The following is a 57,671-nucleotide window of genomic DNA, read 5'->3' as shown; positions in this document are numbered from 1 at the left end:
GAAAACTCTCAACCCGGATCCCATCCGTCATTCCGAGTTCCCGCAGGGACCGCCGTCGGAGCGGCTATGCGCGAACTGGAACTCCCGAACAAGGGCGAGGACGCCATCGTCTGCGTCGCTGACGCGGACGGGACCCTGTTCGATCTCTCCCACGTTCCGGACGCGGACTCCGCGTTCTTCCCTGTCCCCGCCAACACCGAGGCCGGTCGATCGGTCATCCGGCACTCGTGCGCGCATGTTCTCGCACAGGCCGTCCAGGCGGAGTTCCCCGGCACGAAACTCGGGATCGGTCCCGCCATCGCCGGTGGGTTCTACTACGACTTCGACGCTGCGGAACCGTTCACCCCGGAAGATCTCCGCACGTTGGAGAAGCGGATGAAGAAGATCATCAAGTCGGGGCAGAAGTTCGAGCGTCGTGTCTACCCGACCCTCGACGCCGCCCGTGAGGAGCTCGCCGATGAGCCCTACAAACTCGAACTGATCCAGGACAAGGGGTCGGTTGACCCCGATTCGGATGAGGCCACCGAGGTCGGTGCGGGTGAGCTGACCGGTTACTACAACGTTAACCCGCGCACCGGGGAACCCGAGTGGTACGACCTCTGTCGTGGGCCCCACGTCCCGACGACGCGGTACATCCCGGCGTTCGCCCTGACCCGCAGCTCCGCGGCCTACTGGCGCGGCGACCAGCGCAACGCCGGGCTCCAGCGGATCTACGGTACGGCCTGGGAGACGAAGGAGGCCCTCGAGGAGTATCAGACGATGCTCGCGGAGGCGGAGAAGCGCGACCACCGACGTCTGGGTACCGAGCTCGACCTGTTCAGTTTCCCCGAAGAGATCGGATCCGGGTTCCCGGTGTTCCACCCGAACGGCGGCATCGTCCGCCTGGAGATGGAGGAGCACTCCCGCAGGCGGCACATCAACGCCGGCTACAGCTTCGTCAACACGCCGCACCTGACCAAGGGCGAACTGTTCGAGAAATCCGGTCACCTGGACTTCTACGCGGACGGTATGTTCCCGCCCATGCAGCTGGACGGCGAGACGGACGCCGACGGCAACGTGACCAAGCAGGCGCAGGACTACTACGCCAAGCCCATGAACTGCCCGATGCACAACCTGATCTTCGCGTCCCGCGGGCGCAGCTACCGGGAGCTGCCGCTGCGGCTGTTCGAGTTCGGTACCGTCTACCGCTACGAGAAGTCCGGCGTGATCCACGGTCTCACCCGCGCCCGGGGATTCACCCAGGACGACGCCCACATCTACTGCACCGAGGAACAGCTCGAAGCTGAGCTGACGACGGTCCTCGAATTCGTCATCTCCCTCCTCCGGGACTACGGTCTGGATGACTTCTACCTGGAACTGTCCACCCGTGACGACGAGAAGAGCGTCGGATCCGACGAGATCTGGGAGCGGTCCACCGCGATCCTGGAGCGGGTCGCGCACAACTCCGGACTGGAGCTCGTCCCGGATCCGGGTGGGGCCGCCTTCTACGGGCCCAAGATCTCCGTCCAGGCGAAGGACGCGATCGGGCGGACCTGGCAGATGTCGACCGTGCAGCTCGACTTCAACCTGCCCGAACGATTCAACCTCGAGTACACGGCCTCCGACGGAACCAAGAAGCGCCCGATCATGATCCACCGGGCCCTGTTCGGCTCCATCGAGCGGTTCTTCGGCGTCCTCCTGGAGCACTACGCCGGCGCGTTCCCAGCGTGGCTCGCTCCGCACCAGGTGGTCGGGATCCCCGTCGCCGATGACTTCGCACCCCACCTCGAGTCGGTCTGTTCACGGCTCCGTCTGGCCGGGGTCCGCGCCGAGGTGGACACCTCCGACGACCGCATGCAGAAGAAGATCCGCAACCACACCACCGGCAAGGTCCCCTTCATGCTTCTCGCCGGGGCCCGTGACGTTGAAGCCGGGGCGGTGAGCTTCCGCTTCCTGGACGGCAGCCAGGTCAACGGTGTCCCGGTCGACGAGGCGGTGAGCCTGATCACCTCCTGGGTGCGGGACCGGATCAACGATCAGCCGAATGAGGACCGCCTTGCGGAACGCCGCTGACGACGACCCGGTGTCCGATGGAACCATGATCGACCGCGGCGTGGGGGTCCCCGATCGCCTCGTTCGTCTCTGGGCGCCGTACCGGATGAGCTATATCGCCGATTCGGGTCCCGGGCGTCGTTCGGACACGGACCCCGGCCCGGACCGGAGGGACCCGTTCCTGAGGATCCCCGAGCTCGACGATGACGAGGGACTCATCGTCGCACGGGGGGAATCGGTCTACTGTCTACTCAACCTGTACCCATACAACTCCGGACACATGATGGTCGTTCCCTACCGGAAGGTGGCGAACCTCGAGGACCTCACCACGGAGGAATCAGGAGAGCTGATGATGTTCGCACAGACGGCCGTGAGAGCGGTGAAGTCGGTTTCGCATCCGGACGCCATCAACGTCGGGCTGAATCTCGGTAAGGCCTCCGGTGGCTCTGTCGGTGACCATCTCCACCTGCACATCGTCCCGAGGTGGGCCGGAGACGCCAGCTTCATGACCGTCATCAGCGGCACCAAGGTCCTGCCGCAGCTGCTGCGCGACACGAGGAGGCTCCTGGCGCAGGCGTGGGCGGAACTGGACGACGCACCGGGAGAAACCAATGCTTAGCGCGCGGGGTCGCCGTCCGGCGGCGGTCGTGGTGGAACCCGTGGCACGGGTGATGCTCCGGTTGGGGCTGTCCCCGAACACCATCACGGTGGCTTCGGCCTCGTTGACGATCGTCCTTGCCGTCGTCCTCATCCCCACCGGGCATCTTTTCGCCGCAGCCGTACTGACCGGCTTGTTCTCCGCGTTCGACATGATCGACGGAACAATGGCGCGGATGCGCGGGGGTGGCACGAAATACGGGGCGACGTTGGACGCCACCTGTGACCGGATAACCGACGGCGCGTTCTTCGGTGCGATCACCTGGTGGCTGATCTACACGCACCAGGCCGCGGCTCCGGTGGTCGTCGCAGCCCTCGTGGTGCTGGTGGGATCCCAGGTCATCTCCTACGTCAAGGCCCGCGGTGAAGCATCCGGGCTCAAGATCGTAGGGGGGCTCATCGAACGCCCGGAACGGCTTATACTCGGTCTCCTCGGTATCGGGCTGACCGGCCTCGGGGTTCCGTGGGCAATCGAAATCGCCCTGTCCGTCCTCGCGGTCGGCACGGTTCTCACCGTCATCCAACGACTCAGGTTCGCGGCACGGTCCACAGGTGCCACGGAGAAAACCGCACCACCGGCCGGAGCCCGCAGCTACAAGACCTAGGAGAGACCAGTTCATGGACTGCAACCACACCGATCCGGCCTCCCGCGGGTGGTTCACCGAGCTTGCGGGGGCGGTACGCTCCGGGGACCCGGCCGCCGTCGGTTACCTGCTCGGTTGGCGCGTGGTCCGGTGGTTGCCGGCTCCGGTCGCACGACTGTTGTTCAACATCGGCGCGGACATCGCCTCGGATCGGGGCCGGGGTATGGAGCAGCTCCGGGCGAACCTCAGCAGGGTCGTCGGGCCCGAGAACGTCACCCGGGACCTGGTCCGGGCCTCGGTCCGCTCCTACGCGCGCTACTGGTTGGAGGCCTTCCGGTTACCCGTCCTGGCGGAGAACGGTGAGCTGCTCGACAGGCTTGCGCCGAACGTCGTCGGGTTGACCACACTCGATGCCGCGGTGGCTTCGGACCGGGGGCTGGTGCTAGTCCTCCCGCACACCGGGAACTGGGACATGGCGGGGGTTCTGATGGCCCAACGGTACGGGAGCTTCACGACGGTGGCGGAGCGCCTGCGACCCGACGTCCTCTACGATGCGTTCGTCCGCTTCCGGACCGGACTCGGATTCGAGGTGCTCCCGCTGACCGGGGGCCCGGCACCTTTCCCGATACTCCGTGAGCGCCTGGAATCAGGAGGCGTCGTGTGCCTGATGGGGGAGCGCGACCTCAAGCGCACCGGTGTGCCGGTCAACTTCTTCGGCGAGACCGCGCGGATGCCCGGTGGTGCTGTCCGTCTCGCCCGGGAGACCGGTGCCGCGCTGCACGTCGCCCACAGCTACTTCACCCCGGACGGCTGGGGTTTCAGCGTCTCGGATGAGATCAGTGTGGACGGGGACCTCGATGCCGCCGTCCAGCGGATGGCGGACATCTTCGCCGCGAACATCGCGACCTACCCCGTCGATTGGCACATGCTTCAACCGCTGTGGCTGGCGGATCTCGATCCGGACCGCCTAGAGCGGGGTCTGGACCGGCGGGAAGGGCGCGGCGAATGAGAATCGGAGTGGTCTGCCCGTACTCCTTCGACGAGCCCGGTGGTGTCCAGGCCCACATCATCGATGTGGCGCGCAGGTTCATCGAGTCCGGCCACCACGTCGAGGTCATCGGTCCCTGTTCCCCGGACACCGAGGTCCCGGAGTTCGTGGTCCGGGGTGGTCGCAGTATTCCGTTCCGGTACAACGGGTCCGTCGCCCGCCTGTCCTTCGGTCCCCGGGTCGACCGACGACTCCGGCGTTTCATCCGGGAGGGGCACTTCGACGTTCTGCACATCCACGAACCGAACTCGCCGAGTTTCTCGATGGCCGCGTTACGGCTCGCGGAAGGCCCCATCGTCGCGACCTACCACGCCTCCTCGAGTGGGTCCCGACTGCTCCGTCTGGCGCTTCCGGTACTGCGCCCCATGCTGGAGAAGATCCGGGGTGGTATCGCCGTCTCGGAGATGGCGAGGAGATGGCAGGTCGAACAACTCGGCGGCGACCCGATCCTCATCCCGAACGGCGTCGACACGGCGTTCTTCGGGGCTGCGCGCGCCGACCACGAGCGGGCCGTGGCGGCCGGCCAGACGCCCGGACCCGCCGACCGCAGGCCCGAGATCGTGTTCCTGGGACGCATCGACGAGCCCCGGAAGGGCCTCGACATCCTGCTCCGGGCTCTCGCGAAGCTGGACCGGGACGTCCATTGCACCGTGATCGGCGGAGGGGCGCCGCGCTCCATGGATTCCGTCAGTTTCGTGGGCCGGGTCAGTGACGGGAAGAAGGCGGCGATCCTCGGCGCGGCGGACATCTACGTCGCCCCCAACACCGGGGGAGAGTCCTTCGGAATCGTTCTCGTGGAGGCGATGGCCGCGGGCGCCGCCGTCATCGCCAGTGATCTCGAGGCATTCGCCGCGGTCTGCGACGTGGAATCCGAGCATCCGGCCGGGCTGTTGTTCGCCGTCGGGTCCGACGGAGACCTCGCGGAGAAGCTCGGCACGCTCCTGGACGATGAGGAGCGCAGAAAGGCTCTGATCGAGGCGGGACACCGGAGAGCCGCGAAGTACGACTGTCGGGCGGTCGCCGACAAGGTGCTCGAGGTCTACCGGACCGTCGACGACGGCTCGGGGGTGCGACTGTGCTGATCGCCTGGATCGCCCTCGCGGTGCTGGCCACCGTATTCGTGTGCTGGTGCTACTTCACCGCGCAACGACTCAACCGACTGCACATCGGGACAGACGCCGCTCTGTCGAGCCTCCAGGCGGCCCTCGACCGGCGTGCCGATCTCGTCGGGGTCCTGGCCCCGGGCGCCGTCGATGACGCCCGCCGCGCAATCGATGTCCCCCTGGCCCCCGGACGATTCACCGAGCGTGCCCAACTGGAACACCGCATCAGCGACCATCTCCGGGACTTCGAGGGAGATCCCCCGGAACTCCTGGAGCGTGCCGTGTTCCGTGTGGACACCTCCTACCGTTTCTACAACGACTACGTCACCAGGACCCGGGCACTGCGCACCCGTCCACTCGTCCGCGTTCTCCGGCTCGGTGGAACCGCCCAGCTCCCGGAGTATTTCGCGTTGTCGCTCAACGACGGGGAGAACTGAATACCGCCCGATGAGGGCGTGGACGTGAAACTAAGTCCACCTCCTGTGTGCCTTCGGGGGCGACCCGTTCTACTATGAGCGGGTACTTTCCAGGACCCACCGACGCACACAGGAGACGGAAAACGCAGTGAGCAACAACGAACCCACCCGAGGCACCGCCAGAGTCAAACGCGGACTCGCAGAAATGCTCAAGGGCGGCGTAATCATGGACGTCGTCACGCCGGAGCAGGCAAAGATCGCCGAGGACGCCGGAGCCACCGCAGTGATGGCCCTCGAGCGGGTGCCCGCGGACATCCGTGCACAGGGCGGCGTCTCGCGCATGTCGGACCCGGACATGATCGAGGGAATCATCGAGGCGGTGTCCATCCCGGTCATGGCCAAGGCGCGCATCGGCCACTTCGTCGAGGCACAGGTCCTGCAGTCCCTCGGTGTGGACTTCATCGACGAATCCGAGGTCCTCACTCCCGCGGACTACGCCAATCACATCGACAAGTTCGGCTTCACCGTCCCGTTCGTCTGCGGCGCGACCAACCTCGGTGAGGCACTTCGCCGAATCAACGAAGGGGCCGCGATGATCCGCTCCAAGGGGGAGGCCGGAACCGGAGACGTCTCCAACGCCGTCACCCACATGCGCACCATCCGCGCCGAGATCAAGCGCCTGTCCTCCATGGCCGAGGACGAGCTGTACGTCGCAGCCAAGGAGCTCCAGGCACCGTACGAACTCGTACGCGAGGTCGCGGAAACCGGAACCCTTCCCGTGGTGCTGTTCACCGCCGGTGGTATCGCGACTCCCGCTGACGCGGCGATGATGATGCAGCTCGGTGCGGACGGGGTATTCGTCGGCTCCGGGATCTTCAAGTCGGGCAACCCGGCCGAGCGCGCCCGCGCGATCGTCCAGGCCACCCAGAACTACGAGGACCCCGCCACCATCGCGAAGGTCTCGCGTGGACTCGGCGAAGCCATGGTCGGCATCAACGTCGATGACATTCCCCAGCCCCACCGTCTCGCCGAACGCGGCTGGTGATCCGGCCGGGGGCGGGTGTGACCACCTGCCCCCGGCTGAAGCGGGTAGGACTACACTGGCACCAACGCATGTTCATCTTCAGCAGGAGGTTTCATCCATGGCCAACCGCAGCTACATCTACGCCGCGACAGAAGCTGAGGGCGGTGACCGTATTCTGCTGGGTCAGCACGAGGACAGTGTTCCGCTCATCTTCAAGATTCTGTTGAGCGCCCACGCCGAGAAGCACACCGAGGCTGGCTCGGACACAACGTTCATCTCCGGAGACTTCGACGGGGGAGTGCAGCGCCTGGAACTGTTCTTCGAGGATCTGGGCCCGGGATCCGGGGCCGGTCTCAACCGGAAGGAATTCCGACGCAGCGCCGAGAACGCCCTGATGGTGCTGAAGAGCAAGCGCCTCCGGAACTGCCGCTACATCGTCCTCGATTCGACCGAGGTGGTTGACGGAGCCGACACGGACACCCTGCTGTCCGAGGTCCGGAACATCAACGACACGATCGACTCGGATCCGATTCTCGTCGGGGACAAGGCCTCCAGTCTTTCCGAGCTCCTCCACAACCAGTCTCTCGTAGCACCGGACGACGAGGCCGGCGTCCGGAGGATCTCCGAGATCGGACTGACGAGCATCGGAGCCGGAAGGTAGATTTTTCCGCACCCGGACCCACTGGAACAGACAGCCCGTTCCGGTGGGTCCGATCTGTATCCACCCGCGGTCGGGATCGACTCCCGCAGACCGGACACCACAAGAGAGTAAGGAGTGGGAGTATTCCCGTGGCCAGAATCAACAGGGTACTGGACCTGGAGCAGGTCGACCGGGACATCTTCCGGGGAACCGTCATCGAATCCGCGCTTCTCCGCACATTCGGCGGGCAGGTCGCCGCCCAGGCGCTCGTCGCGGCGACGCGGACCGTCGAACCCGGGTTCTCCGTGCATTCCCTCCACGGCTACTTCATCGCCGCCGGGAGATCGGACCGGCCCACCGTATTCCTAGTCGACCGGATCCGGGACGGCAGGAGTTTCTGTTCCCGTCAGGTCAAGGCGATCCAGGACGGCAATAACCTCTTCACGATGTCCGCGTCGTTCCACCGGTCCGGGGACCACGGGATCGAGCACTCCGATCAGATGCGGGAGGTCCCCGATCCCGAGGACATCGTGATGGACACCTCCGGGATGCGCGAGTCCTTCCGGGCACTGCTCGAGGAGTGGAGTGATTTCGACATCAGGGTCGTGGATCCCTCGCAGTACCGGCAGAATCCCTACACCGCCAGCCAGCAGGTCGTCTGGCTCAGATCGCGCACGCCCCTCCCGGACGACGAGACCGCACACGTGTGCACCCTGGCGTACATGTCGGACATGACTCTGCTCCAGTCGGCTCTCGTTCCCCATGCCGGCGTGGAGGTCCAGGAGGCGTCCCTCGACCACGCGATGTGGTTCCTCCGTCCGTTCCGCGCCGACGACTGGCTGCTCTACGACCAGGTTTCCCCCTCCGCGTCCGCCGGGCGGGCACTGACCCACGGGCGGATATTCGACAGGTCCGGGAACCTCGTCGCGGTTGTCACCCAGGAGGGCCTGGCGCGTACGTTGAGACCGGGAACCCAGTCGATTCCCATGTCCACACTGGCCCCCAAGGAAAGGACACAACAGCGTTGATGATCGGGATTCTGGCACTGCAGGGCGGTGTCAGGGAACATGAACAGACCCTCGACCGGATCGGCGTCGCACACCGTCAGGTGCGCAGGATCGAGCATCTCGAGGGAATCGACGGCCTGATCCTGCCCGGCGGTGAGTCCACCACGATGTCCAAGCTGCTGGGACTCGGGGGGCTTCTCGAACCGCTGCGGGAACTGCTCTCCGGGGGGCTTCCGGTGTACGGCACGTGTGCCGGAATGATCCTGCTCGCGCGGCAGGTGCTGGACACCCGTGCCGACGCCCACAGCTTCGGCGTCCTCGACGTGACGGTGCGCCGCAACGCCTTCGGGCGGCAGGTCGATTCCTTCGAGACGGACCTCGACTTCTCGGGGATCACTGACCCGGTCCACGCGGTGTTCATCCGGGCACCTTGGGTGGAGCGGGTCGGGCCGGACGTCGAGGTTCTGGCGGTGGTGCCCGACGGTCCCGCGGAGGGTGCGGTCGTCGCGGTCCGTTCGGGCAACGCACTCGCGACGTCCTTCCATCCGGAATGCACCGGAGACACGAGGGTGCACGAGTTGTTCCGGGACATGGTCGCGGCGACCGTCTGATCAGCCGACGACCCGGGGGCGCGGTGAGTCCCGCCGGTGCCCCGCGTATAATCGGGACACAATCCAACGACGTACTTCAGTGGTGCCGCCGTGTCATGAGAGACATCGGGGGGCGCGGAGGAGAACTCCGCCTCGTCGTCCGTGGTCCGAGGTACCGGGCACCGGGCGGGTGGTACCGCACAGAGGAAAGGGTAGACGATGTCCGGCCACTCCAAATGGGCGACCACCAAGCACAAGAAGGCCGCCAACGACGCGAAGCGCGGCAAGGAATTCGCCAAACTCATCAAGAACATCGAGGTGGCGGCGCGGACCGGTGGAGGCGATCCGGCAGCGAATCCGACCCTCGACGACATGATCAAGAAGGCCAAGAAGGCCTCCGTGCCGAACGACAACATCGAACGTGCCCGGAAGCGTGGCTCCGGCGAAGAAGCCGGAGGTGCGGACTGGCAGACGAACATGTACGAGGGCTACGGACCGAACGGGGTGGCGGTGCTCATCGAGTGCCTCACCGACAACCGGAACCGCGCCGCCACCGAGGTCCGGACCCGCATGACCAAGAACGGCGGCTCCATGGCCGACTCAGGGGCCGTGAGCTACCTGTTCAGCCGCAAGGGCATCGTCACCGTGAGTGCGGAAGGCCGTACCGAGGATGACGTGCTCATGGCCGTCCTGGAGGCCGGGGTGGACGCCGAGGAGGTCAACAAGGTCGGCGACCTCTTCGAGGTCGTGTCCGCCCCGGGTGACATTCCGGCCGTGAAGGAGGCACTCGCCGCCGCCGACATTCCCGTGGATGACTCGGACAGTGATTTCCGCGCCTCCGTCGAGGTTCCGCTGGAGGCTGCCGACGCGCGCCGCATCTTCAAGCTGATCGACGCCCTCGAGGATTCGGATGACGTGCAGAACGTCTACACCAACATGGATCTGTCGGATGAGGTCCTCGCGGAGCTCGAAGAGGACTGAGACGATCGCCACCGGTCGAGCCCGGCCGCCGGACACCGACCCGGATTAGAATATCTGTGCTAATCTGGGTCGGTGTCCGGCGGTTTTCCGGTGTGGAATCCCGTTCCGTGACCGCCAGCCGGTCCCAGCTGGCGGTACCCCCACCGGGCAGCAACGTTTCTCCAACTCGTCCCGGGACCTTCTCGGCGGAAAGGATCGGTACCACGGGTGAATCTCGAGGGACTCCGGGTCATGGGCATCGATCCCGGACTGACCCGGTGCGGGCTCTCCGTCGTTCAGGCGGGGAGAGGGCGCGCGGTGCTGCCGGTCGCGGTCGGCGTCGTGCGTACGCCCTCCGGCGATGATCTGGCGCTGCGGCTCCTCAGATTGTCCCGTGCCGTCCGGGAATGGATGGACGAGTACAGCCCCGACGTGGTCGCCATCGAGCGGGTCTTCGAGCGGGGGAACGTGTCCACGGTCATGCACACCGCCCACGCGGTAGGGGTGCTGGTTCTCGCGGCCGCGGAGCGGGAGGTGCCCGTCCACATGTACACCCCCAGTGAGGTCAAGAAAGCCGTCTCCGGCAACGGTCGCGCGGACAAGAAGCAGATGACGGCGATGATCACGCGCATTCTCGGACTGTCGGAACCCCCGAAACCGGCCGACGCGGCGGACGCACTCGCACTGGCCGTCTGCCACTGCTGGCGCGCCCCCATGATCTTCCGGCAACGCCACGGTGCCACCGGCGCCGGTCGATCCACCGCGGTGGGCACCACACCGGCCCCGCACAACCAGAACAGGAGTTTGCCCTCATGATCGCCTCCCTGCACGGCGAAGTCATCGACATCGGGTTGAATACGGCGGTCATCGAATGCGCCGGGGTCGGATACACCTTCACCGCCACACCACAGACGCTCGCGACCCTGCGCCGCGGAGACGCCGCGCGGGTACTGACCACCCTGGTCGTCCGCGAGGACGCGATGAGCCTCTACGGATTCACCGACGTCCCCAGCCGCGAGATGTTCGCCCTCCTCCAGAGTGTGTCGGGTCTCGGCCCCAGGCTGGCCCTGGCCGCGCAATCCGTTTTCGCTCCCGCGGAGCTCGCCAACGCGATCGCGGGAGGCGACGCCAAGAGCCTGCAACGGATCCCCGGCGTGGGCAAGCGGATGGCGGAACGCATGATCGTCGACCTCAAGGACAAGGTGGGGTCGTACTCCTCCGGTTCCGCTCCGGAGGCGCCCGCGGTGGCCGCGGATACCGTGGTGCCGGAGCAGGTCGTGGAGGCCCTGATCGGGCTCGGGTTCCCCGAGCGCACCGCGGTGTCGACCGTCGCCACGGTCGCCGCGGAGAATCCCGGTCTGGATACCGCCGGCGCGCTCCGGGCGGCCCTCGCCCGGCTGGGGCGTGGGTGACGGGACCCGCGGGGCGGTCCCGTACTGAAACCCGCGGCGCGGAAAACATCGACGGCAGATTAGGGTGAGTGCCATGTCCGACATCGAGAAGACGGAGTTCCGGCTGCCTGACGGCACACGACCGGGTCAGGGAGCGGGTCGTCCCGCGGATGCCCCGCTCGTCCCCGACAGGCAACCCGCCGACGGGGATGTCGAGACCACCCTCCGGCCGCGGTCACTCGAGGAGTTCATCGGTCAGCCCAAGGTTCGGAACCAGCTCGATCTCGTCCTGACCGGTGCCCGTAAGCGGGGTGTGGCACCCGATCACGTCCTGCTGTCCGGCCCACCCGGGCTCGGCAAGACCACGATGGCGATGATCATCGCACAGGAACTGGGCAGTTCGCTGCGGATGACCTCGGGCCCGGCACTCGAACGCGCCGGCGACCTCGCCGCGATGCTGTCCAACCTGATGGAGGGCGATGTGCTCTTCATCGACGAGATCCACCGCATGGCCAGACCGGCGGAGGAGATGCTCTACATGGCGATGGAGGACTTCCGTATCGACGTCATCGTCGGCAAAGGGCCGGGCGCGACCTCGATCCCGCTGGAACTCGCGCCCTTCACGCTCGTGGCGGCGACCACACGGTCCGGCATGTTGACCGGCCCGTTGCGGGACCGGTTCGGATTCACCGCGCAGATGGAGTTCTACGACACCGCGGACCTCACCCGGGTCGTCACGCGTGCCGCACGGATCCTCGGGGTCACCGCCGACGCGGATGCCGCAGCGGAGATCGCCTCCCGCTCGCGCGGAACCCCGCGTATCGCCAACCGGCTCCTCCGGAGGGTCCGGGACTTCGCCGAGGTCCACGGCGACGGTCACATAGACCTCGAGTCCGCCCGCGCGGCTCTGGTTGTCTTCGACGTCGACTCGATGGGGCTCGATCGCATCGACCGCGCCGTCCTGGATGCGCTCATCCGGGGCCACGGTGGTGGCCCCGTAGGACTGAACACCCTCGCCGTCGCCGTCGGGGAGGAGCCGGCGACAATCGAGGAGGTGTGCGAACCGTACCTCGTCCGCGCCGGTATGATCGCCCGCACCGGGCGCGGACGCGTGGCCACCGTCGCCGCGTGGAGGCACCTCGGACTCACCCCTCCGGAGGGGACACCCGGAGTCGAGCCCGGCTCGTTGACGGGATAGTCCACCCGCACGGGTACCTGCGGGGCGGGCAGACGGTGGTGCGGAAGGCTCTGGCATAGTGGGACCCATGGAACTTCTTCTCTTAGCCGCAATCGCCGCCGTCTTCATCATCCCCACCACCATCCAGGCCCGTCGCCAGCGCCGCCGGATGGAGGAGATACAGGCACTGCAGGATTCTCTGCGCGCAGGCGACCGGGTCGTTACCACCTCAGGTGTCCACGGCGTCGTCCGTGGAATGTCCGACGAGCTCGTCGATCTCGAGATCTCCGTCGGGGTCACCATGACGTGGGAACGCAGTGCGATCATCCGGAAGGTCGATCCTTCGGCCCCCGCCGTGGCTGCGACCACCGGTGACGAACGGTTCTGGGAGGACGCGGACGCGCAGCCCGATGACCATGCACCGGAGCGCAACGCCGACTCCGTGGAGTCAGCGCCCGCAGGCATGCCCGATGCGGACGGCCCCTCCGCAGCTGATGCGCACGGCGGCCGCGAAACCGGTGAGACGGAAGACCGGAAGTGACTCTGGCCACATGACTGTGGGTTGGCTGGCCTCATCCGCCGCCGCTACAGTGCGGTTACCGGTCACGGGTTCCGCGCAGGCCCCGAACCGGACGCGGGGTGTAGCCGTACAGCTGCCCCTGATGCCGTACTATAACCGTGACACCGACCGGGTTCCGCGCACAGCAGTGCACGGAGCCCGGTCCCCGGAACAGGAGTCCGTCATTCACCGCGGTGATCGCGGCTCCGTTCCGGGACACCGAAAAGACACACATCGTCACAGGTGTACGCCGTTCCCCGAGGAAAAGGGGTGGCCGATCAGCTGTGCCAGACCCCCATCAGCGCTCGCCGGTACCATCCGCCGGAATGCGGTAGCTCCGCAGGGCCGCTGAGACACAAGGAGACACTCCATTGGCTTCGCAATCTGGGCGCAGACGCGTCGGGCAGAAGAATTGGCCGGTGATCGCGCTCGCCCTCTATCTGGTGATCCTGATCTTCGTCTACTCACTGGTCCTGTTGACCGGTGACCACTCGGCCAAACCGCGGCTCGGCATAGACCTCCAGGGCGGTACCAGGGTGACCCTGGTGCCGCAGGGCGAGGAGCCGACGAAGGACCAGCTCGACCAGGCGCGGAACATCCTCCAGAACCGCGTCAACGGCATGGGCGTTTCCGGGGCGGAGGTCGTGACGGACGGCAACACACTCGTCATCACCGTTCCGGGTGAGGACACCTCCCAGGCCCGTGCCCTGGGACAGACGTCCCAGCTGCTCTTCCGGCCCGTCTCCGAACCAGGTCAGCCCGATCCCGGCAAGCTCCTGGCCGAGCAGACGGACATGGCGGAACGCTGGGTCTCACTCGGGGTGATCTCCCCGGACGAAGCCCAGACGGCCGTCGATGAGCTGACCGAGCAACTCAACCTGAACGCCGAGCAGCAGGCGAAGGCCCTCGCCGAGATCCAGTCCCAGGCCGACGGGGAGAACGCGGGGGAGGGAGGCTCCGGTGACGGGGCCGCCGAGCCCGAGGTGGACGTCGAGAAGATCGACGCCCCGGTCATCACGGCGGAGGCCCCCGAAGCACCGGCGAACTCCATCGAGGCGGCGGAGCGCCGTGCCGAGGTGACGGCGATGCTGCGGGAGGATCGGCAGTCCGAGGACCCGACCATCCAGCTCGCCGCCGCGTCGCTGCTCGTGTGCAACGAGGAACTCGACCCCATCGCGGGTACCGATGATCCAGCGAAACCGCTCGTCGCGTGCGACGTGGAGAACGGTGCGAAGTACATTCTCGGTCCGTCGCCTCTGCTGGTCGGCGAGACCGACCCGGTGGAGGGTCTGCGGCTGAGCGGAAACGAGATCGACACCAACCGCCCGATCAACGGTGGCCTGAACCCGCAGACCGGACAGATGGAGATCAACTTCTCCTTCAAGTCCGGACCGGGAGAACAGGGCGGTGCCACCTGGGCATCCCTCACCCAGGAATACCTCAAGCGGCAGGTCGCCATCACCCTCGACTCCGAGGTCATCTCGGCCCCGGTGATCCAGTCGCCGACGCCGGTCGGCTCGGGAACGTCGATCACCGGCTCCTTCACCCAGCAGGAGGCGATGGACCTCGCGAGCAACCTCCGCTACGGTGCGCTGCCGCTCTCCTTCGCAGGCGAGAACGGGGAACGGGGCGGAACCGCGACCACCATCCCCGCGACACTCGGCTTCGCGTCACTCAAGGCGGGTCTCATCGCGGGCATCATCGGACTCATCCTGGTGAGCATCTTCTGTCTCGCGTACTACCGGGTGTTCGGTTTCCTCGCCGTGTTCACGTTGTTCGCCTCCGGGTCCCTCATCTACGGGTCCCTGGTCCTCCTCGGCCGGTGGATCGGCTACTCCCTCGATCTCGCGGGCGTCGCCGGTCTGATCATCGGTATCGGTACCACGGCGGACTCGTTCGTCGTGTTCTACGAGAGAATCAAGGACGAGGTCAGGGACGGGCGGACCTTCCGGTCCGCGGTGCCGCGCGCGTGGGGGCGGGCCAAGCACACCATTCTGTCCGGCAACTTCGTCTCACTGATCGCCGCGGTCGTGCTCTACATCCTCGCGGTCGGAGACGTCAAGGGTTTCGCGTTCACCCTCGGCCTGACCACGGTGTTCGACCTCCTGGTGATCTTCCTGGTCACCTCCCCGCTGGTCATCCTGGCCTCCCGGAAGGCATCCTTCGCGAACCCGCGGCTCAACGGTCTCGCGGGAGTGATGAAGGTCGCCGGGGAACGGCGCAACCGTGGGGAGTGGCTCGCGGGGGATCACGCGGAGAAGGCCCTCGACGGCGAGACCGATGCACAGACCACCGCGCGTCTCAGGGACGGACAGGGACACACCTCCGGTTCGGGTCCGGTCGCCCCATCAACCTCCGGTGCCGAGTCCGGCGAGAACGAGGAGAAGTAAACCATGAGCTCTTCCATCTTCAGACGTCTCTACACCGGTGAGGGCGGCATCGACTTCGTCGGACGCCGCCGTGTGTGGTACTCGATCACGGGCGTGGTGCTCGTCATCTGCTTCCTCGGAATCGTCGTCCGCGGTTTCACCCTCGGCATCGACTTCGAGGGCGGAACCAAGATGAACATGCCCGCCGAGGGAATCTCGACCGAGGCTGCCGCGGAGGTGTTCACGGACGCGACGGGTGTCACCCCGCAGAAGGTGCAGGTCGTCGGTGCCGGAGATTCCCGGATCCTCGAGATCAACTCCGAGCGTCTCAATGAGCAGCAGATCGGCGAGGCCCGCGAACAACTCTTCGACACCTTCAAACCGGTCGACGCCACCGGGGAACCGAACCCCGATGTGGTCGGTGACTCCACGGTCTCCGAGTCCTGGGGGTCGACGATCACCAACCGGATGCTGCTGTCCCTCGGGGTGTTCCTGGTGCTGATCTTCGGATACATCACCGTCCGTTTCGAACGCGACATGGCCATCGCCGCGATGGGTGGCCTGTTCGTCGACGGCGTCGTCGTCGCCGGTATCTACGCCCTCATCGGCTTCGAGGTCACCCCCGCCACCGTCATCGGGCTCCTGACCGTCCTCGCGTTCTCCCTCTACGACACCGTCGTCGTCTTCGACAAGGTCAAGGAAAACACGGCGGGTTTCCTCAACACGACCCGAAGAACGTATTCGGAACAGGCGAATCTCGCGGTCAACCAGACAGTCATGCGGTCGATCGCGACAACCGTGATCTCGGCTCTGCCCATCGCGGCACTCATGGTCGTCGCGGTCTGGCTCATGGGGGTCGGCACCCTCAAGGATCTCGCCCTCGTTCAGTTCATCGGCGTCATCGAAGGAACCTTCTCCTCCGTGTTCCTCGCGACCCCCATCCTCGTGACCCTGAAGAACCGCCAGCGTAAGGTCCGGGAGCACAATGACCGGGTTCTCGCCGAGCGCGAAGGCCGACAGACTCCGGACGCAGTTCCGGCACCGGAAGGACACGGTCCGTCCGCTCGACGGACCGTGACGACACCTGTAACCCCGGTGAACCCGGGACACGGGCCCAACGGTGCCAGCTGGCGCCCCGGACAGTAACGACCGGACCGGGAATCTCCGGACAGGCCGCACGACGCCCCACACGCGTCGTGCGGCCTGTCCGCGTTTCCGGGCACCGGACACGATGCGGGAATCAGACACGGCGTTGCCTATACTGTGATGAGTTCCACGTGGAGCGATCCCCGGTCTCTCCCGCCGGCGATCTGAGAACGGGATGGGCCGTCGGACGTATCCGACGCGACAGAATCCTCGATGACCGACAAGGACTGCCCCCAATGGCCGACGCGCTGCTCCGAAAACAGGGTTCATCCGCCCCGATCCTCGTCCGCCTCTGCGCGGCCCTGTGCGGCACCGTACTCCTCACCGCAGCGTGCACCGCGAACCCCGGGGACGGAGGAGACGATTCCCCGCCTCCGGAACCCAGACGTCTCACCCTGGCTACCTCGTCACCGCTGGCCACGACGAACGCCGCGAGTCTCCTCGGCGCATCGACGAGTGCCGACACACTCGCCGGTCGGCTCTACCCGCCCGCCTTCGTGCACGGGCCGTCCGGTCAGCAGATCCCGAACCGCGATCTGGTCACCGCCCAGCCCCTGCCCGGCCCCGAACCCAGGGTGGTGTACACCATCAATCCGGAGGCCACATATTCCGACGGCGCGCCCGTCACCTGCACGGACTTCCTGCTGTCCTACAGAGCAGGAACCATGCCCGGGCTGTTCGCCGCGTTCCTGCCGCTCACCGCACAGGTGAAGAACCTCGAATGTGCCGCCGGGGCGAAAGAGTTCACCGTCATCTTCAACGAGGGAACGGGGGCCAGGTGGCGACACCTCTTCGGACCGGGCACCGTACTGCCGTCCCACGCCATCGCGGCGAAGGTCGGTCTGACCGAGGATGAACTCGTGACCGCTCTCGCCACGCAGAATGTCGAGACGTTGCGCCCGGTGGCCGAGGTGTGGAACACCGGCTTCGATCTCGCCGACTTCGACCCGGATCTGCAGGTGTCGTCCGGCCCGTTCACGATCGACCGCGTCGACGCGGACGGGACGGTGCTGCTGCGGCGCAACCAGCTCTTCAACGGGGATCCCGCGGAAGCCGAATCGGTGCTCGTCTGGCCACGGGGAACCGACGTAGCCGGCCGGAGGGACGAGGCATCGGCGATCCTCGCGGACTTCACGGGCGGAACCCCCGTGGACTGGGTCCAGCGGGATGAACCGGGCAGCACGGCCCGGGTCGAGTACGCGACCGGCGTCCGGATCGAACAGCTGGTTCTCGGTGACGGGGGTGTGCTCTCCACCCCGGAGAACCGTGCGGCATTCGCCGCGTGCGTCGCCCAACCCGCCGTCGCAACCGCATCTTCCGAGATCGCCGGCCATCGGGTCCCACCGATGGGGGTTCGGCTTTCCCCCGCAGACAGCCCCGCCACCGACCACGACCGGCCGGTGGCCGACGCGCACCTCGGTGTCGACCTCACGAAGGCCGGGGCCCTGGCTGGGACATCGATCCGGATCGGATACCTGGGCCCGGACCCCAGGTTCGCCGCGATGGTGGAGGCGATCCGGGTGTCCTGTGAACCAGCGGGGATCACGGTCGTGGACGCCAGTGCGGACGGCTCCACCCTGGGAGATCTCGTCTCGTCCTCCTACGACGAATGGTGGAACCCCCGAATCACCGAGGGCACCCTCGATGCCCTGCTCGTGGCGCTCGGGCCGGAGGGGGAGTATGGATCGGTCAACGTGACGAGTGACGATCTCGAGGGATTCCGGGCGGCGGAGGAGCGTCTCTGGCAGGAGATCCCGACGATCCCGCTCGCCGCGGAACCCCGCGCATTTGTGGTGGACCGCAACGTGGGTAACGTTGTGGTGAATACCGGGAATTCCGGAATCGGGTGGAACATGGACCGGTGGCAGGAGAGTGAGGGACAATGACCTACGGCAATGCTCGTGAAGCACTGGCGGCCAAGATCCGCTACGTGAAGGACTTCCCGGAGGAGGGGATCCTCTTCGAGGACCTCACCCCGGTTCTCGCGGATGCCGAGGCGTTCCAACTGGTCGTAGACGAACTCGCCGATGCCGCCGAACGCTTCGACGCGCAACTGATCGGTGGCCTCGACGCCCGGGGCTTCCTCCTCGGATCCGCGGTGGCGTACCGTCTCGGACTCGGCATCCTCGCGATCCGCAAGCAGGGCAAACTGCCACCGCCCGTGCACACGGAGGAATACCAGCTGGAGTACGGCACTGCGGCGCTGGAGGTTCCGGCGGGCACGGGTACGGATCTCGACGGGGTGCGGGTGGTTCTCGTCGACGACGTGCTGGCCACCGGTGGCACCCTCGTCGCGGCTCGGAAACTACTGGAGAACTGCGGCGCGACGGTCGCCGGCCATGCGGTCGTGCTGGAGGTGTCGGGATTAGGCGGTCGTGATCGACTCGGCGACAGCCCCCTCATCGTGGTCAACGAACCGGCAGTCGGTGACCGGTGATGAACCAGGGACGTAACAGCAGGCAGCAGGTCAACATGCGAAGCATGTCGGCCCGACTCGCACGGAGCCTCACAGGCACCCGGACCAAGGTGGACCCGGTCCTGGATCCCTTGGTGAGCATCCACCGGAAGATCCACCCGAAGGCGAACATCGACGCCCTGCAGCACGCCTACCGAACCGCAGAGCGGCTCCACGAAGGTGTGTACCGCAAGTCCGGAGACCCGTACATCACGCATCCCCTCGCGGTCGCGACCATCGCCGCCGAGATCGGCATGGACACCACGACGCTCGTGGCGGCACTCCTGCACGACACCGTCGAGGACACGGACTACAGTCTCGAGGATCTCTCCGGGGAGTTCGGGGAGGAGGTGGCGCGCCTCGTTGACGGGGTGACCAAACTCGACAAGGTCGCGTTGGGTGCCGCGGCCGAAGCGGAGACGATCCGCAAGATGATCGTCGCAATGAGCCAGGATCCCCGTGTCCTCGTGATCAAGGTTGCTGATCGCCTGCACAACATGCGCACGATGCGCTTCCTGCCTCCGGAGAAGCAGGCGAAGAAGGCCCGCCAGACGTTGGAGGTCATCGCGCCGCTGGCGCACCGACTCGGGATGGCGACGATCAAGTGGGAACTGGAGGACCTCTCCTTCGCGATTCTCTACCCGAAGAAGTACGACGAGATCGTCCGCCTCGTCGCCGATCGCGCCCCCTCACGCGACCGGTACCTCGCGGAGATCATCGCCGACGTCCAGTCGACGATGCAGGAGAACTCCATCTCCGCGAGCGTCATGGGCCGACCGAAGCACTACTGGTCGATCTACCAGAAGATGATCGTCCGCGGCCGGGACTTCGACGAGATCTTCGATCTCGTCGGCATCCGCATCCTCGTCGACAACCTGAACGACTGCTACGCCGCGATCGGGGCCGTGCATTCTCTCTACTCGGCGCTCCCGGGCAGGTTCAAGGACTACATTTCCGCGCCCCGGTTCGGCGTCTACCAGTCACTGCACACCACCGTGATGGGACCGGGAGGCAAAGCCCTTGAGGTGCAGGTCCGTACACACGAGATGCACTACAACGCCGAGTTCGGTATAGCGGCGCACTGGAGATACAAGGAAACCAAGGGATCCCACTCCGGTGAACAGTCCGAGGTGGACCAGATGGCGTGGATGCGGCAGCTGCTGGACTGGCAGAAGGAAGCCGCGGACCCCAACGAGTTCCTCGATTCACTGCGCTACGATCTCCAGGCCACCCAGATCTTCGTATTCACACCCAAGGGCGATGTGGTCAATCTGCCGGTCGATGCCACACCCGTCGACTTCGCCTACGCCGTCCACACAGAGGTCGGGCACCGCTGCATCGGCGCGAAGGTCAACGGCAAACTCGTCGCGCTCGAATCGAAACTCAAGTCCGGGGACCGGGTCGAGGTGTTCACCTCGAAGGACCCTGGGGCCGGGCCGAGTGCGGACTGGCAGAAGTTCGTCGTCTCACCCCGAGCGAAGGCGAAGATCCGGCAGTGGTTCGCCAAGGAACGCAGGGAGGAGTCCCTCGAACTCGGACGAGACGCACTGGCCGCCGAGGTCCAGCGCGGGGGGCTTCCCATGCACAGGCTGTTCACCGCGCAGTCGATGAAGACCGTCGCGACGGAACTGCACTACCCGGACGTGGACGCGCTCTACACCGCGATCGGCTCCGGAGCGGTCTCCGCCAAGCACGTAGCCTCCCGGCTCATGGCGAACTTCGGTTCGCCCGACGAGGCCGAGGACGCCCTGGCCGCCAGGACGCCCTTCAGCGAACTCGTCAGCTCCCGGAGTCAGGCAACAGGGGACGGCACCGGCATCCTCGTCGAGGGGAGTCCCGACGTCATGGCGAAGCTGTCCAAGTGCTGTGGCCCGGTACCGGGCGACGCGATCTTCGGATTCGTCACCCGTGGTGGCGGAGTCAGCGTCCACCGCACCGACTGCACGAACTCGTCAAAGCTCCACGAGGAACCGGAACGCCTCATCACGGTCTCCTGGGCCTCTGAGGGATCGGGCAGCGTGTTCGCCGCGACCCTGCAGCTTGAGGCGCTGGATCGGAGTGGATTGCTGTTTGAACTCACCCGCGTCATCAACGAGCAGCGGGTGACGGTCACCGCCATGAATTCCTACTCGGCCGAGGACCATGTCGCGGTGTGTCGCTTCACCTTCGAGGTCTCGGACACCAAGCAGCTCGGTTCGCTGATGACGCAGTTACGGAACACCGAGGGAGTATTCGACGTCTACCGAGTCGCCGCGGACTGACGGACGTCAATCGGGGTTCTCAAACAGATAAAGGTATGGCGCCCGACCTCCGGGGAAGGTCAGGCGCCATACCTGTGCAGCGGAAATGTGGCCGGAGTCAGTGCGGCATGTACTTCTTCGCGAGCTCCACGAGTGACGCCGCGGCGGTGATCAGGCTGACGATCCCGACGACGGTTTTGACCAGCTGCACGATTTTCGTGAAGATCATCGCGATCTTCGGACCGGTGACCTCGTCGCCGTCCAGGTTGTGGTAGACGGTTTCCTCGCTGGAACCGATGCCCGAGGACAGGGAGTTGTCGGAGGAACCGCGCAGAGTGTCGGCGATCGGGTCGGTGCCCTTCACCTCGCCATCATCATCCTTGGCCTCGGAGTCGCCGTTGTCGGTGTCCTCATCGGCGGCATCATCGGTCTTTTCGGAGGCCGGCTTCTCCTCGGACGAACCAGCGATCTTGCTTCCGGAGATCTCGGAGGACGTGGACGTCTCATCAGCCCAGGCCGGAGCGGTGAGCGTCGACGCCGCGAGCGCGAAGGTGGTGGCGGCTGCGATGGCGGTGGAGCGCGAGAAGAGCTTCATGGTGATGGGGGATCCTCAGAATGGAATTGGGTGTACGGGGCCACGGAAGTTACGGGAAACCACCGCGGGTGTCTCGGTCGGGTAACTGTCAACACCTGAACTGCACAGTACATCATCATTCGCTGGGAATACGTTACAAAAACACGGAGAAGCGGCTCCCCGGAGCCGGGGAACCGCTTCGTCGTGGTGGAAGCCGGGGCTACGCCTTCGGGGTGAGTTTCTGGATGGCGTTGCTGATCGAGTAGACCGCGGTGAACAGGGAAGCGATCGTGGTCAGCATCTTGACCCAGGAACCGATCTTCTTCGAGTAGTAGTCCAGCTTCGTGGTCGTCTTCGACTCGCCCTTCTCATCGAGGTAGGTGATCGGATCGCTGGAGGAACCGACGGAGGAGCCGTCGGTGTCGGAGCTGCCGTCGGTGAGGTTCGAGACGGAGCTCTCCGGTGCGACCGCGTCATCCTCGGCGAAGGCCGGGGCGGTGAGTGCGGAGGTGGACAGCGCAACGGTGGTCGCGGCTGCGATGAGTGCCTTGCGGGAGATCAGCTTCATGGGATTCCTTGTCGTGGAAGGGGGGGGGCATGGAGGGATTGGATACCTGGCGATCATGATAGCCCAAAGATGTGTCGATTGTCTTTCCCGGACCAGCGGAGTGTCATCGCCCGGGGACTGCCCGGCTGAAGTGCGCGCCAAAAAAGAGGGTATCCACCGGGAAAAGATGGGTACCCCCTCCATGATCTGACCGGTTCACCGGTCCGACAGTCGGTCAGGGCTCGACTAGCCGGCGATCTTGGTGACCTTCTGGATCGCGTTGCTGATCGCGAAGATCGCGGTGAAGAGTGAGGCGACGGTGGTGAGCATCTTGACCCAGCCGCTGATCTTGGACACGTAGTAGTCGATCGGCGTGCACGGCTTCTCCTTGCCGTTCTTGAGGCAGGTCTTCGTGTCCTCGGATGAGCCGCTGTCGGAGGAGCCCTCGGAGGAATTGCCCTTGGAGTCGGAGGAACCCTCGGTGATCTTGTCGACGGAGGAGCCGTCCTTCTTCGGGGTCTCCTCGTCGGTCTTGGTGTCCTTGTCATCCTGGGCTGCCGTGGTGGTGGCGGCGGTGGTCGATGCCGGGGCGTCGGCCGCGATGGCGGGCGCGGCGAGGCCGGAGGTTGAAAGGGCGATGACCGCGGCGGCGGAAACGAGTGACTTGCGGGACAGCAGCTTCATGGATGTTCCTTTTTCAATGTCGAGAAGCGGTGGGACTGACACACAGCGTAACCGCTCATGTGGAGCAGTCACCATATCTGGGGCGGATCACACGGCGTGTTTAAGAAAATCACAGCGTATTCTAGGCTTTGTCAAGTGCCGGGCGTTGACAGCGGGTGGAGTGAAACCCGGATATCGGGGGTGCCGTAGACGCCGCCCCGGAGAGTTCGCGGCTCCCGGGGACCCGTCAGTGGTGGAACTCAACGGATCCCGGGGCCCGGTTCATCACAAATCCACCGTCCCGTGGTTAGCCGAGCGTCGCGGTGGTGATCCGGACCTCCTCAGCGGGGGCACCATCGGTCCCGCCACCGGAGACGCCCGCCTCCGCGATCTGGTCGAGAGTGGCCAGGCCCTCGTCGGACACCGTCCCGAAGTAGGTGTACTGGGCCGGGAGGGTCGAATCCCGGTAGTTCAGGAAGAACTGGGAACCGTTGGTGCCGGGGCCCGAATTGGCCATAGCGATGGAACCACGCGGATAGATCACGGGCGCGTTCGAATCATCGACGTCATCGGTGGGGTACTCGTTCGGGAATACGAAGCCCGGCCCGCCGGTCCCGGTTCCCGTCGGGTCACCGCACTGCAGCACGTGGATTCCGGAGGTCGTGAGCCGGTGACACACCGTGTCGTCGTAGTACTTGTTGTAGGCGAGATGCTCGATGGCATTCACCGTGCAGGGCGAAGCGGCCCGGTCGAGAGTCAGCGGAATCGGGCCCTTGTTGGTGTTCAGGGTCAGCTCGACGGTGCCGGTGGCGGGTACATCCGTGGTGTGGGTCGGGGTGTCGACCTCGCGCGCCGCCGGTTGGCCCGCGGAATCATAGGTGCAGGACACGGTGTCGCCGAGGCCGGTGGAACGGCTGCCGGTGAGTGCGATGGGGGCCGCGTCGGCCGCGGTGGTCTGTGACGCCTGTTCCGAGGCTTCGAGAGTGGCGTCGTCGGAGCCGGTCTGTGTGCTCAGGAACCATATTCCACCCACGATGAGGGCGATGACCGTCAACGAAGCCAGGGCGACGGTGAGAGGTTTCGTCTTCTCGGCGCGGTCCCGGCTCTTCAGCTCCTGCTCGAGCTTCGTCATCGCTTCTGTTCGGCGGGTTCTGTTACTGGTCAACGTTTCGTCCCCTGGTCGGATCTGGTCGGCCGGAAACCGCTGTCACGGGTGTCCGGTGATGGTGAACTTTCCCGCCCATCCTAGCCCGGGTGCTTCACGCCAACGCACTCGCGGGGTTCGGGTGCCCGGGCGGGCGTCCAGCCGTTACGATGTCGCCATGGAGATTCTCGGATTCGCAGCGGGCCCGTACCAGACCAACACCTGGTTACTCGTCGAGGGGAACAGGTGCGTCGTGGTCGATCCGGGAATGCACGCCGCGCAGCGGGTCAACGAGATTCTGCAGGAACGTGGACTCACCCTGGAGTCGGTCGTCCTGACCCACGGGCACATCGACCACACCCGCGACTCGGGCACCCTGGCGAATCCCTCCGGCGTCCCAGTCTACATCCATCCCGGAGACCGGATGATGCTCGACGACCCGTCAGTGGGTGTCTCCGCGGCGTCGGTCCAGCTGTTCACCGCCGATCAGATGACCCGTCCGGCCAAGGTCCGTGACCTCGAACACGGGGTGCAGCTGAATCTCGCGGGTACCGATTTCACCGTCCGCCACGCACCGGGGCATTCGCCGGGCAGCTCGCTGTTGATCGGGGCGGGGATCTGCTTGTCCGGCGACGTCCTGTTCCGTGGGGCGATCGGGCGCACCGATCTGCCGGCCTCGGACCCGGCCGCCATGGACCGCACCCTCCGCGAGGAGGTCCTCGGCCTCGATGACCGGCTGCAGGTTCTGCCCGGACACGGGCCGGTGACGACGATGCGCGCGGAGCGTCGATCGAACCCGTTCCTCCTCGCGCTGAATCGGGGCTGACCTCCCCGGGGGCGGGAGGCCGGTGGTCCGTCCGCCCGGAAGCGGGTGCGGTAAACCGGATCCCCTATACTCTGGACCCGTGAACGATTCCCCGAAACCACAGCCGTTTTCCGCCCCGAAGGGTGTCCCGGACTATGTTCCGCCCGCCTCCCCCGAGTTTCTGACGGTGCGTGAGACGTTCACCCGGCAGACCCGACTCGCGGGCTACGAGCACATAGAGCTTCCCGTCTTCGAGGAGACCGGACTGTTCGCCCGTGGGGTGGGCGAGTCCACCGACGTGGTCAGCAAGGAGATGTACACCTTCGAGGATCGCGGTGGACGCTCCGTGACGCTGCGCCCGGAGGGGACCGCCGGCGTCATGCGCGCGGTGATCGAACACAACCTCGATCGTGGTCAGCTGCCGGTGAAGCTGTCCTACGCCGGCCCCTTCTTCCGCTACGAACGTCCGCAGGCCGGCCGCTACCGCCAGCTGCAGCAGGTCGGTGTCGAGGCGGTCGGCGTGGACGACCCGGCGCTCGACGCCGAGACCGTCGCGCTCGCGGACCGCTGCTTCCGCAGCATCGGACTGACCGGGTTCCGGCTCGAGATGACCAGCCTCGGTGACGGGGCCTGCCGTCCGGCGTACCGGCGGAAGCTGCAGGAATTCCTCCTGGGCCTTCCTCTGGATGAGGCGACCCGGGAGCGGGCTGAGCTCAATCCGTTGCGGGTGCTCGACGACAAGCGCCCCGAGGTCCAGGAGATGACCGCGGACGCTCCGCTCATGCCGGATCACCTGTGCCCCGACTGTCGCGGGCACTTCGAGACGGTCACGGGGCTGTTGGACGACATGGGGGTCACGTACACCCTGGCCCCGCGGCTGGTCCGTGGACTGGACTACTACACCCGCACGTGCTTCGAGTTCGTGCACGACGGCCTCGGTGCGCAGTCGGGCATCGGCGGTGGCGGCAGGTACGACGGTCTCATGGCGCAACTCGGTGGACAGGAGCTCTCCGGTATCGGATTCGGACTCGGTGTCGACCGTGCGCTCCTCGCGCTGCAGGCGGAGAAAATCAGAGTCTCCGACGGATCCCGCGTCGCCGTCTACGGTGTCGCGATGGGAGCCGCGGCGCGCAGGCGGATGGCCGTCGAGATCGACCGGCTCCGAGTCGCCGGAATCAGCGCCGACATGTCCTTCGGGGCCCGCGGACTCAAAGGCGCTATGAAGGGCGCGGACCGTGCCGGCGCGCGGTTTGCACTCGTCCTCGGGGACCGGGAACTCGAATCGGGGATGGTGGCGGTCAAGGATCTCGCCGCCCACGAGCAGATCGACGTGCCTCTGGCAGAGCTGGTCACCCACCTGCAGGGACGTCTCAGCGCCTGACATCCAGGGAATCCGGGTGGGCGAGGATCAGAACTCCACGGCATCGAGCAGCGCGGGTATGTCTGCCGCGACCACGATGATGAGCGGCAGCTGATCCCGTTTCCCGTGCTCCGTCACGATCACGGCATCGGGCAGCTGTCCCCGGGAGTCCCGGGTACCGAGAAGCTCCAGCATCTCAGGGACCGTGGTTGTCCTGGATGCCAGGACGGCTCTGTCCTGCGGTTCTGCGAAGCGGAGGATGTCGGCGACGGTTCCGGCATCCAGCCGGCCGTTGTCCGCGAGATCGTGTGCCACCCACCTGGCGACGGTGCGCGCTGTGAGCAGCCGGTGGTAACCGTCCGTGTCGTAGACGGGGAACTGCGCGTAGCCGTGCTCCCGGATGGCGGACAGCACCTCCGTCACCCCGGTTGCGGGAGAGAACCGGACGATCCGGTCCTGCTTCAGGACACCGAGCACGGTTGGTGCCGCCAGCAGTACATCCCGGAGACGGCCGATCTCATCGACGACATCGGGTCGGGGGTCCGCGATCGGGTGTCCGTCGTGGTACTCGCCGTGGCTGATCGCATTCCGTAGGTCCGCGAAAGAATGGAGCGCATCCGACTGGGAACGGGTCAACCGGTTACGTTTCACGAGCTGGCGGACCATCCAGGTGAACGAGTCTGATTTCCGTGCGTCGAGGGAGTCCCGGAGAAACGCCTCGATCTGGTTGAAGGCCGCGAGGAACTCCGTGGCGGAGGACTTTCCGGGCTTCGTCACGGAGAAGTTTCCGGCGGTGGATTCACTGGCGTCAGACACGCCCACCACTGTAGCTGGACTGCGATTCGTGCGCCCGCGGGGGAGCTGTAGAATCGGGCGGATCAACGGTGCCGGATTCTGCCGGCGTGGTCCCGGATTCCCTGAGGAGGAAAACGATGAGCAGCAACCGTGGAGCGGATCTCATGGCGGTACTCCTGGTCACGGCGCTTCTCGGTGCCGGGTGTGGAAAGGCTGATCCCGGTGCTCCGGTTGAGCCGGACCGGGGTGCGCCGACCTCGGTGTCGACGGCGGTCACCACGACGCCGGACGTGACGGAACCGATCCCGGAATCCGGTGATGGCGCGGCTGCACGGCCGGGGGATACCGGGGAGACGACGACGCCTTCCGGGGCGGTGGCGGATGACAGCGGGGACGCGGGCGCCACGCCCGAGGTTCCGGACCTGGCGGCGAAGCGGTGGGGCGGGGCCGACTACGATCCCGGGTTGGCCGCCAGGATGCCCGCCGATCCGCTTTACCCCGGTGACCGGACCGAGGTGCTCGGTGAGTCCGCCGTGATCTGTGCCGCCGGTGGATTCTACGGGGTCCACTACATCGCCGCCCCGGAACCCGGCGGCTGCGGATCCGCTGAGGCGGTGATGGCCGCGGCCTTCGAGAATGAGGACGCCGTCGACAACGTGCATTTCACTCATCCGCGGGCCGTCGACGTCGGCGACGGGCGGGCTGTCCGGTGCGTGGAGAAGGGAAACATCCTGTTCGACTGCCGTGATCCGGAAGGGGGCCCGGTGGCCTGGTTCTGGTGACCCGGGGTATCAGTACCTGAGTGGGCGGAGAGTTCCGTGCCGCAGACCGGAGAGAAAGATCTCCACGAGATTTGTGGTGATGTTCGGCTCGAGGGACAGAACACCGGGTACCGGGGGGCGGGCCACGGTCAGCAGGCCGATGATGAAGGTGTCGTGCTGGATCGACGCCTCGACGAGTCCGTGCTTCTTCGCTTCCTCCAGGATCGTGTTGCCGAGTTTCGCGGTGCGCTGGCGGAGATCCATCACGTCGGACGGGAGGAGTGTCAGATCGTCGGGGGCGAAGGCCGCAACCAGGGTCCCGAGACCCATGTCGACCAGGGAATCGACGTAGTGGAGCCACCGGCCCTCCGGATCCCGGTGGAACTCCGCGAGAACCGAGTGCTGGAGTTCGATCGCCCGGGTGAACAGCCTCGCACCGCACGCGTGGAGGAGTGACTCCCGGTCCGGGAAGTTCCGGTACAGCGTCGCGATACCGACATCGGCCCGCTCCGCGATGACCTCCAGAGGGACGGTGCCGGGTTGACCGCGGAAGAGCTCACATGCGGTGTCGATGATTCGGTTCCGGCGTTCGAGTGCGTCGGCGCGCAACGGATTCTCCAACTGTGGGGGACGGTTGTGTGGCCCGTGGGTGCGGACCTTCCTTAAAGTGATAGTCCCCACTACCGGTTCTGTCCAGTTTCGCGGCGCGCCCGACTTCCCCGTACGGCGGCGGGCGGGCAGGATGGTCCCATGGACAGAACCCAGCTGCGGGCCCTATTGAGAGATGCAGATGACATCAGATCCCTCGCCACGCGGGCCGTACGCCTCCTCGACGTGGTCGAGGGGGAGGAGCCGTCGGTGGATCCGGGAACCGGTGCACACTGTCAGACACCCGGCGGGTCCGTCCACATTGTCCCACCACACTCCCCGGAGTGGCCGAACCATCTCTACGCGCGAGCCACCGTCGTGCACGATCACCCCGGTTTCAGTCGCCTCGTCCGCGAACTCGTGTCGGTCGTCGTGCGTATCGACGCTCTGCGGGACCCGGCGTCCCGGGCGGGGAGCGGGGTGATTGGCAGGTTTTTCGGCCTGGGCCGACCCGATCCCACCGCGGAGGACGCCGCCACCGATCTTTTTTTCCTCCTGTCTGACACCGGGACCCGCTGGGCGGTGGCCGCGGTCCGGGAGGTTCTGTCGGACGCGCAGCGGGCCGCCGACCAACAGCGTCGCAACGGGGTCCACCTCAACCCGGGGCCCGGTGCACCCGCCGACCACTGCATGGAGGCCGCGCGGCGTGCGGTGCTCAAGGGGGCCGGACCCGTGAGCGTCGAGTTCGGTCGGATCGATGCGGCCACGTTGTCGGGTGCCCGCACCGCGGTCGACCGCGTACTCCGGCACCCGAACTCGGAACCGGCCCTCCGGACGGAGGCGGACGAGGCTCTGGCCGCCCTGGGGCGCCGCCGCGCCCGGCAACTGATGGAACAGCTTCCCCCGGAGGCGCTCAGACGGGTCACCGAAGATCGACTCCGATTCACGGGGTTGACGGAGGCCGGTATCACTTCCGTCGCCGACGTCCTTGACACGCCGGTCGACCGTCTGATGGCGGTCAACGGGATCGGTCGTCGGACGGCTGACCGCCTTCAGGCGGCGGCCCGCACCCTGGAATCCGAGGCGATGACCGACCCACCCCGGCACATCGGCGGGGACCGGCTGCCGGAGGCGGTGACGCTCACCCGGATCCTCGCGCGGTACGAACAGGTTGCCGTTCTCGACGAAACCGAGCGTTCCCGCAGGGACCGACTGATTGACTTCTTCCGGGAGCTACCCGTCGGGCCGGCACCGGAGGGGTTCGACGTCATCGTCCTGGGGTACGGCGCGCTCGAACAGCTTCTCGACGATCTCCGCTGGGCTTCAGCCGGGCCAGCTCTGCTGTTGCCGGCACAGGTCACGGATCCCGGTCCCGCAGCCTGGGACGACTATCTCTCGCGTCCGGCCCGGTACCAGGCGCTCCTCGCGGACCTGCTCCGGCTCGACACCGTCACCGGGGAAGACGTGGAGCTGCTGGACGCGGCACTCATCGAGCGCATCCGTAAAGTCCGGCTTAACCGGGACTTCTTCGGCGATCTCCACCTCCGGGGTTACCAGTCCTACGGGGCACGGTTCGTGGTTGTGCAACGCCGGATCATCCTCGGCGACGAGATGGGTCTGGGAAAGACCGTTCAGGCCATTGCGGTCGCCGCGCATCTGGCCGCGGAACGAGAGGGACCCGGGCACACGGTTGTGATCTGCCCGGCCTCCGTCGTGGTGAACTGGTCGCGGGAACTCGCAGCCTTCTGCACCCTGGAGGTATTCGTCGCCCACGGACCCGACAAACAGGTCGCCGCAACCGCGTGGCGGGACCGGAGCGGGGTACTGGTGTGCACCTATGATGGCGCCAGATCCCTGGATCTCGGGGACCCGGATGTGCTCATCATCGATGAGGCCCACATGATCAAGAACCCCCGGGCCAAGAGAACCATCGCGTGCACCGCCCTCGCGGAGACATCCGGGACAGTCCTGCTCCTGACCGGAACACCACTCGAGAACCGGGTCAGCGAGTTCGTGAACCTCGTCCGCATCGTCCGTCCCGATCTGGTCACGCGGGGAATGGCCGAACTGGACGCGGAGACGTTCCGACGTCTGATCGCACCCGCGTACCTGCGCAGGAACGTCGCCCAGGTGCTGGATCAACTCCCGGAACGGGTGGATGAGACGGAATGGGTTGAGCTGACCGACACCGACCAGCGGTTCTACCGGCAGAGTGTGGCCGAGGGGTCGTGGATGGGCATGCGTCGGGCGTCCTGGCTCACCCCGGAGGGGGAACCGGCCAAGCTCTCCCGACTCGCGGAGATCGTCGCCGACGCCCGCACCGCGGGCAAGCGCGTGCTGGTATTCAGTTTTTTCCTCGATGTGCTCGAGATCATCGCGGGCGCCTTCGGGGAGTCCGTGGTCGGGGTGATAGACGGTTCGGTTCCACCGCAGCACAGACAGGAGCTCGTCGACATCTTCGGAACCGCCCCCGGAGGCAGTATCCTGCTGGCCCAGATCCTGGCCGGTGGGCAGGGCCTGAACATCCAGGCCGCTTCCGTTGTCGTGCTGGCTGAACCCCAGGTGAAACCGACCCTGGAGGACCAGGCGGTCGCACGGGCGTACCGCATGGGGCAGACAGGAACGGTGCACGTGCACCGGCTCATCGGAACGGACACCGTCGATGAGAGGATGATGGAGATCCTCGCCGGTAAGCGGGGGGTGTTCGATTCATTCGCCCGGACCTCGGACGCGGCCGAGGTGCCCGACGCGGTGGACATCTCCGAACCGCAGCTCGCCAGGCAGATCATCGCCGAGGAGCGCCGCAGACTCGGTCTGGATGACGGTACACCGCCACAGCAGTCCGCGACAGAGGAGGACACCGTTCCGCGGCCACCCGGGAGCTAGTTCACCGGGGAGCCGGTGTCCGCTGGCCGGACGCCGAGATCCCGGAGGAGTGCGCGTACCCGTGCCGCTATATCGTCGCGGACCAGCCGCATGCGTTCCATTCCCTCGATGCCCCGGTGCGAAGGTTCGTCGGTCACCCAGATCTCGGGTTCGCTCCGCATACCGGGCACAGCATCCACGTTGGCCTCGGTACCGAGCACGACTACGCGGTCGGCCCGCCGGAGCATGCCGGGGTCGATACCTTTCGAGACCGCCCCCTCCATGGATGCGCCGATCTTGGCGACCGTCGCCGCCGACGTCCGGTTGATGGACCCCTTCGGCATCGTGCCGGCCGAGTGGACCTCAACCCGGTCCCCGGCGTAGAGCCGGGTGATCGCCTCGGCCATCTGGGACTTTCCGGCGTTCCGGGTGCAGATGAACAGGACCAGTGGACGACGTCCGGGCATCGGGTGAACCTCCGGTGTGTGCATGTGTCAGCGGACCCGCGCGTGGACGGTGCTCTCGGACGGCGAAGTAGGGTCGCCGGGGAAGAGGCGTGGTGCCCACCACATCGCCACGTAGACCAGCGCCAGGAGAACGGGGACCTCGATGAGAGGGCCGATCGTTCCCGCCAGTGCCTGTCCTGACATCGCACCGAAGGTACCGATCGACACGGCGATGGCCAGTTCGAAGTTGTTGCCCGCGGCCGTGAATGCGATCGTCGTGGAGGTGGCGTAGCCGAAGCCCACGGCCCGGGACACGACCGTGGCGAGGACGAACATGATGAAGAAGTAGAGGACGAGGGGCACCGCGATCCGGGCGACCGCCCACGGGTTCGCCGTGAGCTGCCCGCCCTGCAGGCTGAACAGCACGACGATGGTGTAGAGCAGGCCGCCGAGGGCCAGCGGGGAGATCCTGGGGAGGAACCTCGTCTCGTACCACCGGCGGGACCGGATCCTCTCGCCGAGGACGCGGGACAGAAAGCCTGCCAGCAGGGGGATCCCGAGGAACACGAGGACGGAGACGAGGATCGCGGTGAACGAGAACTCGGCGCTGGTCGTCTCGAGGCCGAGCCAGGAGGGGAGTACCTGGAGGTAGAACCAGCCGAGCACCGAGAACATCACGACCTGGAAGACCGAGTTGATGGCTACCAGCACGGCGGCGGTCTCGCGGTCGCCACACGCGAGGTCGTTCCAGATCAGGACCATGGCTATGCACCGGGCCAGGCCGATGATCACGAGGCCGGTCCGGTACTCGGGCAGGTCGGGGAGCAGCAGCCACGCCAGGGCGAACATCAGCGCCGGGCCGAGAATCCAGTTCAGGGCGACGGTGATGGACATCAGTCGTCGGTCAGTGGCGATCTTCCCGGTCTTGTCGTAGCGAACCTTCGCCAACGGCGGGTACATCATCACCAGCAGGCCGAGCGCGATGGGGACGGAGATTCCACCCACGGTCCAGGAATCGAGGAGTCTCCCGAGTGACGGGATGAACCGGCCGAGGAGGATTCCGAGGACCATGGCGGCGATGATCCACACCGGCAGCCATCGGTCGAGGAAACTCAATCGCGCGGGAACGGGGGTGCTCGGGGAGGTGCTCATTGCGTGACGGAACCTGTCTGTTCGGTGAGCTGGCCGCTAGACAACTCTAGGTAGGAGACCTTCTATGGTCAACATGGTGTAGGCCGGGTGCAGGTGCCGGACCTACATCCGGTACCCGCCGCGGTCCAGGGTGTCGCAGGAACTCATCGAACCTGAACGGTAGCCGGCGAGGAAGGCACGTTCGCGCTGTTCGGACGACCCGTGGGTGAATGCGTCCGGTCGGACCTCGCCCTGGCTGCGTTTCTGGATGTTGTCGTCGCCCACTGCCCGTGCGGTCTGCACCGCGTCCCGGACCTGCTCATCCGTGATGGGGTCGAGGAAGGCCCCCTCGCCGTCATCGGCGTAGTGCGCCCAGACCCCGGCGTAGCAGTCGGCCTGGAGTTCGATCTTCACCGCGTTGGAGTCGGCGCCCGGATTCTTGTAGTCGCTCAGGCCGAGCGTTCCCTCCAGGTTCTGCAGGTGGTGTCCGAACTCGTGGGCGACGATGTACTCCTGTGCGAGCGGGGCGTTCTCGCCTCCCAACTGGACGATCTGGTCGAAGAAACTCACGTCGAAGTAGGCGGTCTGGTCCACCGGGCAGTAGAAGGGTCCCGTCGCTGCGGACGCCATGCCGCATCCGGACCGGGTCGAGTTGTCGAAGATGACGAGGCCCGGTTGCGAGTACTCGATTCCGGCTTGTTCCGGAAGGTTGGCGGCCCACACCGCATCGAGCGACTGTGCGGTGGCGGACACCCGGCAGTCGGCGTACCTGTTCGCGTCGGCACCGGTGCGGCAGTGCTCCAGGGTGTCGCCACCGGCGGAGTTGTCGCGGGGACCCTGTGCCTGCTGCTGGTTCAGAACCTCGTTGAGCTCCGCGGGGTCACCACCGAGAAGAAAGAACGCCACGGCCACGATTATGGTGCCGATACCGCCGCCTGCGGCGAGCTTCATCCCGCCGCCGGATCGTCGGGCGCGGGATGAACTCAGGTCCACATCATCACGAAAGGTCATGCGACGATCATGCCACACACGTGCGGTCCCGGAGCAGCATCGACCGCATGCCGTCATCCGGGTGGTTCCCAGGGGGAACCGGTACGCGTCGGGGAATACCGGCCCGCCGCGGCCGCCTCCCGGGCGTTGGGGGTAGACTCGCAGGTCGATCCGAATATCTCTGTTACCTAGTGGAAGGACACCAGACACGTGTTGCGCACTCATCTTGCCGGCGACCTGCGGAAGGAATCAGCGGGACAGACGGTGACGCTGACCGGATGGGTGGCTCGCCGCCGTGACCACGGAGGTGTCATCTTCATCGATCTCAGGGACCGCTCCGGTGTCGCCCAGGTGGTCTTCCGCGAGTCCGAGGTCGCCGAGAAGGCGCACCACCTCCGCAGTGAGTTCTGTATCCGGGTGAGCGGCGTGGTCGAACCCCGCCCCGAGGGATCGGAGAACCCGAATCTGGCATCGGGTGACGTCGAGGTGAACGTGACCGAGCTGGAGATCCTCAACGAATCCGCACCGTTGCCGTTCCAGATCGAGGACTCGGCGAGCTCCGGGGAAGTGGGCGAGGAGGCCCGACTCCGGTACCGCTACCTTGATCTGCGTCGCCCGAGCCAGGCCAAGGCGATGCGCCTCCGTGCCGCCGCGAACCAGGCCGCCCGGAGAGTGCTCGACGCGAACGACTTCACCGAGGTCGAGACGCCGACCCTGACCCGGGCGACGCCCGAGGGGGCCCGTGACTTCCTGGTACCGGCACGACTCAAGCCGGGTACCTTCTATGCGCTCCCGCAGTCGCCGCAGCTGTTCAAGCAGCTGCTCATGGTCGCCGGTCTCGAGCGCTACTACCAGATCGCCCGCTGCTACCGGGACGAGGACTTCCGTGCGGATCGCCAGCCGGAGTTCACGCAGCTTGACGTGGAGATGAGCTTCGTCGACGAGAACGACGTGATCGAGCTCGCCGAGCAGGTCCTAGTCGAGCTGTGGAAACTCATCGGCTACGAGATCACCACCCCGATCCCGCGTATGACGTACGCCGAGGCGATGCGCCGTTTCGGTTCCGACAAGCCCGATCTCCGCTTCGACATCGAGATCACCGAGTGCACGGAGTTCTTCTCCGACACCACGTTCCGGGTGTTCCAGAACGAGTACGTGGGTGCCGTCGTGATGGAGGGCGGTGCCAGCCAGCCACGCCGCCAGCTCGACGCCTGGCAGGACTGGGCCCGCCAGCGCGGAGCAAGGGGCCTGGCCTACATTCTCGTCGGCGAAGACGGCGAGCTCGGTGGGCCGGTCGCCAAGAACATCACCGAGAAGGAGCGGGAGGGTATCGCCGCTCACGTCGGTGCGAAGCCCGGCGACTGCATCTTCTTTGCCGCGGGAGACACCAAGTCATCCCGGGCGCTGCTCGGTGCGGCGCGCGGCGAGATCGCCCGCAAGCTCGACCTGATCAAGGATGGGGACTGGGCCTTCACCTGGGTCGTCGACGCCCCCATGTTTGAGCCGTCCGCCGACGCCACCGCCTCCGGTGATGTCGCCCTCGGGCACTCCAAGTGGACCGCCGTCCACCACGCGTTCACCTCACCGAAGCCCGAGTTCCTCGACTCCTTCGATGAGGATCCCGGTTCGGCTCTGTCCTACGCCTACGACATCGTGTGCAACGGAAACGAAATCGGCGGAGGATCTATCCGTATCCACCGCCGGGACGTCCAGGAGCGCGTATTCAAGGTCATGGGCATCACGGACGAGGAGGCACAGGAGAAGTTCGGCTTCCTCCTCGACGCCTTCGCCTTCGGTGCCCCGCCGCACGGTGGCATCGCCTTCGGCTGGGACCGGATCATGAGCCTGCTCGGCGGGTTCGACTCCATCCGGGACGTGATCGCGTTCCCGAAGTCCGGTGGTGGAGTGGATCCGCTGACGGACGCTCCGGCGCCGATCACCCCCGAGCAGCGCAAGGAATCCGGCATCGACGCGAAGCCGAAGAAGCAGGGTTAACCTGGCTGCGTGATGTTCCCACCCGCCGATTGGACCGGCGGGTGGAACCGGGGCGCTCATTCGGGCATTGCGCCGGCATTTTCTGACCGGGCGGCCGCAATGTACCCACCCCCGGCCGCTGTGTTCTACGCCGGACCCGAATCACACCGTCCGGGAACCCACCGGTATCTCGGCAGTTCAGGTGAAGTTTCAGGGGGTCGTGCGCCTCTTGTCCCGCCCCACCGGCGCGGTGGATGAACCACGGAGATTCCTCCCACGGGATACAGTGAGGGGGAGTAACGAGGGCGTTACGACGCGTGCGCGCACGTTCTCGCCACGCCGGTTGCCCGGCGAATGAACCATGAAGGAGTTTTCCATGCTCGCGACCGAAGAGATCGTCGAGGTTGCCCAGGAGCTGTTGTCCGAACGTTTCGGAGGAAGCCAGAAACTCGGGGACGTTGAATCGCTCGGCGGATCCGGGAACGCGGTGGTGCTCCGTGCCCGTGTCGCTGTATCGCCGTTCCTCCAGCAGCGGTCGGTCGTCCTCAAGTACACGCCCCCGACAGGGGAGAGAATCGACGATGCGGCTCTGATCCGCGAGGTCGTGTCCTATCAATTCACCACGTCCCTGCCCGCGGACGTCCGTCCGGGCCCGGTGCTGCTCGCGTACGACATCGACCGCAGGATCCTGGTCATCAGCGATTCCGGGGATGGACAGACCTACGCCGACCTGTTGGCCGACGCCGAGGGGGACAAACGACTGCCGCTGATCCGGAATCTGGGACGCGCCATCGGCAGGATGCACGCCGGTACCGCGGACCGTGAGGCCGGCTTCGATATCCTCCTGAAACGGATGTTACGTGCCTACCCCGATACGGAGGAACTCCAGTACGCCCGGGAGCGGGGCATCCCCGCCTCGATCGACCGGGGCCTGGAGCTCCTTGAAGCCGCGGGAATCGATATTCCGACGACCGTGCGATATTTCGCATCCGACGCGAAGCGGCGGCTGGTCAGCGGAAGACACCGCGCGTTCACCCCGTTCGATCTGTCTCCGGACAACATCATCCTCGCGGACCGCACCCAGTTCCTCGACTACGAGTGGGCCGGGTACCGCGACGCGACCTTCGACATCGCCTGCGTCATCGCCGGATTCCCGCAGTTCCTCTTCACCCGCCCTATCACCGATGACGAGGTGGACGCGCTCACGGAGTCGTGGGTAGAAGAGGTCCGGGAGATCTGGCCCAACGTTACCAACGAGGCCCGCCTGCAGGCCAGGATCGTCACGGCGATGGTCGGGTGGGCGATGTCGAGCGTCTGCTACCTCTACTACGGCTCGATGAACCAGGTGATCAGCGAGTACGGTGGACGGGCCGAGGCCCGGGACGTCGATGTCCCGGGCCCCGAGGTGGAGGCCGCGGCAACCGCGGACGCCGCGGGGATCGATGACGGCTATGACGTCCTGGCCGACGTCCTGGGTGACATCTCGGAGAACAGCGGACTGGCCCGCGATGATCTCCACGAGACGTTCACTGCCCTGGCCCACTACGCTGAACGTGGGCAGGATCCCCGATTCCCGGATGTCCACCGTTTCGCTGCGGCAGTGGTCGAACGACTGGATGCACTGAACCGGAGCTGACGCAGTCCCAGCCGACGGACCGACCCCGAGGGGCGGTCCGTCGGCTCATTCGAAAAGTAAGGAAGACTCACCCTCCATGGCACAGGCCACGCTGTTTCCCGGCGGAGACGATGACGGCGGTGACGGCGACAACGGTACCGGCTACTTCCACCCCGGGGATCACGCGCCGCTCGCCGCGAGGATGCGCCCCAGATCACTCGATGAGGTCGTCGGGCAGGAACACATACTCGGCCCCGGCAAACCACTGCGCCGACTCGTCGACGGTTCCGGGGCCGCGTCGGTCATCCTCTACGGGCCACCGGGTACCGGCAAGACCACGATCGCATCTCTCGTGAGCGCCGAAACGGAACGCCGCTTCGTCGGGTTGTCGGCGCTCAACGCGGGTGTCAAGGAGGTCCGTACCGTCATCGACCGTGCCCGCCGGGACCTCATCGACGGGCGCCCGACTGTGCTGTTCATAGACGAGGTGCACAGATTCTCGAAGACCCAGCAGGATGCACTTCTCGGTGCCGTCGAGAACCGGATCGTCCTGTTGGTCGCGGCGACGACGGAGAACCCGTCCTTCTCGGTCGTTGCGCCACTGCTGTCCCGGTCACTCATCCTCCAGCTGCATCCCCTGGGCGACGACGATGTCGCGACGGTGGTCCGGCGGGCGCTCGTCGACGAGCGTGGTCTCGGTGGGCGCGTCACAGCCACCGACGAGGCCGTCGACCAGCTGGTCGCGCTCGCCGGCGGTGACGCCCGCCGGGCACTGACCTACACGGAGGCCGCCGCGGAGGCGGTGCCCGACGGCGGTGAACTGATCGTCGAGACGGTGCGGGAGAACGTCGACCGGGCCATCGTCCGCTACGACCGCGACGGCGACCAGCACTACGACGTCACCAGCGCGTTCATCAAGTCGGTGCGTGGTTCTGACGTCGATGCCGCGCTCCACTACCTCGCCCGGATGATCGAGGCAGGGGAGGACCCCAGGTTCATCGCCCGGCGCCTGGTGATCCTCGCCTCCGAGGACATCGGGATGGCCGACCCCGGAGCTCTCCCGATGGCGGTCGCCGCTGCACAGACGGTGGCGCTGATCGGGCTGCCCGAGGCACGTCTCGCCCTCGCCCAGGCGACGATCCATCTGGCGACGTCCCCCAAGTCCAACGCCGTGATCACGGCGATCGACGCGGCACTGCACGACGTGCGGGAAGGCAGATCGGGGCACGTTCCGCCGCATCTACGGGACGGTCACTACGCCGGGGCGAAGAAGCTCGGCAACGCCGTCGGCTACCGCTATCCGCACGATGATCCCCGAGGCATCCTGGATCAGCAGTATCTCCCGGATTCGTTGGCTGACGCGTGCTACTACCTTCCCACCGGGCATGGTGGCGAACAGCGGCTCGGGGACGTCGTCGGGCGCCTGCGCCGGATCATCCGCGGCAACCGGAAGTGATCCGGCGACACTGACCGTCGCGCACGTCCCGGTCCCGGGGCCGCAGGTGAATCCGCAGGCTTCGGACGGACCCCGGGGTGGGGCCGGAAGGTGTGGACGGAGCGGGTAAGGTTGTCCGGGACCGATCCCGAAACACGACAGCGAGGACTCTAGAACCGTGCAGACCCACGAGATCCGGGAGCGCTTCATCGCGCACTTCGTCAAAGCTGGACACGTCGAGGTGCCCAGCGCCCCGTTGATCCTCGACGACCCCAACCTCCTGTTCGTCAACGCGGGGATGGTGCCGTTCAAGCCGTACTTCCTGGGGCAGCAGAATCCGCCCTTCGCATCCGGTACCGCGACCTCGATCCAGAAGTGCGTCCGCACCCTGGACATCGAGGAGGTCGGTATCACGACCCGGCACAACACCTTCTTCCAGATGGCGGGTAACTTCTCCTTCGGCCAGTACTTCAAGGAGGGTGCGATCACTCACGCGTGGAACCTGCTCACCGGTTCCGTCGCGGACGGTGGCTTCGGGATGGATCCCGACCGCCTGTGGGTCACCGTCTACCTCGACGACGATGAGGCGGCGGACATCTGGGAGAAGAAGATCGGACTGCCGAAGGAACGCATCCAGCGGCTCGGCATGGCGGACAACTACTGGTCCATGGGAATCCCCGGCCCCTGCGGTCCCTGCTCGGAGATCTACTACGACCGCGGTCCGGAGTACGGCGCCGACGGTGGCCCGGAGGCCGACGACAACCGCTACATGGAGATCTGGAACCTCGTCTTCATGCAGAACGAGCGCGGCGAGGGAATCGGCAAGGACAACTTCGAGATCCTCGGCCCGCTGCCGAAGAAGAACATCGACACCGGCCTCGGCATCGAGCGCGTCGCCTGCCTGCTGCAGGGCGTCGAGAACGTCTACGAGACCGATCTCCTGCGGCCCGTGATCGATGTCGCGGAGCAGCTGACGGGCGCGACCTACGGGGCGAAGCACGCCGATGACATCCGCTTCCGGGTCATCGCCGACCACTCCCGTACCGCGATGATGCTGATCCTCGACGGCGTCACCCCGGGCAACGAGGGACGCGGTTACATCCTGCGCCGTCTGCTGCGCCGGATCATCCGTTCCGCGCGGCTGCTCGGTGCCACGGGCGAGACGATGGAACGATTCATCGCCACCATCATGGACACGATGACACCGTCCTACCCGGAGATCGCGGATTCCCGGGGCCGGATCCTCGACACCGCGGTGACCGAGGAGAAGGCCTTCCTCCGGACACTGGAGTCGGGTACCCACCTGTTCGAGCGCGCAGCGGAGAGCGTCCGTTCGTCGGGTGCGAAGACGTTGGCCGGTGACCAGGCCTTCGCACTGCACGACACCTACGGTTTCCCGATCGACCTGACGATGGAGATGGCCGCTGAAGCCGGTCTCGAGGTCGATCGCGCCGGATTCGACGCCCTCATGGCGGAACAGCGGGACCGCGCGAAGGCCGACAGCCGCGCCAAGAAGCACGGTCACGCCGATCTCTCCGTCTACCGGGAGTTCGTCGACGAACACCCCACGGTGTTCGTGGGCTACGACAACCTCAAGGCCGAGGGCCGGGTTCTTGGTCTGCTGCAGGGCGGTGCGACCGTCACCCGTGCGGCCGAGGGCACGGACGTCGAGGTGATCCTCGACATCACGCCCATGTACGCGGAGGCCGGCGGACAGCTCGGCGACCGGGGCGCGATCACCCTCGGCGACACCAGGCTGCGCGTCAACGACGTCCAGAAGATCGGCAAGAAACTCTGGGTGCACAAGGCCACCGTCGAGAACGGGGAGATCGGCGTCGGCGAACAGGCACTGGCCTCCGTAGACGAAGGCTGGCGGCACGCCGCCCGACAGGCGCACTCCGGTACCCACCTCATCCACGCCGCCCTGCGTCAGGTCCTCGGGCCGAACGCCGTCCAGGCCGGCTCGATGAACAAGCCGGGCTACCTCCGTTTCGACTTCAACTCCGCGCGGGCGCTCACCCCGGAGCAGCTCACCGAGATCGAGACCATCACCAACCAGGCGGTGGACGCCGACTGGGCGGTCAACACCTTCGAGACGAGCCTTGACGAGGCCAAGGCCATGGGGGCGCTGGCCCTGTTCGGCGAGAACTACGGCGACCGGGTCCGCGTCGTCGAGATCGGCGGACCGTTCTCGATGGAGCTCTGCGGCGGCACCCATGTCGCCCACTCCTCCCAGATCGGACCGGTGTCGGTCCTCGGTGAGGCGTCGGTCGGCTCCGGCGTCCGGCGGATCGAGGCCTACTCGGGCCTGGATTCGTTCCGGTACCTGTCCCGTGAGCGCGCCCTCGTGGAAGGCCTCGCGACCTCCCTGAAGGCGCCCAGCGACGAGCTGCCGGACCGGATCGCGCAACTCACCGAGAAGCTGAAGGCGGCGGAGAAGGAGATCGCGGCGCTGCACCGCAGGCAGCTCGCGGCCGCCACCGCCGACTACCTGAAGCAGGCCCGCCAGGTCGGTGACTTCACCCTGCTCACCGCGCGCCTTCCGGAGGGTACCGCGGGCGGCGACCTGCGGACGGTCGCGACCGACCTCAAGAACCGTATAGGAGCGGAACCCGCGGTGATCGTACTCGCCACGGCGGACGACCGCGGCAAGGTTCCGTTCCTGGTTGCGGCGACAGGCGGCGCCGTGGAACGCGGTGTCCGTGCCGGTGATCTCATCAGGGTGTTCGGCGGGCCGGTCGGTGGTCGCGGTGGCGGCAAGCCGGACATGGCACAGGGGTCGGGCTCGGACGCCTCCGGTATCGACGCGGGCTTCCGGGCCGTGGAGGACGACCTCCGCAACCGGTGACGGTGCCCGTGGGGTAGACCCGTACCGGTTGGAGCGGCGTACCCCGAAAACCGGGGTCTGGAAGTCTGGCGTGCCGGCGACGGGACACGCCCGCCCGCTCCCGTCGGTGTCGACCCGTCGAGGGGCAAATGCTATAGATGCTATAGATTTGGCGGGTACGTATCCCCGACACCGTGGTAACGGGTCTGTTACGGTCGGTGCGTGGAGAGTTACGGTGCCCGGCCGGACCACACGGTCACCGGGACACCCACACGCCGGTGTCGGCGTCCCGGTGACGGCACCCCCAGACAAAGGATGAAACCGCGACATGCCCATACAGCCAGACAAACCCGGTGCCGACGACCCCGGTAGGGGACGGCGGCTGGGAATCGATGTCGGAACCGTGCGGATCGGCGTCGCCGTCTCCGACACCGACGGGATGCTGGCGACTCCGGTGGAGACGGTTCCCCGGGTAACCGGGCTGAAGGACCGGGACGGCGCCGACATCGACCGGCTCATCGAACTCATCACCGGGTACGGTGTCGTCGAGGTCGTGATCGGACTGCCCCGGGACCTCCACGCCAACGGTTCCGCGTCCGTCAGGCACGCGAAAGAGTTCGCCTTCCGCATCAACCGGCGACTGACCGGGTGGGACGACCAGGGCAGAAGGATCCCGGTCCGGCTCGCCGACGAGCGGTTGACCTCAGTACTCGCGACCAGGGCACTGCACATGTCCGGGCGCACCACCAAGAACGGACGCAGCGTGATTGACCAGGCTGCTGCCGTCGAGATTCTCCAATCCTGGCTCGACGCCCGGGCTAACGCCCTGTCGGCCACCGACGTTGAGGACGGTTCATAGATGAACAGAGCACGCTCCGGACGTGGCCCCAGGGGTCGCCGCATGGAACCCAGGTACGTTCGTCGTCGGCAGTACGGCATGGCCATCGTCATCGCCAGTGTTCTCATCATCATCGGGACGGTCGTGTACATCGTGGGATCCCGCAGCGGTTCCAACAGGCCACCGGACTTCAACGGCACCGGAAACGAGATCGTGCAACTGGTTCAGATCGAGGAGGGGTCGTCGGTATCGGCACTCGGCCCGGAGCTCGTCGAGAAGGGAATCGTCAAGTCGAACGGCGCCTTCCAGGCCGCGGCCGGTGCGAACCCGGATGCGGCCCGGGTACAGCCCGGCTTCTACCGGCTCCAGGGGGAGATGAGTGCTGTAGCTGCGGTCGCAGCCCTCGTGGATCCCGCCAACAAGGTTGAGATGCTGGAGATCCCGGGAGGGGCCACCCTCATGGATGTGCGGGTCATCGGCGGCGAGACCCGACCCGGCATCTACACGAAGATCGCCGCGGTCACCTGCACCGCGGGATCACCGAACTGTGTCAGCACGGAGGAACTGGAGCGGGTCGCGGCAACCACCGATCCCGCGGAACTGGGGGCCCCGGAATGGGCCCTGGAGCAGGTTCGCGGGCGGGAAGGTGACCCCAAACGTCTCGAGGGTCTGATCACCCCGGGAAGCTACGTGATCAATCCGGAGCAGGACGCCACCGGCATCCTGCGGGAACTGGTCAGTGCGGGTACCGACGAGTACAACTCCACCGGAATCGTCGATCGCGCCGGCGCCATGAACCTCACCCCCTATGAGCTGCTCACGGCCGCGTCGCTGGTGGAGCGGGAGGCTCCCGCCGGTGACTTCGACAAGGTCGCGCGGGTCATTCTCAACCGGCTGGCTGAGCCGATGCGCCTCGAGTTTGATTCGACGGTCAACTACGACCTCACGGACGTCGAGGTGGCGACCACCGACGAGGACCGCGCCCGGAAGACCCCGTGGAACACGTACGCCATGGACGGATTGCCGCAGACCCCGATCGCCGCCCCGTCTATCGAGGCCATCGAGGCCATGGAGAATCCGGCCGACGGCAACTGGCTCTTCTTCGTCACCATCGACAGCGACGGAACAACCGTATTCAACGACACCTTCGAGGACCACCTGCGGGACACCCAGCAGTCGGTGGACAACGGTGTCCTCGACTCGAACCGCTGACACACCCCGTCGGCGGGGGAACTGTACCGGCCACGGGGTCCGATCGACCACCCGGGTACGGCCGTCACCGTGAAAGGAAAACCCCACGTGAGTGATCTGATTCGGCATCGGGCCGCTGTTCTCGGCCGGCCGGTCGAACACAGCCTCTCGCCCGTCATCCACGCGGCCGGATACCGCGCCGTCGGCCTCGACGACTGGGCGTACACCCGGATCGACTGCGGTGCCGAGGACCTCCCGTGGATCGTGGCTGACGCCCCGGCTGAGTTCGCCGGGTTCTCGGTGACGATGCCGGGGAAGTTCGCTGCCCTCGCCGTGGCTCGGGAAGTCACCCACCGAGCACGCGCCATAGGATCCGCGAACACCCTCGTCCGGATTCCGGGCGGCTGGCGTGCCGACAACACGGACTGTGAGGGGGTGTCGGCCGCGCTCGGGGAACTGGGCGTCGGGAACCCCGCCGCCGGAGACCGTGCCGTGCTCGTCGGAGCCGGGGGTACCGCGCGACCCGCGCTGTGGGCGCTGGGTCGCGCGGGTTTCCGTGCGGTGACCGTGATCAACCGGTCCGATCGCAGCGCGGAGCTGGCACCTCTCGCAGATACCCTCGGGATCGACGTCCGCTGGACGGTTTCCGACCCCGAACGGGCCGCAACGGCCGTGACCGGTGCCGCGGTGGTGATCTCGACGGTTCCCTCGGCGGCACTCGCCGGGATGGAGGACGATCTCGCACGTGTTCCCGTGCTGGACGTCATCTACGATCCGTGGCCGACACCACTGGCCCGGGCGGCAGCGGACAACGGTGTTCCCGTGGTCGGCGGAGATGTGATGCTCGCGGGCCAGGCACTGAGCCAGTTCGAGCAGTTCACCGGGAAGCCTGCGCCCCGGGACGCCATGCGTGCGGCACTGACCGCCGCACTCCGCGATCGGAGTTGCGGGGCATGAGTCCCGGGCGACCCGGCAAAGAGAATCCCTGGTTCGGACATCTCCTCGTCGCACTGCTCGTTCCGGCCGGTTACCCCCTGGTGGTGTTCCTCTCCGGGTTCAACCCCCCGGAACGCCCCTTCGCGGAGCTGAGCTATCTGACTCTCGCCACGATCGCGCTGGTCGTCAATGCCGTCGTCTACGCCCGGCACCTGGAGAGATTAGACACGAACCGGCCACCGGTCTGGATGACGGTCACCTTCGCGTGCTACCACCTGGCCGTACTCCCGTTGCTGATCTTCGGTGTCGTGATGTTCGCGGGTTCGATTTTCTGAGGCGTCGGCCCGGTAGTCCACAGGTGTTCCGCACCGCCGACGGGGCCTTGGACCCGGGAAGCTAGATTCCCGTGAATGACCCTGCTGTTCTCGATTCCTGTGCTCGCGGCCTGGGCGTTTCTCCTCGTCTGCCACGACGTCCGGCACAGCAGGCTCCCCGACGGTCTGACCCTGCCCCCGGCGGCGTCGGCGGTCCTGGTGACCTGCTGGGTGTCTCCCGCTGGTGTCCTACCCGGTCTCGGGTGGTTCCTCAGCTACCTGGTTCTGGCGGAGGTGACCCGCGGCGGCATCGGCGGCGGGGACGTCAAACTGGCTGTACCACTGGGATTCCTCGCGACGGCGATCGCCGGAACCACGGGAGGTCTGCTCGCGGCCGCGGTGGCCGGGATACTCACCTCGGTGGTTCTCACCGTCTCCCGGCGTTGTTCGATTCCGCACGGTCCCGCCATGGTCGTGGGCACTCTCGTCGTGGTTGTCGCCGCGGTTTCCGGTGGAGCCGGGCCGTGACCGGTGCCACTTCCGGGACCCTCGTGTCCGGGCGAACCGAAAGCATGGAAGAATGAGCGCATGCTTCGATGGACTACAGCAGGGGAATCCCACGGTCAGGCTCTCATCGCACTGGTGGAGCACATGCCCGCGGGGGTCCCACTGACGACTGATCAGATCTCCACCCAACTCGCCCGCCGTCGACTGGGCTACGGTCGCGGGGCCCGGATGAAGTTCGAGGCCGATGAGGTGACGATGCTCACCGGCGTCCGCCACGGGCGGACGATCGGTGGCCCGGTGGCGATCATGATCGGGAACACCGAGTGGCCGAAGTGGACGACGATCATGTCCGCTGACCCGGTGGATCTCGACGACGACGAGGTCGCACGTGCGATGGACTCCGGGCGTGGGGCGAAACTGACCCGACCCCGCCCCGGGCACGCCGACTTCGCGGGGATGCTCAAGTACGACTTCGATGAGGCCCGGCCCGTACTGGAGCGCGCCTCCGCCCGGGAAACCGCGTCCCGGGTCGCCGCTGCGACCCTGGCACGGAGCTTCCTCCGCGAGACACTCGGCGTGGAGGTGATCTCGCACGTCATCTCCATCGGTGACTCGAAGGTCGTCGACGGTGCACCGGTTCCGGCGTTCAGTGACCTCGACGCCATCGACGAATCACCGGTGCGTGCCTTCAGCGCCGAGGCCGAGGAGTCGATGATCGCCGAGATCGAGGCCGCCAAGAAGTCCGGTGACACCCTCGGTGGCGTCGTCGAGGTCGTCGTCCACGGGCTACCCGTCGGACTGGGGAGCCACATCTCGGGGGAGGACCGCCTCGACGCCCAGCTCGCCGCGGCTCTCATGGGGATCCAGGCCATCAAGGGCGTGGAGATCGGAGACGGATTCGCCGAGGCCCGGCGCCGCGGTTCCGTCGCGCACGACGAGATGATCCGGACCGACGACGGGGTCACCCGAACGACGAACAGAGCCGGTGGGATCGAGGGCGGAATGACCAACGGCCAGCCCCTCGTGGTCCGGGCCGCGATGAAGCCGATCTCCACCGTTCCGCGCGCGTTGAAGACCGTTGACATGACGAGCGGGGCGGCCGCCAGCGCCATCCACCAGCGCAGTGACGTCTGCGCGGTCCCGGCTGCGGGTGTCGTCGCTGAGGCGATGGTCGCACTTGTCCTTGCCAGGGCTGTTCTCGCCAAGTTCGGGGGCGACAGCCTCGGCGAGACCTCCCGCAACATCACCAGCTACCTGTCCCGTGTCTCCGAGCGTCTGGAGTTCGATAACTGATGTCCAAACCCCGTGTCGTACTCGTCGGTCCACCCGGCGCCGGGAAATCCACCATCGGTCGCAGACTGGCCAGTGCACTGAATACGACGGTCATCGACACCGACCAGATGATGGAGCTGGAGCAGGGGAAACCCTGTGGTGACATCTACGCGGAGCTGGGCGAGGAGTCCTTCCGTGAACTCGAGGCAAGGACAGTGGAGGAGGCGCTGGCCCACAACGGGGTCGTCAGCCTGGGCGGCGGTGCGGTCGTCACACGCTCGACCAGGGAACTGCTCGACCAGCACGAGGTCATCTGGCTCGACGTGTCGGCGGAGGAGGGGGTTCGCCGCACGGCGGGCGGGAACCGTCCGGTGCTCGACGGCGACGACGCGCTCGCACGCTATACGGAACTCCTCGACGGCCGCCGCGAGTTCTACCGCGAGGTCGCGAGTTTCCGTGCCCGAACCGACGAACGTACCCCACAGCAGGTGGTCGCCGACGTCCTGGGCTACCTCGACTCCGAGGTCTAGGCACACCCCCACCCGCACCTTCACGTATCCACCGCGAAAGGCACCACAGTGAGCACCTCCGGATCCTTTGAATCGACCATCGCCGTCACCGGTCCCTGCCCGTACACCGTCAGGATCGGCCATGGTCTGTACGGCACTATCGCGGAGTTCGCCTCGGAGCTACCCGGCGCACGGAAGGCAGCCATCCTCCACCAGGGGGCTCTCAGTGCAGTGGCGGAGGGACTGACGGCGGCCCTCTCGACGGCCGGGCTCGAGGTCGTCCGGCACGTCATACCGGACGCGGAGGCGGGGAAGACCCTGGACAGCGCCGGGGAATGCTGGGACGCACTCGGCCGCGCGGGAATCGGACGTCGGGACGTCGTCATCGGCCTCGGCGGCGGTGCCGCCACCGACCTCGCGGGATTCATTGCCGCCACCTGGATGCGCGGCGTGCCGGTGATCCAGGTCCCGACGACGCTGCTCGCGATGGTCGACGCCGCGGTCGGCGGAAAGACGGGGATCAACACGGCCGCGGGGAAGAACCTCGTCGGCTGCTTCCACGAGCCGGCTGCGGTGTTCGTCGACCTCGACCGCCTGGGTACTCTCCCCGCCGACGAGATCGTCGCCGGGAGTGCGGAGGTCATCAAGACCGGGTTCATCGCGGACCCCGAGATCCTCGCCCGGTACGAGTCGGATCCGGAGGCGTGCCTGCGGGCCGACGGGCACCTGCCCGAACTCATCGCCCGGTCGGTCGCCGTGAAGGCGCGGGTCGTGTCGGAGGACCTCCAGGAGGCCGGGCTGCGGGAGATCCTCAACTACGGGCACACCTTCGGGCACGCCGTCGAGCTGCGCGAGCACTTCGCCTGGCGGCACGGGCGCGCCGTGGCCGTCGGCATGATGTTCATCGCCGAACTGAGCCGCGAACTGGGGCACATCGACACCGACCTGGTGGACAGGCACCGCCGCATCCTCTCGTCCGTGGGTCTGCCCACCACCTACGTCCCCGGATGCTTCGACGAGCTCCACGCCGGGATGAGCCGGGACAAGAAGAACCGGGACGGTCACATCCGCTTCGTCGCGCTCACGGACGTGGGCTCGACGATCCGGCTCGAGGGCCCGTCTACGGACAGTCTCCGTGCCGCGTACGCAGCGATCAGTGGCTAGTATCGTCTCCATGCGCACCATAGACGTCTACAACGGCCCCAACCTCGACCGGTTGGGGAAGCGCCAGCCGGAGATCTACGGTTCGACGACCCTCGGGGACGTGGAGCGGCAGCTCACCACCCTGGCGGAGGAGCTCGGCGTCACGGTGCGGTGCCGGCAGTCGAACTGGGAAGGGCAGTTGATCGACTGGATACACGAATCGGCCGATGCCGGAAATTCGGTCATCATCAACCCCGGAGGCTTGACCCATACCTCTGTGGCGCTACGCGACGCACTCGCCGAGGTCGCCGACGGTGCCGGCTTCATCGAGGTCCACATATCGAACGTCCACGCCCGTGAAGCGTTCCGGGGCCACTCCTATCTCTCCCCGATCGCGCGTGGCGTGATCGCCGGACTTGGTACGGACGGATACTCCTTCGCGCTCCGGAAGCTGGCCGCGTAGCCCGGTGGACGTCCCTCCGTGCCCGGAAGAAGGCCGGGGCGGACCCGCCGGGGGACCGGGTGCCGAATCTCCGGCTCCTCAATGGCCCTGCCCTCGTTCGCGGTACGGCAGGTACGGCACCCCCGTTAACAACATTCGCCCGCCCGAGCGGTCGGTGAACGGGCGCACGGGTTAACCTATGTTCAAAGAACGTCGTGACGGCGCCCGCCTCGGGTTGTTCAACCGGGGGCGACCGCCGACCCCGCAACCATGTTAGGCACGGTGACATTGTGGCTTTTTTCGCTGATACCCGATTCTCGAACCGGCGGCGGGCACTGGCCGCCGACATGGCGGGGCGACGCATCGATTCGATGCTCGTCACCGACCTGACCCACGTGCGCTATCTCTCCGGTTTCTCCGGATCGAATGGTGCGGTGCTGCTGTCGAAGGACCTGTCCGCCCGGATCGCGACGGACGGTCGCTACACCACCCAGATCGCGGAGGAGGTCCCGGACATCGAGTGCCTGAAGGCGCGGGATGTCGGCGTCGAGCTCCTCCGTGAGGTCACCGGTCCACGGCGGGTCGGCTTCGAGGCCTCGCATGTCACGGTGGCGCATCTCGATCGCCTGACGGACGCCTGCGGGGAGGACGTCCAGCTCGTCCCCGTCACCGGTCTGATCGAGGATCTCCGGTTGACCAAGGACCAGCTCGAGCTCGAGCGTCTCACCGGCGTCGCGGAGCTCGCGTCACAGGCCCTCGCGCAGGTGCTGGACGCCGGGGAACTCGCTGTCGGACGGACAGAACGTCAGGTCGCCGCGGATCTCGAGTACCGCATGCGGATGCTCGGGGCCGAGCGCGTCAGCTTCGACACGATCGTCGCCTCCGGGCCGAACTCGGCCAAACCCCATCACGGCGCCGGGGACCGGGTCATCGAGGCCGGAGATCTCGTGACGATCGACTTCGGTGCGCACGACCGGGGATTCAACTCGGACTGCACCCGCACCTACATAATGGGACACACCACCGAATTCACGGAGGAGATCTACACCATCGTGCACCGTGCCCAGGCCGCGGGCGTGGAGGCCGCCATTCCGGGAACCCCGCTCCGTGACATCGACGCCGTCTGCCGCGACATCATCACGGAAGCCGGGTACGGCGACTACTTCGTGCACTCGACCGGACACGGAATCGGCCTGGACGTCCATGAACCCCCGATGGCGTCGGCGAACGGCTCCGGGGAACTGCGGGAGGGGATGACCCTGACCATTGAGCCGGGGATCTACGTTCCGGGCCGCGGCGGTGTCCGGATCGAGGACACCCTCATCATCACCGCAGGTGCACCGGAAGTGATCACCCGTCTACCCAAGGACCTGCAGGTGATCTGATCCGGGGCGTGATGTAAGCTGATACGCCGTACCAGCGGGAGACCCGGAACCACCGGGCGAGCTCCCGCACCGCAACATCCGAGGGAGAGCAACGAGTGGCAACCACCGCCGACTTCAAGAACGGTCTTGTGCTCAAGATCGACAACAAGCTGCAGCAGATCGTCGAGTTCCAGCACGTCAAGCCGGGCAAGGGGCCCGCATTCGTGCGGACCAAGCTCAAGGATGTCGTCTCGGGCAAGGTTGTGGACAAGACCTTCAACGCCGGTGTCAAGGTCGAGACAGCGACGGTCGACCGCCGCGACATGACCTACCTCTACCACGACGGAACCTCCTACGTGCTGATGGACGCCAAAACGTTCGAGCAGATCGAGGTCGGCGACCACCTCATGGGTGACGGCGCGAAGTTCCTCCTCGAGAACATGACCGTCCAGGTCTCGTTCCACGAGGGTGAACCGCTCTTCGTGGAGCTCCCGATCGCCGTCGAGCTCAAGGTCGAGCACACCGACCCGGGCCTGCAGGGTGACCGCTCCACCGGTGGCACCAAGCCCGCCACGCTCGAGAGCGGGGCAGAGATCCAGGTCCCGCTGTTCATCGAGACCGGCAACGTCCTCAAGGTGGACACCCGCAACGGCTCCTACCTCTCCCGCGTCAACAACTGATCGCCGGGGCCGATCAAGCTGTGACTGACAAAGACAACCGAGGCGACGCCGGTCGACGTCCGCCGCACAAGCGTCGCGGCGCCCGTTTCCGCGCGCGTCGCCGTGCCGTGGACATCCTCTTCGAGGCTGAGGCCCGCGACGTCGATCCCGTCGCGATCGTCGAGGACCGCGTGGAGCTGTCGCGGCTCCCGCAGCCGGACGTCGCGCCGATCGCGGACTACACCCGGAGAATAGTCGAGGGAACGGCCTACGAGCTGGACCTCGTGGACGATACGATCGCGAGGTACCTCGTCGAGGACTGGACGTTCGGCCGACTCCCTGGCGTGGAGCGGGCGATCCTGCGGGTCGCCGTCTGGGAACTGCTCTTCAACCCGGAGGTTCCCCCCGTGGCCGCCATCGATGAGGCGGTCCGGCTCACCGGAGACTACTCCTCGGACACTGCGCAGGCCTACGTCAACGCGGTGCTCGATGCGGTGGCCGGGAACCTGGACACCCTTCGGGCCGGGGAACCGGAACCGGAGGCGCCGGACTTCCTCGACGTCGATGAACCCGAGTCGGAGGACTCCGCAGACACCGAGGACGGCGGATACGAGTCCGATCAGCCGAACTCAGGGGCCGGTGGCACCACTGAAACGGAAAACCCGGACCACACCCCGATGTGACCGGCTGATACCGCGACGAGCGATTGAACTCCCCGGCACCCGTACACGGGTGCCGGGGAGTTCGCGTTGTTCCGGCTACCATGGCGGCATGGCAAATTTCAGCACGAATGACGCAGCAGAACTCCGGATCGGAGCCGACTTCAGGATCGCGGACGTCGATCCCGGATCGACCCCGAACTTCAAGGGCGACAAGAACAAACTGGAAAAGGAGTTCTCCGAGATCGACGACGAGCTCTCGGAGCTCCAGGAGATGCTCTACGCCAACGGCAGGGCATCCGCGGAGACGGCCGGTGCCGTGCTGCTCGTTCTCCAGGGCATGGACACCGCCGGAAAAGGCGGCGTGGTCCGGCACGTGCTCGGGATCGTCGACCCGCAGGGCGTGGACCTGGCCGCCTTCGGGAAGCCGACCGAGGAGGAGCTCGCACACGACTTCCTCTGGCGGATACGGAAGAAGCTGCCCCGCCCCGGGCGCATCGGCGTATTCGACCGCTCCCATTACGAGGATGTGCTCATCCACCGTGTCCACGGGCTGTCGTCGGCGGAAGAGATCGAGCGTCGCTACGGTGCGATCGTGGAGTTCGAGCGGGAGCTCGCCGAATCCGGTGTCCGGATCATCAAGGTCATGCTCCACATCAGTCCGGAGTTCCAGCGGGAGAACCTCGAAGAACGACTGGAACGCGCCGACAAGCACTGGAAGTACAATCCCGGCGACGTGACGGAACGGGGCTACTGGGAGGAGTACCAGGAAGCCTACGAGATCGCCCTGCGCCGGACCTCGACCGATTTCGCCCCCTGGTACTGCGTACCGGGGGACAACAAGCCCTACGCGCGGATGGTGGTGAAGTACCTGCTGCTCGATGCACTCCGGTCCATGGATCTGGAGTGGCCCGAGCCCGATTTCGACGTTGAGGAGGAGAAACGGCGCCTCGCGGAGAGCTGATTCTCAGGGGAGCGGGCACACGGCGGGAGCCTGCAGTCGATCCGACACGTGATGAAGTCCGGCCTGAATCCAGCGGAGCTTACGGTCGAGGGTCTCCGCCAGGACATCATCGTCGAGTTGACCGGGGCAGAAGACCAGGGCCGTCGCCTTGAGCACGATCTGGCCGCGGGACGCGACGAAGTCGATGACGGGGCCGGCTGCGGAGACCGTGAATTCGTTGCAGATGTGCAGGGTCATGGTGAGCAGGTTCGGGTCATCGACGGGGAGGTCCGTCGGCCACCGGCCCTCGATCCGGTACCACGGGGAGTGATCCGCCGCCGAGATGGTGCACGACACCGGCCCGCGACGGGCTGTTCCGTGGGTCATACCGACCGCGGTCCCCTCGAGTCCGGACAACACGACGTGCAGGTGGGACGGATCGATTCCGGGTCCGGATCCCGTGGTCGTGTCGGCGGCCGGGATCACGTCGAACGCCGGCTTCGCCGGTACTCCGCCCGGCAGCGCCTCCTCCGCATGGCCCATCAGCTCCCGGGTGCCGTCGAGCGCGTAGCGGGTGAAACCGGCGACCGTCTCCTCGCCGATGCGGTCCGCGCACATGAGCGCCGCGGACGACACGAGGACGATGTGCCCGGGGGCGATGTCGGTGTTGTAGCCGGCGGACGGGATGTCCCAGCCGCGGGTGTACCACGCCTGGACCAGATCCACGACGGCGGCGGAATCCTCCATCGTGGTGAGTCGTTTCCACATGCCCGAGGCGATGAGCGAATCGCCGTCCGAGACCGCGAACGTGAGGACCCACGCGTCGGTTTCGATCGTGAGGCGGTCGTCGCCGCGGTGCACGACCTGTCCTAGGGAGGTGAGGACGCGGGAGACGGTCTCGAGGATGGGGTTCACGGTTCTATGGGCCTTCGGGGGTGTCGGGAAACAGTGGTCGGTCACGCCCCGGAGGAGGGCTGACCCTGTGCGGTGTCGCGGATCGAGGTGGTGATCTCGGTCAACGCCTGCTGCGCCGCGAGCACGACATCGACGCCGGCGCGTACGGCGGCGGTGAGCTGCGGACCTGTCATCCCCGCCGCGAGGAGGGTTTCGCTCTCGGTCCGGAGAATGAGCTCCTCGGTCCGGTCGACGGCGGTCGCCTTCACATCGAAACTCAGGGCGTTGAACCGGTTGGCGGCGAGGAACAGCGTCGGATCCCCCGCTGTGGGGTCGTCTCCTGTGGGGACGTCGGCGCGTATGAGCAGGACCCCTCCGCCGATGATGGCGAAGGTCACCTGGGTGCCGTTGAGGTTCGCTCCCGCGATGGTCGGTTCATCCGACATGGCCAGTTCGACACCGAAGCCACGCATGACGTCGCGGACGTCATCGAAGGTGACGGGGCCGACCCCGGAGCGGTCGTCGGAGAGCGGGGTCGCGGTGTTCTCGGTGTCTTTACTCATGGTTGTGCTCCTGCCAGGTGACGAGATCGGGGAACTGTGAGCCGAGCCAGTTGAAGCAGTTCACGGTCAGTTCGAGGGTGGACATCGTGAAGGCCCCGACCTGATTTCGGGTCGCGCCCTCGCTGGCCAGGAGCCGTCGGTGCGCGTGCAGGGAGAGGGTTCCGTCCGGGGACTCCGAGAAGTGCAGGATCGGGGTGATCTGGGTGAGGTTCCATTCGTTGACGGCCGCGAGTATCTCCGGGGCGCGCTCCCGAGGGGGAGTACCCCGCCACACGGCATCCGCGAGGATCTTGTCCTCACGGATGAAGAAGGCGAAGGCGGCGTTGGGGAAGCCGGTGCGGAGGATGTCCGGCGACTCCTCGTCCCACAGCCACTTCAGGTCCTGGGAGTCGAGGATGTCGGTGACCCGGTCGAGATCGACCGGAGTCGGGATGTTGTCGTTGTCGTTCACGGTGGCGCAGAGCTCCTCGTGTTGCTGACGAAATGGGGGTGGTGCGGAAACGCGCACCCGTCTCACCACATGATACCGGGGGAGGGGGTGTGGCCGCGGGTACCCGGTGCGGTCGACCTCCGTGGCGGGTTACGGTGCGGATCCGGTGGAGCCGAGCAGTTCCTCGCCGCCGAGCTCGTGGGCGAGCGCGAGGTCGATCGTCCGGTGGCGGAACGTGTGTCCCAGTGACTCGAGGATCGTGGGGGTGACCCGCTGGTTTGCCAGGGCGATCTGTTCGGCTCCCTCACTGCCGAGGAGGAGCTTCGGCCCGAGTGCCGGGATCTGGAGGAACGCCGGACGGTTGAGTTCGCTGGCGAGTGCACCGGTCATCTCGGCGTTGCGGACGGGGTTAGGCGCGGTGGCGTTGATCGGTCCACTGAGCGCGGAGTCGACGATGGCCCGGCAGTAGATGTCCGTGAGGTCGTCGAGGGAGATCCAGCTGAACCAGATCGATCCGTCACCGAACTTTCCGCCGAGGCCCGCGGAGAACAGGACCTTCAACAGGGGGAGGACCCCGCCGGTGCCGGCGAGCACGACCCCGGTCCGGATGTTGGCGACCCGCTTCCCGGCGTCGGTGGCGGGCTGGCACGCACTTTCCCACTCCCGGCACACCTCGGCGAGGAATCCCTCTCCCGGAGCGGACGCGTCGGTGAGCAGTTCGTCACCGCGATCGTGGCCGTAGAAACCGATGGCCGAGGCGCAGACCATGGTTCGGCAGGTGGGGGAGGCGGCGACGAGTTCGGCGAGGTACCTCGTCGGTACCGTCCTGGACTCCCGGATCGAGCGTTTGTGGCTTTCGGTGAACCGGCCGAGCAGTGGTTCACCCGCGAGATGGACGAGGACGTCGACCCCACGCAGCAGATCCGGGTCCGGGTCGGCGGGATTCCACTGGCGCGCGTCATCCCCGCCCCGCACATTTCCCCGGCGGAGTCTGATGACGGTGTGCCCGGCGGTACCGAGTTGGGCACACAGCGCACGGCCCACGGTGCCTCCCGAACCGGTGACGGCTATCGTCAGTGGCCGCGGGTGGCCGTCGTCGTCCAGGAGCTCCCGGGAGGTGTGGGCGGACAGGCGCCCCAGGAATTTGAGGTCCTCGAACAACTGGTGCTGCCGGTAGGCGAACAGCCCGGTCAAGGTGGAACCGGGCACCCGCGTGGAGACCTCGTCCGTGATGACGGTGCCGCCGGGTGCGTCGGCGAAGGTGTGGACGTGGCGCCAGTTGGCCAGGGCGCGGAGTGGGGCCGAGACACAGACATCCGTGAACCGGTGCCCCCGGCGGTACCCCGACAGATCGTGTCTGGCGACCCATTTCAGGCCGGCGGGGAGACTGAACACGGTCGTACCGTCGGAGAGTCGTGTGGCCTCCCTGACCGGGGTCATGGGGGCGAACGGGGGAGACAGGCGTACGACGGCGCCGTTACGCGTGTGCCAGTCCCAGACGTCCTCCCTGTCGAAGGGCACGAAGTGGCTGGTCGTCAGGCTCATGCTGGCGCTCCCGTCATCAGTTTCACCGCCGGATGGGTGGATCCGGTGGAGAGGCGTTTCCCGCCGGTTCCGGTGGTGCTAGTGTGATCATCGTAGTTCAAGCATAGGCATCCTTTAAGGAACCGCACCGTGAGGCGGGAAAGGAGGTCACGATGAGCGGACACGATCAACCGGTCATGACGGAGCTGCTGTCAGCGGACGATGTCAACCGGACGGTCGCGCGCATCGCGCACCAGATCATTGAGAAGACGGCGCTCGACTCGGCGGAATCCGGTCGGGTCATTCTTTTGGGCATCCCCTCCGGGGGAGTGCCCCTCGCACGGCGTCTGAAGAGCAGGATCGCGGAGTTTTCGGGGGTGGAGGTCTCCTGCGGTTCGCTGGACATCACCCTCTACCGGGACGACCTGCGTTCGCGCGGTCACCGGGCGCTGCAACCCACCGATGTGCCCGCGGGGGGAATCGACGGGGCGACGGTCATCCTCGTCGACGACGTCCTGTATTCCGGGCGCACCATCCGCGCGGCTCTCGATGCCCTGCGCGACCTGGGGCGGCCCGACGTCATCCAGTTGGCGGTCCTCGTCGACCGGGGACACCGGCAGCTGCCGATCCGCGCCGACTACGTCGGGAAGAACCTCCCGACCTCCCGTTCCGAGGACGTCGACGTCCTGCTTGAAGACATCGACGGCCGCGACGCCGTCGTGCTGACCCGCCCCGACGGGGTGTGAGGGAAAACCGATGAAGCATCTGCTCAGTATCAAGGACCTCGACCGCGACCAGATCATCGGTCTGATGGATGAGGCCGACCGGTTCCGGGAGGCACTCGAGGGACGTGAGGTGAAGAAGCTCCCGACGCTCCGCGGCCGGACCATCTTCACCGTTTTCTACGAGAACTCGACCCGCACGCGGTCGTCGTTCGAGACCGCCGGCAAATGGATGAGTGCGGACGTCATCAACATCTCCGCGTCCACATCCTCGGTGAAGAAGGGGGAGTCGCTGAAGGACACCGGGCTCACTCTGAAGGCGATCGGCGCTGACGCACTGATCATCCGGCACCCGTCCTCGGGTGCTCCGCAGCAGCTCGCGCAGTGGGTCGCGCCCGGCGGCGACGGACCGAGCGTCATCAACGCCGGCGACGGCGCGCACCAGCATCCCACCCAGGCGCTCCTCGACGCCGTAACCATCCGCCAGCGGCTCGGCTCCGTCGAGGGCCGGAAGGTCGTTCTCGTCGGTGACTGCCTGCATTCGCGGGTCGTGCGCTCCAACGTCGACCTGCTGTCGACCCTCGGTGCGGAGGTCGTGCTCGTCGCACCGCCGACCCTCCTGCCCGCCGGGGTGGAGAACTGGCCCGTGCGCACGGCCTGGTCGATGGACGACGAGATCGTCGACGCCGACGTGGTGATGATGCTCCGCGTCCAGCAGGAACGCATGCTCGGCGGTTTCTTCCCCTCACACAGGGAATACGCGAACCGGTACGGGCTGTCGAAGGACCGGCTCGCCCGGTTGAAGAAGGACTGCATCGTCATGCACCCCGGTCCGATGCTGCGC

At 66.5% G+C, this 57,671-nt stretch carries 56 protein-coding genes (1 of these 56 running past the window's edge); 43 read left to right on the top strand and 13 right to left on the bottom strand.

The genetic code is table 11. The features are described 5' to 3' along the window. Positions 1–66 precede the first annotated feature (66 nt). The 20 genes from thrS to JDV75_RS04405 all read left to right on the top strand — a co-directional run bounded on the left by thrS (position 67) and on the right by JDV75_RS04405 (position 21,418). Entirely contained in the window at positions 67–2,052 is a 1,986-nt protein-coding gene (gene thrS / locus JDV75_RS04500; RefSeq protein ID WP_232958170.1) for a threonine--tRNA ligase, read from the top strand. Continuing rightward, on the top strand, positions 2,024–2,650 hold the full coding sequence (locus JDV75_RS04495) for an ATP adenylyltransferase (protein WP_198738047.1): 627 nt from the start codon (positions 2,024–2,026) through the stop codon (positions 2,648–2,650). The genes thrS and JDV75_RS04495 overlap by 29 nt, the downstream gene beginning before the upstream one ends. After that, positions 2,643–3,293 (top strand): phosphatidylinositol phosphate synthase, encoded by a 651-nt coding sequence (gene pgsA / locus JDV75_RS04490; protein ID WP_198738046.1) that lies wholly within the window; start codon positions 2,643–2,645, stop codon positions 3,291–3,293. The genes JDV75_RS04495 and pgsA overlap by 8 nt, the downstream gene beginning before the upstream one ends. A gap of 13 nt (positions 3,294–3,306) precedes the next feature. Further along, positions 3,307–4,281, top strand: a complete 975-nt coding sequence (locus tag JDV75_RS04485) for a phosphatidylinositol mannoside acyltransferase (RefSeq protein WP_198738045.1) — start codon at positions 3,307–3,309, stop codon at positions 4,279–4,281. After that, positions 4,278–5,402, top strand: a complete 1,125-nt coding sequence (locus JDV75_RS04480; protein ID WP_198738044.1) for a glycosyltransferase family 4 protein — start codon at positions 4,278–4,280, stop codon at positions 5,400–5,402. The genes JDV75_RS04485 and JDV75_RS04480 overlap by 4 nt, the downstream gene beginning before the upstream one ends. Beyond that, positions 5,396–5,860 carry a LemA family protein gene (locus tag JDV75_RS04475; protein WP_198738043.1) on the top strand — a complete coding sequence of 155 codons (465 nt, stop codon included), beginning with the start codon at positions 5,396–5,398 and terminating at the stop codon, positions 5,858–5,860. The genes JDV75_RS04480 and JDV75_RS04475 overlap by 7 nt, the downstream gene beginning before the upstream one ends. A gap of 127 nt (positions 5,861–5,987) precedes the next feature. Continuing rightward, positions 5,988–6,884, top strand: a complete 897-nt coding sequence (pdxS, locus tag JDV75_RS04470; RefSeq protein WP_198738042.1) for a pyridoxal 5'-phosphate synthase lyase subunit PdxS — start codon at positions 5,988–5,990, stop codon at positions 6,882–6,884. Between the two features lie 97 nt (positions 6,885–6,981). Further along, positions 6,982–7,524 (top strand): DUF7822 domain-containing protein, encoded by a 543-nt coding sequence (locus tag JDV75_RS04465; protein ID WP_198738041.1) that lies wholly within the window; start codon positions 6,982–6,984, stop codon positions 7,522–7,524. Positions 7,525–7,652: 128 nt separating this feature from the next. Further along, positions 7,653–8,531, top strand: coding sequence for an acyl-CoA thioesterase domain-containing protein (locus JDV75_RS04460; RefSeq protein WP_198738040.1), 879 nt, complete (start codon positions 7,653–7,655; stop codon positions 8,529–8,531). Next, positions 8,531–9,121, top strand: coding sequence for a pyridoxal 5'-phosphate synthase glutaminase subunit PdxT (gene pdxT, locus JDV75_RS04455; RefSeq protein ID WP_198738039.1), 591 nt, complete (start codon positions 8,531–8,533; stop codon positions 9,119–9,121). The genes JDV75_RS04460 and pdxT overlap by 1 nt, the downstream gene beginning before the upstream one ends. 198 nt (positions 9,122–9,319) lie before the next feature. Next, positions 9,320–10,081 carry a YebC/PmpR family DNA-binding transcriptional regulator gene (locus JDV75_RS04450; protein ID WP_198738038.1) on the top strand — a complete coding sequence of 254 codons (762 nt, stop codon included), beginning with the start codon at positions 9,320–9,322 and terminating at the stop codon, positions 10,079–10,081. Positions 10,082–10,288: 207 nt separating this feature from the next. Next, on the top strand, positions 10,289–10,876 hold the full coding sequence (gene ruvC, locus JDV75_RS04445) for a crossover junction endodeoxyribonuclease RuvC (RefSeq protein WP_198738037.1): 588 nt from the start codon (positions 10,289–10,291) through the stop codon (positions 10,874–10,876). Continuing rightward, positions 10,873–11,472, top strand: a complete 600-nt coding sequence (gene ruvA, locus JDV75_RS04440; protein WP_198738036.1) for a Holliday junction branch migration protein RuvA — start codon at positions 10,873–10,875, stop codon at positions 11,470–11,472. Before ruvC ends, ruvA begins: the two co-directional genes overlap by 4 nt. A 73-nt stretch (positions 11,473–11,545) precedes the next feature. Beyond that, entirely contained in the window at positions 11,546–12,649 is a 1,104-nt protein-coding gene (gene ruvB, locus JDV75_RS04435) for a Holliday junction branch migration DNA helicase RuvB (RefSeq protein WP_198738035.1), read from the top strand. 67 nt (positions 12,650–12,716) lie between these two features. Further along, entirely contained in the window at positions 12,717–13,169 is a 453-nt protein-coding gene (yajC, locus tag JDV75_RS04430; protein ID WP_198738034.1) for a preprotein translocase subunit YajC, read from the top strand. 389 nt (positions 13,170–13,558) lie between these two features. Then, the gene (gene secD, locus JDV75_RS04425) at positions 13,559–15,577 is read left to right on the top strand and encodes a protein translocase subunit SecD (RefSeq protein ID WP_198738033.1); all 2,019 of its coding nucleotides are present in this window, start codon (positions 13,559–13,561) and stop codon (positions 15,575–15,577) included. Between the two features lie 3 nt (positions 15,578–15,580). Further along, positions 15,581–16,702 (top strand): protein translocase subunit SecF, encoded by a 1,122-nt coding sequence (gene secF / locus JDV75_RS04420; RefSeq protein ID WP_198738032.1) that lies wholly within the window; start codon positions 15,581–15,583, stop codon positions 16,700–16,702. A gap of 236 nt (positions 16,703–16,938) precedes the next feature. Continuing rightward, positions 16,939–18,588, top strand: a complete 1,650-nt coding sequence (locus tag JDV75_RS04415) for a periplasmic substrate-binding domain-containing protein (protein WP_198738031.1) — start codon at positions 16,939–16,941, stop codon at positions 18,586–18,588. Beyond that, complete coding sequence (locus JDV75_RS04410; protein ID WP_198738030.1) at positions 18,585–19,139, top strand: adenine phosphoribosyltransferase; 555 nt, start codon at positions 18,585–18,587, stop codon at positions 19,137–19,139. The genes JDV75_RS04415 and JDV75_RS04410 overlap by 4 nt, the downstream gene beginning before the upstream one ends. After that, on the top strand, positions 19,139–21,418 hold the full coding sequence (locus JDV75_RS04405) for a RelA/SpoT family protein (protein ID WP_198738029.1): 2,280 nt from the start codon (positions 19,139–19,141) through the stop codon (positions 21,416–21,418). Before JDV75_RS04410 ends, JDV75_RS04405 begins: the two co-directional genes overlap by 1 nt. 97 nt (positions 21,419–21,515) lie before the next feature. Here the strand turns inward: JDV75_RS04405 and JDV75_RS04400 are convergent, their stop codons facing one another. From JDV75_RS04400 to JDV75_RS04385, 4 genes are all read right to left on the bottom strand, one after another. Further along, positions 21,516–21,992, bottom strand: a complete 477-nt coding sequence (locus JDV75_RS04400) for a hypothetical protein (protein ID WP_198738028.1) — start codon at positions 21,990–21,992, stop codon at positions 21,516–21,518. Between the two features lie 199 nt (positions 21,993–22,191). Continuing rightward, on the bottom strand, positions 22,192–22,539 hold the full coding sequence (locus JDV75_RS04395; RefSeq protein WP_198738027.1) for a hypothetical protein: 348 nt from the start codon (positions 22,537–22,539) through the stop codon (positions 22,192–22,194). A 225-nt stretch (positions 22,540–22,764) separates the two neighbouring features. Next, positions 22,765–23,202: a hypothetical protein gene (locus tag JDV75_RS04390; protein ID WP_198738026.1), complete on the bottom strand. Its 438-nt coding sequence runs from the start codon at positions 23,200–23,202 to the stop codon at positions 22,765–22,767. 286 nt (positions 23,203–23,488) lie between these two features. Beyond that, positions 23,489–24,346, bottom strand: coding sequence for a peptidylprolyl isomerase (locus JDV75_RS04385; protein ID WP_232958169.1), 858 nt, complete (start codon positions 24,344–24,346; stop codon positions 23,489–23,491). A 157-nt stretch (positions 24,347–24,503) separates the two neighbouring features. Between JDV75_RS04385 and JDV75_RS04380 the strand changes: the two genes are divergently transcribed. Both JDV75_RS04380 and hisS read left to right on the top strand, forming a co-directional pair. Next, positions 24,504–25,151 (top strand): MBL fold metallo-hydrolase, encoded by a 648-nt coding sequence (locus JDV75_RS04380; RefSeq protein ID WP_198738024.1) that lies wholly within the window; start codon positions 24,504–24,506, stop codon positions 25,149–25,151. Positions 25,152–25,230: 79 nt separating this feature from the next. Next, complete coding sequence (gene hisS / locus JDV75_RS04375; RefSeq protein ID WP_198738023.1) at positions 25,231–26,511, top strand: histidine--tRNA ligase; 1,281 nt, start codon at positions 25,231–25,233, stop codon at positions 26,509–26,511. 27 nt (positions 26,512–26,538) lie between these two features. On the opposite strand, the gene JDV75_RS04370 is transcribed toward hisS, so the two are convergent. Further along, complete coding sequence (locus JDV75_RS04370; RefSeq protein WP_198738022.1) at positions 26,539–27,306, bottom strand: CNNM metal transporter family protein; 768 nt, start codon at positions 27,304–27,306, stop codon at positions 26,539–26,541. 116 nt (positions 27,307–27,422) lie between these two features. On the opposite strand from JDV75_RS04370, the gene JDV75_RS04365 reads away from it, so the two are divergent. Then, the gene (locus tag JDV75_RS04365; RefSeq protein WP_198738021.1) at positions 27,423–28,067 is read left to right on the top strand and encodes a hypothetical protein; all 645 of its coding nucleotides are present in this window, start codon (positions 27,423–27,425) and stop codon (positions 28,065–28,067) included. A gap of 9 nt (positions 28,068–28,076) precedes the next feature. Here the strand turns inward: JDV75_RS04365 and JDV75_RS04360 are convergent, their stop codons facing one another. Beyond that, positions 28,077–28,655: a TetR/AcrR family transcriptional regulator gene (locus tag JDV75_RS04360; RefSeq protein WP_198738020.1), complete on the bottom strand. Its 579-nt coding sequence runs from the start codon at positions 28,653–28,655 to the stop codon at positions 28,077–28,079. A 141-nt stretch (positions 28,656–28,796) separates the two neighbouring features. On the opposite strand from JDV75_RS04360, the gene JDV75_RS04355 reads away from it, so the two are divergent. Beyond that, complete coding sequence (locus JDV75_RS04355) at positions 28,797–31,520, top strand: DEAD/DEAH box helicase (RefSeq protein WP_232958168.1); 2,724 nt, start codon at positions 28,797–28,799, stop codon at positions 31,518–31,520. On the opposite strand, the gene JDV75_RS04350 is transcribed toward JDV75_RS04355, so the two are convergent. The 3 genes from JDV75_RS04350 to ypfJ all read right to left on the bottom strand — a co-directional run bounded on the left by JDV75_RS04350 (position 31,517) and on the right by ypfJ (position 34,087). After that, positions 31,517–31,966: an arsenate-mycothiol transferase ArsC gene (locus JDV75_RS04350; RefSeq protein WP_198738019.1), complete on the bottom strand. Its 450-nt coding sequence runs from the start codon at positions 31,964–31,966 to the stop codon at positions 31,517–31,519. The two genes, JDV75_RS04355 and JDV75_RS04350, sit on opposite strands and share 4 nt — an antisense overlap. Positions 31,967–31,993: 27 nt before the next feature. Further along, the gene (gene arsB / locus JDV75_RS04345) at positions 31,994–33,097 is read right to left on the bottom strand and encodes an ACR3 family arsenite efflux transporter (RefSeq protein WP_198738018.1); all 1,104 of its coding nucleotides are present in this window, start codon (positions 33,095–33,097) and stop codon (positions 31,994–31,996) included. A 102-nt stretch (positions 33,098–33,199) separates the two neighbouring features. Further along, positions 33,200–34,087, bottom strand: coding sequence for a KPN_02809 family neutral zinc metallopeptidase (ypfJ, locus tag JDV75_RS04340; RefSeq protein ID WP_198738017.1), 888 nt, complete (start codon positions 34,085–34,087; stop codon positions 33,200–33,202). A gap of 189 nt (positions 34,088–34,276) precedes the next feature. Between ypfJ and aspS the strand changes: the two genes are divergently transcribed. The 17 genes from aspS (at position 34,277) to JDV75_RS04255 (ending at position 52,715) form a co-directional block, all read left to right on the top strand. Continuing rightward, positions 34,277–36,061, top strand: a complete 1,785-nt coding sequence (aspS, locus tag JDV75_RS04335; protein ID WP_198738016.1) for an aspartate--tRNA ligase — start codon at positions 34,277–34,279, stop codon at positions 36,059–36,061. Positions 36,062–36,416: 355 nt separating this feature from the next. Beyond that, positions 36,417–37,676 carry a phosphotransferase family protein gene (locus JDV75_RS04330; RefSeq protein ID WP_198738015.1) on the top strand — a complete coding sequence of 420 codons (1,260 nt, stop codon included), beginning with the start codon at positions 36,417–36,419 and terminating at the stop codon, positions 37,674–37,676. A gap of 76 nt (positions 37,677–37,752) precedes the next feature. Next, positions 37,753–39,111: a replication-associated recombination protein A gene (locus JDV75_RS04325; protein WP_198738014.1), complete on the top strand. Its 1,359-nt coding sequence runs from the start codon at positions 37,753–37,755 to the stop codon at positions 39,109–39,111. A 157-nt stretch (positions 39,112–39,268) separates the two neighbouring features. After that, on the top strand, positions 39,269–41,938 hold the full coding sequence (gene alaS, locus JDV75_RS04320) for an alanine--tRNA ligase (RefSeq protein WP_198738013.1): 2,670 nt from the start codon (positions 39,269–39,271) through the stop codon (positions 41,936–41,938). 307 nt (positions 41,939–42,245) lie between these two features. Then, positions 42,246–42,776 (top strand): Holliday junction resolvase RuvX, encoded by a 531-nt coding sequence (gene ruvX / locus JDV75_RS04315; protein ID WP_198738012.1) that lies wholly within the window; start codon positions 42,246–42,248, stop codon positions 42,774–42,776. Then, a complete protein-coding gene (gene mltG, locus JDV75_RS04310; protein ID WP_198738011.1) occupies positions 42,777–43,967 on the top strand; it encodes an endolytic transglycosylase MltG in 1,191 nt (396 codons plus the stop codon). It abuts the gene before it with no gap. Positions 43,968–44,054: 87 nt separating this feature from the next. Then, positions 44,055–44,903: a shikimate dehydrogenase gene (locus tag JDV75_RS04305; RefSeq protein WP_198738010.1), complete on the top strand. Its 849-nt coding sequence runs from the start codon at positions 44,055–44,057 to the stop codon at positions 44,901–44,903. Next, positions 44,900–45,217, top strand: a complete 318-nt coding sequence (locus JDV75_RS04300; RefSeq protein ID WP_198738009.1) for a hypothetical protein — start codon at positions 44,900–44,902, stop codon at positions 45,215–45,217. The genes JDV75_RS04305 and JDV75_RS04300 overlap by 4 nt, the downstream gene beginning before the upstream one ends. 75 nt (positions 45,218–45,292) lie before the next feature. Further along, entirely contained in the window at positions 45,293–45,724 is a 432-nt protein-coding gene (locus JDV75_RS04295; RefSeq protein ID WP_198738008.1) for a prepilin peptidase, read from the top strand. A 60-nt stretch (positions 45,725–45,784) separates the two neighbouring features. After that, positions 45,785–46,996: a chorismate synthase gene (gene aroC, locus JDV75_RS04290; protein WP_198738007.1), complete on the top strand. Its 1,212-nt coding sequence runs from the start codon at positions 45,785–45,787 to the stop codon at positions 46,994–46,996. Further along, a complete protein-coding gene (locus JDV75_RS04285; RefSeq protein WP_198738006.1) occupies positions 46,996–47,505 on the top strand; it encodes a shikimate kinase in 510 nt (169 codons plus the stop codon). Before aroC ends, JDV75_RS04285 begins: the two co-directional genes overlap by 1 nt. A gap of 48 nt (positions 47,506–47,553) precedes the next feature. Further along, positions 47,554–48,648 carry a 3-dehydroquinate synthase gene (gene aroB / locus JDV75_RS04280; RefSeq protein WP_198738005.1) on the top strand — a complete coding sequence of 365 codons (1,095 nt, stop codon included), beginning with the start codon at positions 47,554–47,556 and terminating at the stop codon, positions 48,646–48,648. A 10-nt stretch (positions 48,649–48,658) separates the two neighbouring features. Next, a complete protein-coding gene (gene aroQ / locus JDV75_RS04275) occupies positions 48,659–49,090 on the top strand; it encodes a type II 3-dehydroquinate dehydratase (protein ID WP_198738004.1) in 432 nt (143 codons plus the stop codon). Between the two features lie 269 nt (positions 49,091–49,359). Continuing rightward, entirely contained in the window at positions 49,360–50,454 is a 1,095-nt protein-coding gene (locus tag JDV75_RS04270) for a M24 family metallopeptidase (protein WP_336244294.1), read from the top strand. Between the two features lie 95 nt (positions 50,455–50,549). Beyond that, on the top strand, positions 50,550–51,113 hold the full coding sequence (gene efp, locus JDV75_RS04265; protein ID WP_198735991.1) for an elongation factor P: 564 nt from the start codon (positions 50,550–50,552) through the stop codon (positions 51,111–51,113). 20 nt (positions 51,114–51,133) lie between these two features. Beyond that, entirely contained in the window at positions 51,134–51,775 is a 642-nt protein-coding gene (gene nusB / locus JDV75_RS12195) for a transcription antitermination factor NusB (RefSeq protein ID WP_198738003.1), read from the top strand. Between the two features lie 88 nt (positions 51,776–51,863). Beyond that, on the top strand, positions 51,864–52,715 hold the full coding sequence (locus JDV75_RS04255; RefSeq protein ID WP_198738002.1) for a PPK2 family polyphosphate kinase: 852 nt from the start codon (positions 51,864–51,866) through the stop codon (positions 52,713–52,715). A 3-nt stretch (positions 52,716–52,718) separates the two neighbouring features. Here the strand turns inward: JDV75_RS04255 and JDV75_RS04250 are convergent, their stop codons facing one another. From JDV75_RS04250 to JDV75_RS04235, 4 genes are all read right to left on the bottom strand, one after another. Then, the gene (locus tag JDV75_RS04250; RefSeq protein ID WP_198738001.1) at positions 52,719–53,609 is read right to left on the bottom strand and encodes a hypothetical protein; all 891 of its coding nucleotides are present in this window, start codon (positions 53,607–53,609) and stop codon (positions 52,719–52,721) included. Between the two features lie 41 nt (positions 53,610–53,650). Further along, complete coding sequence (locus tag JDV75_RS04245) at positions 53,651–54,151, bottom strand: YbjN domain-containing protein (RefSeq protein WP_198738000.1); 501 nt, start codon at positions 54,149–54,151, stop codon at positions 53,651–53,653. After that, positions 54,144–54,602: a YbjN domain-containing protein gene (locus tag JDV75_RS04240; protein WP_198737999.1), complete on the bottom strand. Its 459-nt coding sequence runs from the start codon at positions 54,600–54,602 to the stop codon at positions 54,144–54,146. Before JDV75_RS04240 ends, JDV75_RS04245 begins: the two co-directional genes overlap by 8 nt. Positions 54,603–54,731: 129 nt before the next feature. Beyond that, a complete protein-coding gene (locus JDV75_RS04235; protein ID WP_198737998.1) occupies positions 54,732–56,126 on the bottom strand; it encodes a TIGR01777 family oxidoreductase in 1,395 nt (464 codons plus the stop codon). Positions 56,127–56,278: 152 nt separating this feature from the next. Here JDV75_RS04235 and pyrR point away from each other — a divergent pair, with 152 nt between their 5' ends. Together pyrR and JDV75_RS04225 are read left to right on the top strand one after the other, a co-directional pair. After that, positions 56,279–56,851, top strand: coding sequence for a bifunctional pyr operon transcriptional regulator/uracil phosphoribosyltransferase PyrR (pyrR, locus tag JDV75_RS04230; RefSeq protein WP_198737997.1), 573 nt, complete (start codon positions 56,279–56,281; stop codon positions 56,849–56,851). Between the two features lie 10 nt (positions 56,852–56,861). After that, positions 56,862–57,671: the 5' portion of an aspartate carbamoyltransferase catalytic subunit gene (locus JDV75_RS04225; RefSeq protein ID WP_198737996.1), read on the top strand. It continues 114 nt past the right edge of the window; the window shows 810 of its 924 coding nt (coding positions 1–810); the start codon lies at positions 56,862–56,864; its stop codon lies beyond the right edge, outside the window.

This window comes from Corynebacterium meridianum (genome assembly GCF_016342265.1).
In the GTDB taxonomy this organism is placed as follows: Bacteria; Actinomycetota; Actinomycetes; order Mycobacteriales; family Mycobacteriaceae; genus Corynebacterium; species Corynebacterium meridianum.
This window is presented reverse-complemented; position numbering and strand designations above follow the sequence as displayed.

Bases quoted from the DNA above. Each gene is read 5' to 3' on its own strand.
- thrS (WP_232958170.1), top strand. From the start codon at position 67: ATGCGCGAACTGGAACTCCCGAACAAGGGCGAGGACGCCATCGTCTGC.
- JDV75_RS04495 (WP_198738047.1), top strand. From the start codon at position 2,024: ATGAGGACCGCCTTGCGGAACGCCGCTGACGACGACCCGGTGTCCGAT.
- pgsA (WP_198738046.1), top strand. From the start codon at position 2,643: ATGCTTAGCGCGCGGGGTCGCCGTCCGGCGGCGGTCGTGGTGGAACCC.
- JDV75_RS04485 (WP_198738045.1), top strand. From the start codon at position 3,307: ATGGACTGCAACCACACCGATCCGGCCTCCCGCGGGTGGTTCACCGAG.
- JDV75_RS04480 (WP_198738044.1), top strand. From the start codon at position 4,278: ATGAGAATCGGAGTGGTCTGCCCGTACTCCTTCGACGAGCCCGGTGGT.
- JDV75_RS04465 (WP_198738041.1), top strand. From the start codon at position 6,982: ATGGCCAACCGCAGCTACATCTACGCCGCGACAGAAGCTGAGGGCGGT.
- pdxT (WP_198738039.1), top strand. From the start codon at position 8,531: ATGATCGGGATTCTGGCACTGCAGGGCGGTGTCAGGGAACATGAACAG.
- JDV75_RS04450 (WP_198738038.1), top strand. From the start codon at position 9,320: ATGTCCGGCCACTCCAAATGGGCGACCACCAAGCACAAGAAGGCCGCC.
- ruvA (WP_198738036.1), top strand. From the start codon at position 10,873: ATGATCGCCTCCCTGCACGGCGAAGTCATCGACATCGGGTTGAATACG.
- ruvB (WP_198738035.1), top strand. From the start codon at position 11,546: ATGTCCGACATCGAGAAGACGGAGTTCCGGCTGCCTGACGGCACACGA.
- yajC (WP_198738034.1), top strand. From the start codon at position 12,717: ATGGAACTTCTTCTCTTAGCCGCAATCGCCGCCGTCTTCATCATCCCC.
- secF (WP_198738032.1), top strand. From the start codon at position 15,581: ATGAGCTCTTCCATCTTCAGACGTCTCTACACCGGTGAGGGCGGCATC.
- JDV75_RS04415 (WP_198738031.1), top strand. From the start codon at position 16,939: ATGGCCGACGCGCTGCTCCGAAAACAGGGTTCATCCGCCCCGATCCTC.
- JDV75_RS04410 (WP_198738030.1), top strand. From the start codon at position 18,585: ATGACCTACGGCAATGCTCGTGAAGCACTGGCGGCCAAGATCCGCTAC.
- JDV75_RS04405 (WP_198738029.1), top strand. From the start codon at position 19,139: ATGAACCAGGGACGTAACAGCAGGCAGCAGGTCAACATGCGAAGCATG.
- JDV75_RS04400 (WP_198738028.1), bottom strand. From the start codon at position 21,992: ATGAAGCTCTTCTCGCGCTCCACCGCCATCGCAGCCGCCACCACCTTC.
- JDV75_RS04395 (WP_198738027.1), bottom strand. From the start codon at position 22,539: ATGAAGCTGATCTCCCGCAAGGCACTCATCGCAGCCGCGACCACCGTT.
- JDV75_RS04390 (WP_198738026.1), bottom strand. From the start codon at position 23,202: ATGAAGCTGCTGTCCCGCAAGTCACTCGTTTCCGCCGCCGCGGTCATC.
- JDV75_RS04380 (WP_198738024.1), top strand. From the start codon at position 24,504: ATGGAGATTCTCGGATTCGCAGCGGGCCCGTACCAGACCAACACCTGG.
- JDV75_RS04365 (WP_198738021.1), top strand. From the start codon at position 27,423: ATGAGCAGCAACCGTGGAGCGGATCTCATGGCGGTACTCCTGGTCACG.
- JDV75_RS04355 (WP_232958168.1), top strand. From the start codon at position 28,797: ATGGACAGAACCCAGCTGCGGGCCCTATTGAGAGATGCAGATGACATC.
- JDV75_RS04350 (WP_198738019.1), bottom strand. From the start codon at position 31,966: ATGCCCGGACGTCGTCCACTGGTCCTGTTCATCTGCACCCGGAACGCC.
- arsB (WP_198738018.1), bottom strand. From the start codon at position 33,097: ATGAGCACCTCCCCGAGCACCCCCGTTCCCGCGCGATTGAGTTTCCTC.
- ypfJ (WP_198738017.1), bottom strand. From the start codon at position 34,087: ATGACCTTTCGTGATGATGTGGACCTGAGTTCATCCCGCGCCCGACGA.
- JDV75_RS04330 (WP_198738015.1), top strand. From the start codon at position 36,417: ATGCTCGCGACCGAAGAGATCGTCGAGGTTGCCCAGGAGCTGTTGTCC.
- JDV75_RS04325 (WP_198738014.1), top strand. From the start codon at position 37,753: ATGGCACAGGCCACGCTGTTTCCCGGCGGAGACGATGACGGCGGTGAC.
- ruvX (WP_198738012.1), top strand. From the start codon at position 42,246: ATGCCCATACAGCCAGACAAACCCGGTGCCGACGACCCCGGTAGGGGA.
- mltG (WP_198738011.1), top strand. From the start codon at position 42,777: ATGAACAGAGCACGCTCCGGACGTGGCCCCAGGGGTCGCCGCATGGAA.
- JDV75_RS04300 (WP_198738009.1), top strand. From the start codon at position 44,900: ATGAGTCCCGGGCGACCCGGCAAAGAGAATCCCTGGTTCGGACATCTC.
- JDV75_RS04295 (WP_198738008.1), top strand. From the start codon at position 45,293: ATGACCCTGCTGTTCTCGATTCCTGTGCTCGCGGCCTGGGCGTTTCTC.
- aroC (WP_198738007.1), top strand. From the start codon at position 45,785: ATGCTTCGATGGACTACAGCAGGGGAATCCCACGGTCAGGCTCTCATC.
- JDV75_RS04285 (WP_198738006.1), top strand. From the start codon at position 46,996: ATGTCCAAACCCCGTGTCGTACTCGTCGGTCCACCCGGCGCCGGGAAA.
- aroQ (WP_198738004.1), top strand. From the start codon at position 48,659: ATGCGCACCATAGACGTCTACAACGGCCCCAACCTCGACCGGTTGGGG.
- JDV75_RS04255 (WP_198738002.1), top strand. From the start codon at position 51,864: ATGGCAAATTTCAGCACGAATGACGCAGCAGAACTCCGGATCGGAGCC.
- JDV75_RS04245 (WP_198738000.1), bottom strand. From the start codon at position 54,151: ATGAGTAAAGACACCGAGAACACCGCGACCCCGCTCTCCGACGACCGC.
- JDV75_RS04235 (WP_198737998.1), bottom strand. From the start codon at position 56,126: ATGAGCCTGACGACCAGCCACTTCGTGCCCTTCGACAGGGAGGACGTC.
- pyrR (WP_198737997.1), top strand. From the start codon at position 56,279: ATGAGCGGACACGATCAACCGGTCATGACGGAGCTGCTGTCAGCGGAC.